At 52.5% G+C, this 57,671-nt stretch carries 33 protein-coding genes, 1 tRNA gene and 3 pseudogenes (1 of these 37 cut by a window edge); 17 read left to right on the top strand and 20 right to left on the bottom strand.

Annotation, left to right across the window (positions count from 1 at the left end):
- Both AC1DKH_RS01235 and AC1DKH_RS01230 read left to right on the top strand, forming a co-directional pair.
- Nucleotides 1-1,465, top strand: the 3' portion of a protein-coding gene (locus tag AC1DKH_RS01235) for an ATP-dependent nuclease (RefSeq protein WP_477797167.1). Its footprint begins 323 nt before the window's first position; only the last 1,465 of its 1,788 coding nucleotides appear in the window; its start codon lies off the left edge, out of view; its stop codon occupies nt 1,463-1,465.
- Nucleotides 1,462-2,721, top strand: a complete 1,260-nt coding sequence (locus AC1DKH_RS01230; RefSeq protein ID WP_477797166.1) for an ATP-binding domain-containing protein — start codon at nt 1,462-1,464, stop codon at nt 2,719-2,721. The genes AC1DKH_RS01235 and AC1DKH_RS01230 overlap by 4 nt, the downstream gene beginning before the upstream one ends.
- A gap of 225 nt (nt 2,722-2,946) precedes the next feature.
- On the opposite strand, the gene AC1DKH_RS01225 is transcribed toward AC1DKH_RS01230, so the two are convergent.
- Entirely contained in the window at nt 2,947-3,672 is a 726-nt protein-coding gene (locus tag AC1DKH_RS01225; protein ID WP_477797165.1) for an ATP-binding protein, read from the bottom strand.
- Between the two features lie 285 nt (nt 3,673-3,957).
- Nucleotides 3,958-4,050, bottom strand: a pseudogene (locus AC1DKH_RS01220) (LysR family transcriptional regulator); the annotation flags it as partial.
- A 20-nt stretch (nt 4,051-4,070) separates the two neighbouring features.
- On the opposite strand from AC1DKH_RS01220, the gene AC1DKH_RS01215 reads away from it, so the two are divergent.
- Both AC1DKH_RS01215 and AC1DKH_RS01210 read left to right on the top strand, forming a co-directional pair.
- Nucleotides 4,071-4,184 carry a cupin domain-containing protein gene (locus tag AC1DKH_RS01215; RefSeq protein WP_477797261.1) on the top strand — a complete coding sequence of 38 codons (114 nt, stop codon included), beginning with the start codon at nt 4,071-4,073 and terminating at the stop codon, nt 4,182-4,184.
- A 539-nt stretch (nt 4,185-4,723) separates the two neighbouring features.
- Nucleotides 4,724-5,875: a tyrosine-type recombinase/integrase gene (locus tag AC1DKH_RS01210; RefSeq protein ID WP_477797164.1), complete on the top strand. Its 1,152-nt coding sequence runs from the start codon at nt 4,724-4,726 to the stop codon at nt 5,873-5,875.
- A 785-nt stretch (nt 5,876-6,660) separates the two neighbouring features.
- Here AC1DKH_RS01210 and AC1DKH_RS01205 read toward each other — a convergent pair.
- Nucleotides 6,661-6,896 (bottom strand): annotated as a pseudogene (locus tag AC1DKH_RS01205) (alkene reductase); the annotation flags it as partial.
- Between the two features lie 1,424 nt (nt 6,897-8,320).
- Between AC1DKH_RS01205 and AC1DKH_RS01200 the strand changes: the two are divergent.
- The gene (locus AC1DKH_RS01200; protein WP_477797163.1) at nt 8,321-9,226 is read left to right on the top strand and encodes an integrase; all 906 of its coding nucleotides are present in this window, start codon (nt 8,321-8,323) and stop codon (nt 9,224-9,226) included.
- A 670-nt stretch (nt 9,227-9,896) separates the two neighbouring features.
- Here AC1DKH_RS01200 and AC1DKH_RS01195 read toward each other — a convergent pair.
- Both AC1DKH_RS01195 and AC1DKH_RS01190 read right to left on the bottom strand, forming a co-directional pair.
- A complete protein-coding gene (locus AC1DKH_RS01195) occupies nt 9,897-10,232 on the bottom strand; it encodes a UvrD-helicase domain-containing protein (RefSeq protein WP_477797162.1) in 336 nt (111 codons plus the stop codon).
- A gap of 126 nt (nt 10,233-10,358) precedes the next feature.
- Nucleotides 10,359-10,862: a hypothetical protein gene (locus AC1DKH_RS01190; protein WP_477797161.1), complete on the bottom strand. Its 504-nt coding sequence runs from the start codon at nt 10,860-10,862 to the stop codon at nt 10,359-10,361.
- An 858-nt stretch (nt 10,863-11,720) separates the two neighbouring features.
- On the opposite strand from AC1DKH_RS01190, the gene AC1DKH_RS01185 reads away from it, so the two are divergent.
- A complete protein-coding gene (locus AC1DKH_RS01185) occupies nt 11,721-13,991 on the top strand; it encodes an nSTAND3 domain-containing NTPase (RefSeq protein WP_477797160.1) in 2,271 nt (756 codons plus the stop codon).
- A gap of 211 nt (nt 13,992-14,202) precedes the next feature.
- Nucleotides 14,203-18,687, top strand: coding sequence for a sacsin N-terminal ATP-binding-like domain-containing protein (locus AC1DKH_RS01180; RefSeq protein ID WP_477797159.1), 4,485 nt, complete (start codon nt 14,203-14,205; stop codon nt 18,685-18,687).
- Between the two features lie 536 nt (nt 18,688-19,223).
- Here the strand turns inward: AC1DKH_RS01180 and AC1DKH_RS01175 are convergent.
- Entirely contained in the window at nt 19,224-20,291 is a 1,068-nt protein-coding gene (locus tag AC1DKH_RS01175; RefSeq protein ID WP_477797158.1) for a DNA-binding protein, read from the bottom strand.
- A 197-nt stretch (nt 20,292-20,488) separates the two neighbouring features.
- Between AC1DKH_RS01175 and AC1DKH_RS01170 the strand changes: the two genes are divergently transcribed.
- Nucleotides 20,489-21,448, top strand: a complete 960-nt coding sequence (locus AC1DKH_RS01170) for a tyrosine-type recombinase/integrase (protein ID WP_477797157.1) — start codon at nt 20,489-20,491, stop codon at nt 21,446-21,448.
- 504 nt (nt 21,449-21,952) lie between these two features.
- Here the strand turns inward: AC1DKH_RS01170 and AC1DKH_RS01165 are convergent.
- The 3 genes from AC1DKH_RS01165 to AC1DKH_RS01155 all read right to left on the bottom strand — a co-directional run bounded on the left by AC1DKH_RS01165 (nt 21,953) and on the right by AC1DKH_RS01155 (nt 25,527).
- Complete coding sequence (locus AC1DKH_RS01165; RefSeq protein ID WP_477797156.1) at nt 21,953-23,050, bottom strand: hypothetical protein; 1,098 nt, start codon at nt 23,048-23,050, stop codon at nt 21,953-21,955.
- 78 nt (nt 23,051-23,128) lie between these two features.
- On the bottom strand, nt 23,129-23,989 hold the full coding sequence (locus AC1DKH_RS01160; protein WP_477797155.1) for an HNH endonuclease: 861 nt from the start codon (nt 23,987-23,989) through the stop codon (nt 23,129-23,131).
- Nucleotides 23,986-25,527 carry an AAA family ATPase gene (locus AC1DKH_RS01155; RefSeq protein WP_477797154.1) on the bottom strand — a complete coding sequence of 514 codons (1,542 nt, stop codon included), beginning with the start codon at nt 25,525-25,527 and terminating at the stop codon, nt 23,986-23,988. The genes AC1DKH_RS01160 and AC1DKH_RS01155 overlap by 4 nt, the downstream gene beginning before the upstream one ends.
- A gap of 998 nt (nt 25,528-26,525) precedes the next feature.
- Here AC1DKH_RS01155 and AC1DKH_RS01150 point away from each other — a divergent pair.
- From AC1DKH_RS01150 to AC1DKH_RS01135, 4 genes are all read left to right on the top strand, one after another.
- Complete coding sequence (locus AC1DKH_RS01150) at nt 26,526-27,326, top strand: hypothetical protein (protein ID WP_477797153.1); 801 nt, start codon at nt 26,526-26,528, stop codon at nt 27,324-27,326.
- 1,341 nt (nt 27,327-28,667) lie between these two features.
- A complete protein-coding gene (locus tag AC1DKH_RS01145; RefSeq protein ID WP_477797152.1) occupies nt 28,668-30,302 on the top strand; it encodes an AAA family ATPase in 1,635 nt (544 codons plus the stop codon).
- The gene (locus AC1DKH_RS01140; RefSeq protein WP_477797151.1) at nt 30,299-31,369 is read left to right on the top strand and encodes a hypothetical protein; all 1,071 of its coding nucleotides are present in this window, start codon (nt 30,299-30,301) and stop codon (nt 31,367-31,369) included. The genes AC1DKH_RS01145 and AC1DKH_RS01140 overlap by 4 nt, the downstream gene beginning before the upstream one ends.
- Before the next feature lie 672 nt (nt 31,370-32,041).
- Nucleotides 32,042-36,496: a PIN domain-containing protein gene (locus AC1DKH_RS01135; protein ID WP_477797150.1), complete on the top strand. Its 4,455-nt coding sequence runs from the start codon at nt 32,042-32,044 to the stop codon at nt 36,494-36,496.
- 95 nt (nt 36,497-36,591) lie between these two features.
- Here the strand turns inward: AC1DKH_RS01135 and AC1DKH_RS01130 are convergent, their stop codons facing one another.
- From AC1DKH_RS01130 to AC1DKH_RS01120, 3 genes are all read right to left on the bottom strand, one after another.
- Nucleotides 36,592-38,307, bottom strand: coding sequence for an RNA-directed DNA polymerase (locus AC1DKH_RS01130; protein WP_477797149.1), 1,716 nt, complete (start codon nt 38,305-38,307; stop codon nt 36,592-36,594).
- 90 nt (nt 38,308-38,397) lie between these two features.
- Nucleotides 38,398-38,931: a hypothetical protein gene (locus AC1DKH_RS01125; RefSeq protein WP_477797148.1), complete on the bottom strand. Its 534-nt coding sequence runs from the start codon at nt 38,929-38,931 to the stop codon at nt 38,398-38,400.
- Between the two features lie 141 nt (nt 38,932-39,072).
- Nucleotides 39,073-40,047: a phospholipase D family protein gene (locus tag AC1DKH_RS01120; RefSeq protein ID WP_477797147.1), complete on the bottom strand. Its 975-nt coding sequence runs from the start codon at nt 40,045-40,047 to the stop codon at nt 39,073-39,075.
- Nucleotides 40,048-40,212: 165 nt separating this feature from the next.
- On the opposite strand from AC1DKH_RS01120, the gene AC1DKH_RS01115 reads away from it, so the two are divergent.
- Together AC1DKH_RS01115 and AC1DKH_RS01110 are read left to right on the top strand one after the other, a co-directional pair.
- Nucleotides 40,213-44,292, top strand: coding sequence for an NACHT domain-containing protein (locus tag AC1DKH_RS01115; protein WP_477797146.1), 4,080 nt, complete (start codon nt 40,213-40,215; stop codon nt 44,290-44,292).
- Between the two features lie 93 nt (nt 44,293-44,385).
- A complete protein-coding gene (locus AC1DKH_RS01110; RefSeq protein WP_477797145.1) occupies nt 44,386-45,186 on the top strand; it encodes an HNH endonuclease in 801 nt (266 codons plus the stop codon).
- 19 nt (nt 45,187-45,205) lie between these two features.
- On the opposite strand, the gene AC1DKH_RS01105 is transcribed toward AC1DKH_RS01110, so the two are convergent.
- The 5 genes from AC1DKH_RS01105 to AC1DKH_RS01085 all read right to left on the bottom strand — a co-directional run bounded on the left by AC1DKH_RS01105 (nt 45,206) and on the right by AC1DKH_RS01085 (nt 53,675).
- Nucleotides 45,206-46,651: a hypothetical protein gene (locus tag AC1DKH_RS01105; RefSeq protein ID WP_477797144.1), complete on the bottom strand. Its 1,446-nt coding sequence runs from the start codon at nt 46,649-46,651 to the stop codon at nt 45,206-45,208.
- 194 nt (nt 46,652-46,845) lie between these two features.
- The gene (locus AC1DKH_RS01100; protein ID WP_477797143.1) at nt 46,846-48,042 is read right to left on the bottom strand and encodes a DUF3322 domain-containing protein; all 1,197 of its coding nucleotides are present in this window, start codon (nt 48,040-48,042) and stop codon (nt 46,846-46,848) included.
- Nucleotides 48,042-51,431 carry an ATP-binding protein gene (locus AC1DKH_RS01095; RefSeq protein WP_477797142.1) on the bottom strand — a complete coding sequence of 1,130 codons (3,390 nt, stop codon included), beginning with the start codon at nt 51,429-51,431 and terminating at the stop codon, nt 48,042-48,044. The genes AC1DKH_RS01100 and AC1DKH_RS01095 overlap by 1 nt, the downstream gene beginning before the upstream one ends.
- Entirely contained in the window at nt 51,424-52,221 is a 798-nt protein-coding gene (locus AC1DKH_RS01090; RefSeq protein ID WP_477797141.1) for a DUF4194 domain-containing protein, read from the bottom strand. The genes AC1DKH_RS01095 and AC1DKH_RS01090 overlap by 8 nt, the downstream gene beginning before the upstream one ends.
- Complete coding sequence (locus AC1DKH_RS01085; RefSeq protein WP_477797140.1) at nt 52,218-53,675, bottom strand: DUF3375 domain-containing protein; 1,458 nt, start codon at nt 53,673-53,675, stop codon at nt 52,218-52,220. Before AC1DKH_RS01085 ends, AC1DKH_RS01090 begins: the two co-directional genes overlap by 4 nt.
- 212 nt (nt 53,676-53,887) lie before the next feature.
- Here AC1DKH_RS01085 and AC1DKH_RS01080 point away from each other — a divergent pair, with 212 nt between their 5' ends.
- Nucleotides 53,888-54,865 carry a ParA family protein gene (locus AC1DKH_RS01080; protein WP_477797139.1) on the top strand — a complete coding sequence of 326 codons (978 nt, stop codon included), beginning with the start codon at nt 53,888-53,890 and terminating at the stop codon, nt 54,863-54,865.
- A gap of 80 nt (nt 54,866-54,945) precedes the next feature.
- Here the strand turns inward: AC1DKH_RS01080 and AC1DKH_RS01075 are convergent.
- Together AC1DKH_RS01075 and AC1DKH_RS01070 are read right to left on the bottom strand one after the other, a co-directional pair.
- Nucleotides 54,946-55,021: transfer RNA gene (locus AC1DKH_RS01075), tRNA-His, on the bottom strand.
- 89 nt (nt 55,022-55,110) lie between these two features.
- Nucleotides 55,111-55,920, bottom strand: a complete 810-nt coding sequence (locus AC1DKH_RS01070; RefSeq protein ID WP_477797138.1) for a hypothetical protein — start codon at nt 55,918-55,920, stop codon at nt 55,111-55,113.
- Nucleotides 55,921-56,061: 141 nt separating this feature from the next.
- Between AC1DKH_RS01070 and AC1DKH_RS01065 the strand changes: the two are divergent.
- Nucleotides 56,062-56,177: pseudogene (locus AC1DKH_RS01065) on the top strand (transposase domain-containing protein); the annotation flags it as partial.
- A gap of 232 nt (nt 56,178-56,409) precedes the next feature.
- On the opposite strand, the gene AC1DKH_RS01060 reads toward AC1DKH_RS01065, so the two are convergent.
- A complete protein-coding gene (locus tag AC1DKH_RS01060; protein WP_477797137.1) occupies nt 56,410-57,255 on the bottom strand; it encodes an abortive infection family protein in 846 nt (281 codons plus the stop codon).
- 194 nt (nt 57,256-57,449) lie between these two features.
- Here AC1DKH_RS01060 and AC1DKH_RS01055 point away from each other — a divergent pair, with 194 nt between their 5' ends.
- Complete coding sequence (locus tag AC1DKH_RS01055; RefSeq protein WP_477797136.1) at nt 57,450-57,605, top strand: DUF7693 family protein; 156 nt, start codon at nt 57,450-57,452, stop codon at nt 57,603-57,605.
- Nucleotides 57,606-57,671: the final 66 nt, after the last annotated feature.

Here is a 57,671-nt window from a genome sequence, read left to right as displayed (position 1 = left end):
TGTTTGCCCTGTACGGACAGAGCAAGCATCAATGCTATGTTGCCAAATTGGCGCACAAGCGTACTTTGACCGCGATTCGCTCAGCGTCGAAATGGTCAGGTATTTCCATGATCACGATAACCCCATCGACCCATTTGCAGATGACGCGCCTGTAGGCGTGCCGCCCAAACTCATCAAGGAAATGGGCTTTTATCTCGTGCGGGCTAGCCGAACTTGGGACAAGGTTTTCTCATGGGGAAGCGAGTTGTTCCGCCGGACCTTACAGGCTGCAGCCGCTCAGCCCTCATCCGCTATCCTTGCCGAGCGGGATCGTCTAAGAAGACCAGTAGCTCCCATTGAGCAGGATCAGCAAATCTCTGCCCTTATCGATAACGTCAACACCGAACTATCGAAGTGCATTCCCAGTGCGCCCTCTGTTCAGTTGAGGGTAACCAGCACCGATAGTCGATCACTGCTCGACTCCGTCGCAGCACACTTCGCCGTCGGCGGAGGGTTAGGAGTGCCTGCTGCCCGTCAAGGCAGTGGACTAATTTCGCTTCAAGGATTGCTGTTGCTGTTAGAACTCGGCAGAGGCCGTGCAGAGGCGGGCGAGGGCTTTCTGATGGCCCTGGAGGAACCTGAACTACACCTGCCGCCATCAGGCCAGCAGCAGCTAGTTCAACGCGTCCAAGCGCTTTCTACCCAGACCTTTGTGACTACTCATTCACCGCTGATTGCTGCGGTATCCGATCCCACCTCTGTGTTGATCCTTCGAAACGTGGACGGGCAGCTATCGGCACTTCCATTCCTGTCTGAAAAACTCCCACCCGAAGCGCCAAACTGGAAGCGTAAGTTCTTCCAGCAGAGCCGGGTGGATGTACTTTCGGCGCTCATGCACCCATGTATTCTTGTGCCCGAAGGGCGTGCGGATTTTCAGTTACTGAAAACCGTACTTCGTCCTTTGATGCTCAGCGAAGGATGGTCTACGAGCATGGAGGCAATGTTTGGGCTCCAGGTGGGGGTAGTACCGACAGAGGATGCCAAAGTGGTTGAAACCTACGAGCTTCTGACTGCCGCGCATCAGCGTGTCTGTTGTCTTGTCGATGGTGACGCAGATGGGCACCGTTACACGAGAGGGCTACAAGAAACACAAACTCCCCCACCAGTGATTATCCGGTGGGCAAATGGCGAGATGATTGAAGACGCAATTGGATGGATCCTTGAGGCCGACGAAGAGCATATATTGCGTGCGCTTAACGACGTGCCTCGCGTGCCACCAACGTCTGTTAGCGACATCGTGGCGCACCTGAAACAGAAAAAAATGGATGTAATCTGCTATGAAGAACTAGCGGACGCCGTTGTTAACTCCGAAGCTTGCCGTCGTAGAGCAGCCGACCTGTTTAGCGATTTGGCATTGACCTGCGTGGCTAGGGCGAACCGTCATTTTGCACAAGGCACCGATGGTGCGTGGGTTTTCCACCGATGACAGTCAGATCTTTTTCAGGGCCTGCTGGTTGCGGTAAAACCTTTCAACTTATGTCCGCGCTGACGGCACAGTTGGCGGATCAGCAGTTGCAGGAAGGCCAAAGGGTGCTTGCCCTCACATTTATGCACGGTTCGAGACGACGACTGGATGATCGATTGGCGGGAGTCATTGGACTCAATCGTCGCTATGAGTGCAGCACTCTCGACAGCTTCGCATGGAGAGTAGTCAGTCGATGGAGAGCACTGGCTAATTACCTGGGGAAGGCATTCCCAGAGGTCGGCGCTTACGAGGAAATCTGTGGGCTGGCGGCAGAGTTGATCGCCCGTAACGACGTTGCTCGATGGGTGGCGGCCGCGTTTCCAATCGTGGTGGTTGATGAGGCGCAAGACTTAACCCCCAGTCGACTTGCCATCGTTCAGTCGCTCGCTGAGCATGTGAAGTTGCTCGTTGCCTCCGATGAGTTCCAGTGCTTGGTTGAGGAGCTTCGTCCAAATTTAGCTTGTGAATGGCTCGCTGCGGTTGGTAACGAGGTCACCCTGGATCAACCAAGGCGAACGAGCGACCGAGATCTACTTGCTGCTGCAAGAGCAATCAGATCTGGGCAAGCACCGCGAAGCTCGGGCCAATTCAAGGTGGTTGCAACTGCAAACGCTGGGTTAGCAGGTACTTGGATATCCAACGCAATCAGCTGGAACAGAGCCGGAAATAGAATTGCGATCATCACCCCGACAATGGGCACCTTCGCTCACGCAGTACGCGAGTGGGTGGAGACTCGCACCACCAAAAACGGGAATGGTCCTCACCATGTGATCCTGGAACAGTCGGAGTCGGTTCGATCTGAAGCCTTCATCAAAGAGTTAGCATTACCTGATCATGCTGATGTCATTGAGGCTATAGCTTTGATGGAAGGCAAACCGCGGAGCATTGCCCAAGACTTTATCCGCTGGGTTGGTCGGCAACGAAGAACCAAAGGACAGACAACATTCTCTCGCCAACAAATGGAAGAGGCGATCCTCCAAGCGTTTTCTAATCAACGCCGGCTAGCAGGCAATGACGCTGCCGGGATTCGAGCCCTGACGGTACACGGCGCAAAAAATCGTGAGTTTGATTTGGTGCTCGTAGTTTGGCCAGCCGCGATCGGAGGCGATGACATTCAGAAAAGGCGACTTCTTTACAATGCGATCACACGAGCGAAAGGACAGTGTTTAGTCCTGGTTCAGAGCGCACGAGCTATGGCTGCGCCGCCCTTTGGGTAATTGCATTGACCTCCGTATCATTGACAGTCAATGCAGCTGAATATCAGTTCATTTCAGATGAAGCAAATTCGGGGCCTCGAGGGGTCTCCATGCAGGGTACCTGTAGGTGATACGGGCGATTTCAGACTCTCAAACGCGACATCTGCAATGGGGCGGCAAGGCGGCAGGAGCGGCCCGTATACTCAACTCTGCCATCCCATCATCGTTTCAATTCTCGACGAAGACTTACTTTGTTTCTACTGGTTGAAACGGGCCAATCTCTGGGTAGTCAAAAAGACGTTCAGCATAGGACCTCATATTTCCAGCATTACCTCGCAACTCGGGCGGGCCTGCACCAACAATTATCAAGGGCAAGCTAACCTGCGAAACACGATGCAGGGCGACTATTAGCGCGGCTAACTCGGGCTCCATGACGAGCTGAAGGTCATCAATAAATATCACTAGGGCAGTATTTGCGTGACGCGCGGCTTCTCCAACCTCTATCAGTAAGGCGGTCAAGTCGCCGTCGAGATCGCCGTTGTCGGCCAACCCTGGCTCAGGCTGAAAATCCAAATCTATCTCAATATCTTGGTAGCGTTCTTTCAATGTTTTTGTGAAGCCTGAGAGCGCGCGGAGCGCTTTGACAGCAGCATCTTTGGCCGCGTGTACAGTACTCATGCGGAGCAGTGCTGCTTTTATCTGTAGGACTAGCATTGAAAGTAGGGATCGCTCTTTCAATGTCTCTACATAGGCAGTGTGAATGCCGAACGCAACTGCATCCCTCGCCAACTGATTCAGCAATACCGTCTTTCCGACACCTTGCAAACCAACAATTATGAGGCTTTTTACTGGTCGCCCAATGCGAAGGCGCTCAACAGACACTCGCAACCGCTCACGTAGATCGTCACGACCAATCTGTTCAGAAGGTTGTGGACTGCCAATAGGTGCGTGAGGATTACGTATTACGGCCATAGAAATATACTCAAATGATCGGTTCCTATGATGCCCAAATCTGCCCCCTAAGTAACAGGCAGAAATCGGCCCAGAGTGTGTAAAAACGCTTCACCAAAATTGAAGTATGCGCATCTACGTTAAATCTGAAATTTATCGGCACGTCAGCAGATGTGGATTTCGCGTAGAAACGCGATTTCCAGTCCGATTTTGAGTACCTGTCGCGCTCAAAAACGTTTTTACACAGCCTCGGCCAGAAGGAGACATTCGTTTGCGTCGGGATGCCCCCTATCCAGTCGTCAGGCATTAAGCACTGTTGAGATGGTCGCGTATGAACTCGATGAACCGCTGGGTCTTCGCAGGAAGCAGCCGTGTTTCGGTCAGTGCGTAGACCGAGATGCGAGTGCGACTACGACGAGATGTGCCACATCCTCGAAGGCACCGTGCGCCTGACCGGTGCGGACGGCGTGGCGAAGACCTTCGGGCCGGGGGATTCGTTCGTGGATTCGCCGACCTTCAAGGTCCGTTACTGACACCACCGCAGGACGCAACAACCGGGTCATTGATGTGATTGAAAACGTTTCACTGTGAAACGCTTTAAATCAGCGAAGCACTTTGGCCCACATCAGATCGCTAAGGTGGCACGGATTTGGAGGGAGTGCTGCCAACGTGTTTCACAGTGAGACACTTTGGATGCTTAGGGAGAAAACCAGCAACCCGCAGTGTCGAAGGACCGTCGAACATCCAGGACCTTGACGAGCAGAAGGAGAGACGGCTACGGGGCGGATTTCGCCCGTCACAAAGGGGCGGCTTTGGGCATCCTAAAACTGTTCACTTTCGGCATTTTGTAAAGTTTTTAGCGCTAAGAATGGCAAAAAAGTTACGAAATTTATTACACTCTTTGACTCGTGATTCGAGCGTGAATGTAAGCACACGAAAGCAATGCATTTTCTTGACGGATGACCTTGAGAAGGAAGATAAAGTGTTTGCAACCCTTCTGAAGATCAAGACGGAATACGTGCAGGTACAGTCCGGTTGCCCAAGACAAGCTATTAAATGAGGGTAGCTTAGCATGGACATTGTTAACGTCACTGCATTGGATCAAGAAGCCAAACGGCTACATGACGAGCAATTGATTGTAGTCGAGCAGCGCGCGAACAACATCATCGGTGCAAAAAATGACTTTGAGGCTGTACGAGCGTGGATGAAAGCTAAGGGGATGCGCTCCCGTCATACGTTTAAAAGCTTCAAAGGAGAAGCAAAGAAACTTCTTGTTTGGATGATGGAGCTGCGCCTGACCCTGAATACGCTCAATGTTGAGCATGTGCATAGTTACTATAACCACCTAGCTAACCCGCCGAAACACTGGATTCGCCCGGCCAAAGCCAAAAAAGGTGAGAAATTGGGGACATCCCAATTACTCAGGGGTGGAGTGTCGAGCGAGTCCATTGCATTCAGTCGAACCGTTCTGATTGGCCTTTGTCGATATCTCATTGCTGCGGGTTACATGCGCAATAATCCATTCGAATTGTCGCACAAGCCAACCGTTGTTCAGCAAAAAGAGCAGGAACGTTACCTTTCCCTGGATGCATGGCGTTATCTGTGGGGATTCATAGTGGGAATGACGGATCGATCCGCGTTAGAAGCGAAGGATGCAGCCCGAGTTCGGTGGATCTTTGCCTTGTTCTACCATACCGGGCTGCGCTGTGAAGAAGCAGTCAGCGGCAAGATGAGCCACTTTGTTCGCCGTGACTTGACGTGGCAGCTCAAAGTCGTTGGGAAGGGATCGAAGGCCCGGTCTGCAACTGTCAACTCGGTGCTTTTGTCTGAGCTGACACGGTTTAGAAGAATTTGCGGACTACCACCTTATCCGCTACCCACTGAGGGCTTCCCGCTTGTGCCGCGCCAGTCCCTTAAGGGTGGCGTGGGTGTGACAACACGAACGATCCAGGCGCTGATTAGTTCTGTGGCTAAGCGCGCAGCAGAGCATTGTTCCTATTTGCAGATGGCAGAGCAACTTCGAAGCATGTCGGCCCACTGGCTACGGCACACGAACGCAACACATCGGCTTATGGCCGGGGCAAGTTTGGAGACAACGCAAGACGAACTTGGTCACGCAGATTCTCGCACCACAAGGATTTATGCGAAGACCTCTTCTGTGGCGCGTAAGGATGATGCTGAAAAACTCGCTGAGTATCAAAAAAACATAAATATAGCTGACTAACAATACAATATTATCGAGATGGCTTGCGTTTGTATTGGTGCGAGTGGTTTCGGCTGCCAGAACCACAACCAATCAAAGTTGATGTCAGCACTGACCACTTATACCGGTCAACCGACCAGAAGCACGGGAGGGGTCGTAAACGCCGAGCGGTCGAATGGCAGTGCCACATCCAAATTCACCATTATCGAAGACTCGAATTTCAAATGCCCGGCGTGTAGGGCTCACTTCCCGGAGTTGACCAACCTGGTGCGCAGAATTACAAGATGGCGATAACGATTTTTTTTCAAAATGGCTGGGTTGATATTCGAAACTACCAAAGGCAATGACGCAGGGGTAGCTAAACTCGTCGACCGTTTGGTTAATGAAATGAACCTCGATCATCGAGAGTTTATTCGCTGCATGGACTAGCTGATATCTATTGGAGAAGTACCCGCGGACCTGGGCGAAGCAATCGGTTTGGGGATTCAGCAAACACCTTGATCGTTACTTGTTTACAAGGACTACCATGCGCTGTTGCAAGGGATGTACCCGGGTGAACAATTGATGACTACGTTCGCAGAATGAGCAGCGGGGAAGGGGAGCAAACCAATAAAGCCAAACCGGAGCACCGTTGTAAATGAAGGTCTTCACCAACGATCAGAAGAGACTGATCTGTATTGCGCTAATGGTTGTAACAGCGGGAGGGCATTTGCAGTTTCAAAAAACTTCTGACCTAGGGGCTTTCTGAATCAGTAGTTGACCGCTGACCAATCGGTGTAGCCCTTGGCGCCGCCGCCGTAGCACGACTAGCGGGGTGAGATGGTCAGCTCGGCCCCTTGTCCCAGGCGTTCCATCAGACCAGGGTTGGAAATGAACAGGCGGCCGAAGGCCACGACGTCGATCTTGCCCTGCGCGCGGCGCTCGACTGCCATGTCCTGGGCAAAGGGCCGTAGAACTCCGCGCTGAGAGCATCCATGGCGACTCCCTCTGGAATTTCACGGGAGGTGGCGGTGGCACCTTCAACAAAGTGCAGGTAAGCCAGAGGACAGTTAGGATGAGTGCGGTCGTGACAGCTTATCACTTGGTCTAGTCTACAAATTTAACGAAACGACTCGAACCGAGATTGGGCGTCACTAGTTGGTTGCTTAGGCCCCATAAGATAACTAACTCAACTAAATAGAGGTTTAGTTTAGTTATCTTTTCTTTGACTCTGAAATACGCCCAGAGAACAGATTACTCCACTGGTATTACAAAAGGAGGGCGAAATCGGGTAATTACATACTGCCTCAACGATTCGTTAATCCTCACCTAAAATCGCAAACATCGCGATGTACATAGTGCTTCTGATTTTAACCACTATTGCTAGCGGATGCCCCAGCCACCTCAATAATGCTGGATCCGCACCAGAATGACCTCGGTCCGCAGCGGTTTGCCTAGGACGCAGACTTATAAATGGAGTCTTCTGTTCATTTTGGTCAGCCAAGTCTGGGTCAATGTGATGGATACAAGTGCATTTTCTAACGCTGGCAAACCTCGAGCATGGACGCCACCGGTCATTCACACGAATGACTTTCTTTGAAATTAGGGTATCAATCCCATAGCGAAAGTCCAAGATTTCACGCAGCGACGCGCTCGTAGGTGGATCTGCAAGGTATAAGTAATGCCAAAAATACACATCCAATCTCAAAAAGGTTTCTTGAATCAAACAGATGGGAGGACTTGAGCACGGTGCCAGCCCAGGCTAGTCATGGCGAGATTTCTGGATCTGCTATTGCAGGAGTAAAATGACCCCAGAGGTCTTAGGAGTCCAGTTAAGGATCCGGAGTAGCCACGGATTCGCATATTTAAATGAGGCCAGCCCAAGTCTCAGCTTGATCAACAGCGCAAGGAACTGACCGCAACCATATGATTTTCCAAGGGGTCGCATATTTTGATAGGTTTTCGCATTTTTAAGTAATCTCGACAGTGTGTGTCAGGGTCAATTCGGCAATATGGCATTGCGTGTAATGTATATTATGTTAAATCATGTATTGAGACAGATCCCCACTGCACTTGTCCATTTCCACTAATCCCCGGTCGCGTTTCCACAAAAGCCCGTTTCCCATGAAATCAGCCCCTTGCTCTCCCATCCTTACACCTTCCATTACGTTGTCCTGTCACGAAACTGCGTTTTTTGCAGCTGACGCCTCGAAAGCTAGTCAGCGCCTAATACCTCTGCTAAATATACTATCTACCTGAAGATTTTAGCGTGCGGGTAGCCTCATGAAGCGGCCATTCATCCCATTCCCCATTTTTCCTCCCTATAACCAGTGGCGACCTAATCGCGTATCCAGTTTCTTTGAGAATCTTCAAGTTTCAGCTCGCTTGAGTCGAGTTACTGAGTCATGTCAGCCCTTCATTAGCACTTGGTACGCCTACCGGTTTGTAAATTGGATCGCTCACAACTGGAGCCCCTTGAACCCTCACATGCAGTACAACATCTGCATCAAAGGCTTGGAAAAAATGCTCAACTGGAGCTTCGCGAATGACGTCTGCTTGCTAGATTGGACTCGCGCCGACTTTGAGAGCTACTCGGACTTTATTCGAAGCCCAATCAGCGTCTGGGCGACTTCTAGTAAACAAAAACGGTTCTTGGCCAACGCCGCCCTGGACTTTCAAGATTGGGCCATCAACCCGAACTGGAAACCATTCCATGGAGCGCGTACCGGCGAGTCCTTCGAGAAGATTGATGAGAATGTGTGGAAGCGTGAGATCCGATGCGTTAAGCAGTTCATGGATTTCTACCTCAAGGATGTGTCCGCCAAACGTGAAAATGTAGCCTTGGCTAAGCTCGAATTCTTGATGTTTAAAACCTCGCAGGCTCGAGGTACCATTTCGGATGAAGTTATGGAATGGATACTATCAAAACTCCAGAGCCTTCCTCTGAGCACGCATCACTCCAGCCTAATTGCGATGTATTTGACGATCGCGAGATATTCAGGCAGGCCTCTGTGGCAAGTGTTGGGGACTGACTCAAGCCCTGGGCGTGTCGACCAGTTCAGGCTAGATACCCATGGGATGTGGCTGGAGAGTCATCCCACGAACGGCAGTTCTGTTCCGCTGCCGGGGGCATTTGGTCGGGCCTTTGAGCGACATCTTATTCACTTGAATATTGATGCCAAGCAACCGTTGCCTGCAGCGATCCTGTTTCCTCGGGAGGATTCGGTTGGTGGCTACGGCCTGAAAGCCCTCTGGCGCATGATTTGCTTGATTAGAGAGGACTTAGCGGTTATCGCAAAGGCATCGGACAAACCGACTATTTCACAAGCATCTCAAGACATCCGACAATTGACGGGAGCGTTGGTATCGAGTCGTTCGAAGGATGCTGGCTAGGGACTATTTTGTAAGGTGCCGTAAGGGAAATTGAGGTCAACGCGTACGAGTGCAATGCTTCGGCACTGTCAACTCAGAGATTGCAGACGGTTCATCCAGATGTGACAGTTCGGGCAAAACGGAATTAAATCGGTCAACCGGTTCAGTTGGTATTCTAAGCCGATCTGACTTAACGGGATAATTTGGCGCACAGTCGTACACCAGAGATCAAATATTCCTAAGCTTGCCTTTCGCAAGCGCCCCGCTCCTCTCAATTACGACACCCAAAACGGCAGTTTCGAGTTACGAGGTTTGTCGATGATGATCGCTAAGCTTTGGTTGGCCCTCGTAGCTGCAACATAAAGTCAACCGCTGACGTTGATTCCAGATAGGTCTGTTTCTGAATGAAGGCCCTGATCGGCGCGGTGGGTACGATCAGCACGCGCTCGAACGTGACACCTTTCGATACCTTGAAATTCATAAAGTCCAAATCGAATTCCTTACCGGAAGCTATGGTGCTGCGCAGGCATTGAGGCCGGAACCGCTCGACGTATTGGTCGACATGCTTGGAATGCACCAGGCACACGCCATCATGTTCAGAAACCGCGTGGTTCTCTCACGTTGTTCCTTGAAAGCCCCATGACGCATCAAAGATGAAGTCACAGAACGTCGCGATTTCAGTTCGGCAGCCCTAATTCGTAGTCGCATAATTAATGCTCAGCAGCCCTCCCTTTTCTCGTACAAGGAACCAATCGAGCGCACCAGCGTACCCATACTGTTTGTTCTGCCCTCTCGGTTTGGTCGAAAGCACCGCTTGGCGCACGTCACCAACCATTCGTACGTCGATCCGCGACTCAAGCAATACATGGACGATTTCCCAGTCGTAACCACTGAGATCTTGCACCTCGTCGATCAGAATTTCGTCGTAAAGAGACTCAAGTCTTCGTAACAACACCGGCGTAGCGGCCACCAGCTCCCGCGCGAGGCGGCCAAGTTCGCATGCGTAGATCTGGTTGCTACCATCCATAAATCTCTGCTTGCCGTTCGCGTAAGCAATTTATTCTTGGCGATTATCCTCTGGGGTAAGCTACACATGCTCAGCCTATTACTGCTTGGAATGCTGAGCACATGAGCATCTTCAATAGAATCGAAACTAACTCCGCGGGAAGCGGTGGCCGCGCTGACGCCACAGTTCACCAAACGGAGGATTTTTAGGCGATGGCCGGGGATGTCCGCGGAGGCGCAGTGATAGGGTCACAAATATGTCTGCCAGAATGTGATCGATTTCGATCCTTCTAACTAATGTATTATCACAGGCTAGCTTTGGTTGCAAAGCAAGCTCTTTCACTGCTTTAACATAGCTGGCACTACTGAACTCGGGCGAATTGTCAACGCTGAAGTAGCCTGGATTACCAGCAAAGTGGTGTGCGATTGCATTCCGACCCCAGTTGATAGACGGAGCTTTCAGTTGACGAGTATGAATCTGAACGTTTTTCGCGGCATGTGTTTCCTGTATTGAGAAACCGATAATACCTTGAGTTAATTTATCGACCGCGAGTGTGATAATCGGCTTGTACGGGAGCTGATTGAGCTTGTACGGGATTCTACTTAGGTGTATGCCACCGTTTAGTGAGGGGACTTTATTTTTCTCATTCATTTTTGAATTTCCTCTAGTGTTCGAATTGAAATTTTTTCACTCCAGATCACTAGCCTAGGACTTTGTCCTGAGGAGTCAAGGTGCAGATTTCAACTTTAATGGCTTAGGAAAATTGTGACAAAGCTCAATTACGTTTCGAGCGTGCAATAGGGGTAATGCGCCCATCTTAAGTTTTCTCCAAGCGGCGCGCTGACAATATAGTTTAATTGTTCTAATGAGGGAGTGCGTGGGAAGTAAAATCAAAGGGTTAGCTAGTCAAATTGGCGCGAGTACTAGCTGTTAATTTATTATCAATTGCCAAGTTGGCAATATTTGCCATTTTAATGCTTGCCATGATACCTGAAACAATACAGTTATATTGTCAGCTTTCCCCCGCTAGTTATGGGGCTTTGGTTATTATAAATATAGCTTGTTATGACTTTTTAATATGTGTTGTTCGTCGGTTACAGCCAGATCAGGGCCCTATTCTCGCAAAGTCTGTGCGTTCATCCTATGGTAGCGGCTGTCTTGAACCGCGGCAAAAGTATTTGCCGGAGACGCGACTCGTTGGGCTTCCATCCTAAACACTCCTCCAATTTATCCGTTTGAGGCGAGTGGTTCAGCCACCCTCCTCTGGCTCATCAAAATTTCTATCAAAGCCTAGGATGAAGCTCGTGGCCAGACTTGCGGCTACGTCCAAATTGAATTCGCTGCTCTAACCCGAACAGCAACCGTTATAACCTCAAAGATTCATGCGAAGTGGCCATCACTTCGACGCCATCTCACTATAGCCGATCAACAAACGGAAGCACGCCCCCGCGGGGCAAAACAGGGCGGCAGAATGCTATCTTAACCGCCTGTCATCGAGTGGGTGCCCTAGTGAACGACTACGATTTTTCGCGTCTCAACGACAAAGAGTTCGAGGTGCTCTGTGCTGACCTCATCGGCGCCGACAAACGCGTCAGGTTTGAGCGGTTCAGGCCAGGCCGCGACGGTGGTGTTGACGGGCGATTTTTCACATCCACCGGTACTGAATGGATCCTGCAGGCCAAGCATCGTCCTGGCACACCTTTGCCTCAGCTAATAACACACCTACGAAACTCCGAGGCTCCAAAGGTCGCTGCGCTAAAACCAGAGCTCTACATTCTAGTGGTCTCGCATTCGCTTACTAGGTTGAACAAGCAGGAACTTGTCGACGCGCTACGCAGCCAGGCGTCCTGCCCGATTGAAGTCTATGGTCGGGAGGATCTGAATGATCTGCTTGCCAAAAATACAGCGGTTGAGCGCCGTCATTTTAAGCTTTGGATAAGCAGCTCTAACGTACTATTCGGCTTGCTCAACAACGCAATCAATGGTCGTAGCGAAGCCATGATGCGAGACGTCTTGGACAAGTCGAAAATATTCGTCCACACCCGCAATTTCGACTCGGCCGTGGACAGGCTGAATAAGCTAGGTACCGTGATCATCACAGGTCAACCGGGCATCGGAAAAACAACGCTGGCAGAGCAACTCATTCTCCTTTATACGAGCGATGGTTTCGAGCTCAATTGCATAAGTGAGCACATCCACGAGGCTGAGCAAGCTTACAAGCCTGATCAGCTACAGCTCTTCTACTTTGACGACTTCCTAGGACGAAACTACCTTGAAGCTCTGTCAGGGCACGAAGGTAGCCAGATCGTCAATTTTATCAAACGGGTAAGCCGTGATCGGGCGACGAAAAAATTTGTACTGACTTCGCGCTCCACGATCCTGAATCAAGGGCGAATTCTCAACGACGTCTTTGAGCATAACAACGTTCACAGAAACGAGATGGAGATCAAACTCGACTCGCTTTCCAGCCTAGATAAAGCCCATATCCTCTACAATCACATTTGGCATTCCGGCCTGTCAGCAGTGCATATCGACGAGCTTTACACTGAAAAGCGATACCACAGGGTGATTAGCCATCGGAATTTCAATCCTAGGCTTATTCAATTCATCACAGACCCTCAGCGCCTAGATAACGTTCCAGTCTCTCGATATTGGGATTACATTCAAGACCTATTGGATAATCCAGCTAAGATCTGGGCTCATCCATTTGACGCGCAGCTAGACGACTTTGGCCGGTTCCTTGTACTGCTGGTAGCATTTAACGGGCAGAACATATTGGAGCAAGATTTATCAGCCGCTTATGCTAGCAGTTTACTGATGTCGAGCCACGCGAACTTCGTGGGCAAGCGTGACTTCCACTATGCCGTGCGTCATTTGTCCAATTCAATGATCACGCGAGTGGTATTAGGGGACAAAGTCTATTACAAGCTATTCAACCCATCGCTAGGGGATTTCTTACTACATCGCTACTCAGGATTATTGGATTCGCTTGAAGGTGTGTTTAAGTGCTTGCGCAACCATAGCGCACTTAATGTGCTGCTTGATATGTCTGAAAACGGTTTGATTTCGCTCAATAAAAAAGGCGAGATGCTAATTTCGCTTTTGGAGCACGAAGAGGCGCTGAACTTCAAAGGGTGTGACCACGAATATGTTGCGAAACTTTATTTTAGTGCCTTCAAAGCGCGCCCTTCCATTTCGGCTGCAATAATTTCCAATTCATCTACGGCCAATATTCAACGCCTGGAGAAAATTATCCTAGCGATAATGGCCGGCCCCGCTACGCATAAGTGCCTAAATTGCTTACGGCTAGTCAAAAGAGCTTTCGATCTAGAGATTATCCCATTAGATGATTTGTTGGAATTCACACTTAAAATTATCGATTTTGGCGTCGGTTACGAGGAGCTACCAGCTTTGGGAGAACTCGTCGCGAAGCTCGAAATCAACGAAATCCTTGAAGCCAGTGAGCCGTATTCAGATCTCGCTTACAACTTCATTTTCGACGGGCTGGATGACATGTTCGACGATGGAGATGTGTTCACAAACGGTGATGACTATTCAGCTGCGTGCAAGCAGCTCACCCATATGATCCAGGAGAAATTCTCAAGTTGGCAAATTGCACCAACTGACGCAATGGTCGATGAGATCGTGGATGCATTCGACGTTCGCGAGCGGATGAGAAACTACTTTGAGGATGCAGGTCAGCACTATACCTCGCCTCGAGCTGAACAGAACATGCTCGAGACAATGAGTATCGATGACCTCTTTTCCAGGGATCGGTAAACGCTACTTAGACGTTTTCAGGATGATTTCAACTGGGCATTTTCTGACATGAGAGTCCTCCAAAAAAAGAGCCAGTCTATTAATCGACGGCGGCACGACTGGACAGACTTTCATCCTTCGGAGGCCGCATGGCTTGTAGCAGGCATGGCACTCGACCCACAGCCCGTCTATGATCGACTGATTTCAAAATGCCTGCATGGGGTGGTTCATCATGGACGAGCAACTCGGACGCTTACACGCTACAGCCTGCTTCAACTCAGCCTCCACGTTTAACGAGCCAACGCTGCGTAGCAAAGAGTATGCAAACGCTGCGCTCACCGAGTTTGTCAAACTTCAACGTGAGCAGCCCGAGATCCTGAGCACGCTACTCAAAGGGGGAAATCAGGGCGCCAAACGGTTGAACACCGACCCTTACCAAGGGCTTCGTGAGGTTATCCAGAACGCTGATGATTTGAACGCCACCTCCGTGCAGTTTGCTGTGCAGACCGTGCAGGGCAACAAACAGTTGCTCATCGTTCACAACGGATTGCCTGTTGAATTGCCCCACGTGCTTCCGATGATTTACCCATTCTATTCCACCAAGCAGAAATCGGCGGATTTGAAGGGACGGTTTGGCATCGGCCTAAAGACCCTCACCCAACTGGGCGAAAATCTTACAGTCCACAGCGCGCCCTTCCATTTCGGCTCACGCGATGACCATGTGGCAATGGTGGAAGAAGCCGTGCCTATTGACGATTTCTACGACCCCCACGCCTACCAGACAATGGTCAGCGTCGATCTCTATCCGGACTATGACCTTGATTCCCTGGAGGCCTGGTTCGATGAATGGGCCCCCAGCGACCTGATCTTCATGGACAACGTACGCGCCATTACCTTACTCGACTTGGACGAGCGCGTTTCACTAAAGCATCTGGCGATCCAACAGACTAAAACCGCTTGCCACTTTAACCTGGCGTTAGCCAAGTACCAGAGCCGTGTCACCCACTCGACCTTCTTGGTGGACAACGCCCTTTGGGAGCGCTTCGTTTGTGAAGTAAAGGTTCCAGCCGGAAAAGCACGCGCTGCAAAAGCGACAGGCGATTACACCCCAATCGGTATTGCGATGCCGGTAGAGGGTAATGCTCGAGGACGGCTCCATGTTGCGCTGCCCACCAAGATTCACACCAATGCTGCATTCTCCCTGGACGCTCAGTTCGACCCGTCTACTTCCCGAGAGGACATGATCCATGGCGGTTGGAATCAGTGGCTAACGGAAGCGTCGGGGCAGTTTCTCGGTGAGCTGGCCATCCACTTGGCTCAGCAACGCAATACGCTAGCTTGGTTAGCAGTCCCTGTTGGGGCCAAGACAGACAGCAGTTCCGAATGGCTTAACAAATTGTTTAGTGAACAATGGGCCAAAGCGATAGATGCCTTCAAAGCTTGCTCGACCCTGATCGATGGTCGCTACGCTTTGAGCCAGATTTCGTACTGCGATGTGTCGATCGACGGGATGCTTACGGAAGCCGACCACCTCGCGGTGAGCGGGAGGCCAATGCTGCCCGAGTGGCTGCGAGATGATAACGGGCGTTGGCGGGTGGTTTTGGAAGCCCTGTCCGTCTCACATGCGTTAGAGCTCGGCGATGTATTCGAACACTGTGACCACGACGGATTCGAGCGAAAGCCTCCAGCATGGTTCTTAGACATGGCCATGAGGTGTCTCGATCTGGATGATGACTATCCGCTGCTCGACACCAAATGGGTGCCGCTTGAAAGCGGCCAGCGAACAGAGGCTAGATGCGACGACGAAGCCGATTCCTGGCTAACAGGCCAGCCTCCCTTGATTGACCTCGCCGCTCGCCATCAGCTGACGCATGTTGTCCACCCTCTTCTGCTCTCTACGCCTTATGTACCACTTGTAGAATGGCTATCAGAGAGCGCCAACTTCAAGACAGAGGTAGCCGCGCAGGATGTCCTTGAGGCATTCGCCAGGCGCTTCGCGGAAGACCCCATCGCTGCAGACAAACAAGATCTTCTGGAACTGCGTGATTTGTTTGAGCACGTCGACACAAAGAACACCGACTTGGGCTGTGAGGTTGGAGCAGCCCTGCTAATTGACGCGTTTAGCTATGTGGTGCTCGAGGATGGTCGAACAACGACGACGAAGGTGCTTGCCTCGCCCACCTGCTTGTACCTTCCGGCATCCATCGCCGACTCGCACGACGCCTGGTCGAAAGCTGCGGGCAATACGCCGGAGCTGCTTTGGGCATCGGCGAACTATGCCGAGGTTTTTAAGATCAGCAGAGCAGACCAGCGAACCACTCAAAGTGAGGTTGTTACCACAACTCGGAAGCGAGGCGTGAAGCGTTTTCTATCATTGCTTGGCGCTGAGATTTCACCTCGCCTTGTTGAGGCCAACACCGACTCCGCGCACATTGTGCTTCCCTCTCAGCTTGCAGCTCGCCGCTACCTGGGCCGAGCACGCGGAGGGTTACGACGAGATTTCGTCTCGCCCGATCTTGATGCCGTCATCCGTAACATTCGACTGAGCCCGCCTCTTCCGGTATCGCGCAAGGGTCGAAAATCTCGTACGACCTTGGGAACTTCCACCCTCTCTGCGGTTGAGAGGGCGATAGCGGTGTTCCGTTGTATAGATAGCGACTGGGCCTCCTTCGAACCCTATAGCAGAACCTTTGCCTACCGAGAAAGCGGCAGAAGCGATAGCTCACCGGTACCTACCACGTGGCTCGCGAGGTTAATTGACAATGCATGGTATCCGAACTGCGCAGGTACACCTTGTAAACCTACCAGCCTCATTGTGGAGACGAAGGTCACGCTCGCGATGTACGACCATCACACGGATTTCGCCAGCGGCTTGACAGAAGCAGACGCCAACAGCGAATTTGCTCGCGCGCTGGGGATGCGTGTTAATCCGCCCGTTTCACAGCTAGTGGCGGCCCTTGAGCGTGCTCGGCAAACGTCGTCATCCGACGATCTCAGTCTAATGAGATTATACAAGGCTCTGGCTGGCCATTGCCCCCAGAGCACCTCCGCCGTTGCTCCTGAAACGATGATCGGCGACATGCAAGCCTTGAGTCTGCGGGGAAAATTCGGCATTGCGCGATCGTACAAAGGGCTCATTGCCCCGTGCGTTACGACTTCCAAAGGCAGCAAGGAATGGTTCAGTATGCGAGCTGTATTTGCTGGCAAAGACATCTTTCACGGCAGGCAACCTTTCGTTCTGTATGACCGCAGCCTCACCCCTTTATGGAACGCGCTGGGCATCAGTCAACCTGACTTGAAAAGCTGTATCAGAGAGCTGGAATGCCTGGCTAAAACAGCGTATGAGCCTGAGCATGATGCATTGTTGCTCGACATCTATAGGCACATGGATAGGCATCTCGACAAGGCGACTGCCGCGGATCGACGAAGCCTGGCCCTCCTGCCTTTGCGCTCAGGCGATACCTGGACGACGAAGCGCCCACTGTATTATTCGCACTACTCAAGTCTCAAGTCCGACAAGATCGCCTTGTGGGTGCCACCCTGCGCGGCTGACACCATTCCCCGATTCGTTAACGCCGCAGGTCTGGAGAGGCTTCCATTCGCTGCAGCTGCTCCTGTGAGAACGAACGCGACTACCGACGAGCTGCACTTTCGATTTCACACCGCACTTCGCATGCTCAAGGCTGACCTTGCGAGAGATGATGAACGTTCGTACAAGGCAATGGTGCCATGGACTCGGTTCGACAACGCCAGCGTAAATCTGCATCTGCCGGGCCAGCTGATCGTCAACGCAGCACCCAGAGGCTTGCGGCAAATTCCTATGCAGCTTCACGCCTACTCCGATCTGCCCGCTCTTGCTGTGCATTTCGATGACGAGAAATTTATCGGCAGGAGCGAGTATGGCGGCATCGCCATTGCGGGTCTGGGCGATGGCACGTGTACGCGAGAAATCGCGCTCGCATGGGTGTCCGCCTGGGCTACCAGCGAAGACTGCGAGTACATTCCTGACATCAGTCTCGCCACCGAAACTGTGGAAACCAGTCTTGATGCGTTGATCGCAGAACAGGAACGTTTGGGTGGAAGTAATCGCAAGCGAGTAATTAGGCGGGATGCTGGGGCGACGGATGCCACAGACAATCCTGAGCGCCCCGTCCAGACACGCAAGCTGAAGGCGCTGCCTCCCGAGTTCCAATTTACTGTTGATGTCGTTGACGGAAGCGATCTGACTTTTAAGGGGCCGCAGCCGCGCAAGACTAGCCCGCTTATAAATCAGCCTGCTACGCCTAAACGGTCATCTTCGAGCTCGGTGCCAGAAAGCGCGTACAAGCAGTATTCTTCCGCAGAATTGCAGCTAAAGGCTTGGGCTTACCTAGAAGCTTCGCTGCAGCGGGATGATGCTGTTCTGGTCGACCTACAGGCCTACCGAGGGATCGGCGCCGACGGCGCTCTGGATAAGGCCACATTTATCGAGATGAAGTCGTTCGCCCGCGGAGCCCCGGCGGAAATCACTCTCACTGAGACCGAGTTCCGCCGTGCAGAAGAGAGCAAAACCAAGTTCTATTTGGTGATCATTTCGGGGTTGGAAGAGGGATACGAGACTGAGCTGCGTATCTACATCAATCCCACCAAAAACCTTCCATGGACGCCCAAGGGTCAGGTATCGATAGGTGGACTGGCCAAAGGGGCTGCCTTGGTTCTGAAGGAGGTTCTGGACTGATCGAGGTGAGAGGACATGCAGCGACCTGCTTTTGTGCCTGAGGGAGTGACTCTCAAGGGTGAGTGACCCGCTGACGGGCAGTGGAATGAATCGCTCGGCGCGAAACCCTCACTCCCTAGGGTTAACGCTCCGAGGCAAGCCATTGACCCGCCCTCAATCTCAGGCTGACCACGCGCTCACTTGCTCGGGAGAACGTCCATACCATATCGGAGAGTGGATTGGAGGTAATTGAAAGGTGCTGGCGGGCCGGCTGTCGTTCTCCTTGCACAACCCACAGAAGGCGAAGGTCGGTGTCCAGGACGACTTTCAAACATACAAGAGGGGCATGTTCTCTTAGGCTCTTACGGCCTTTCTATCTGCCGATGGGGCGGCCATTGATACCTAGTGTCGGCAGCATCCAGCTTCATAATCGGAGCCAGGGGGCCAAATGGCTCAACCTTATCGATGAGCATTTGGGAGAGGCGCTCATGAGCGAATCTCCAACCTGATGTGCCTTCATCATGGCGATGCGGAGTTCCTTTGATCTGATGCGTGCTTCATCTCCTCGGTCGTTTCGAAGGCTTGGCGTGCCCGGCAATTTGCCTATCCTCTGCCCCTGAAGAGACATCGCTACCCTCCTCCGAGGATTCATCAGTCTCAGCCTGCCGCAGTTGCTCATTCTCTTTTTGAAGCGACGCTACCAGCGCCACCGTTTCTTGCTCTCGCAGATCGGTTACAGCGGCGGCCTTGTGGAGTGCCTTTACCTCATCACCCAGAGCTGAGACCTGCTCCATGAGGTGTTCAGTTACCCCTGCGGACTTGGCCTCACGTTGGCGGAGTGCCTCAATTTGAGTATTGAGAGACTGAGCTAAGGCCTCCTGAGTGTGCAGAGTTTTGGTTTGCTGCCTGGCTTCACCGAGCAGTCTTTCATTGTCGCGATTGAGTCGCGTCAAATCGTCCTGTTTCACGGCGATGGTTTCCCGCAACTTGCGCTGCTCAACTTGCATTTCATGCAGTTGAGACTCGTGCATACGTTGATCCTGATCTCGCTGCTCCTTCGCCGCTTCCCGATAGTGCTCAAGCGCCCCACGGGCTTGAACGTGCTTCTCCTCCAGCGATTGGATGTGCTTGTCCTTTTCAGCAACCAAAGACTCAAGGTTGATGCAGCGGTTATTGAGGCCTGCGTTGCGGGTCAGCTCCGCCTGTAGCGAGGACTGGGTGGTCGCTAGTTCAGCGCTCTGCGTCTCTATCGCGGCCTGCTGGGTGGCCGAATTACGTTGAGCGGTAGCCAGCTCCGATCTGAGCTCGATGATCTGGTTTTCCAGCGCGGCCCGCTGCAGGTCAAAAGCTGCGTTCGCCTGGGAGATTACTTCCTGGCCCTCCTCCATCAGTTGATCCAGCAGCGTTTGCACCATGCCGTTGAGCATGTCGCCCATACGTTCCCGTGATGCCATGGGCTCTGGACTGGAGGGCTCAAGCTCTTTCAGATACCGAGAAATCGTTGTCTTGGAGCCCGTATTTCCGAGCTCTACGCGCACTGCATCGATGCTCGGGTTGGCTCCCCTGGCCAGTAGCGCCTGACGTGCTTCTTGCACAACAGCTTTATTGATTCCGCCTCGGGCCATGAGTGTCTCCTACGATTTCGTACTGTGTTACATGTCATGTAGTTACATGACACCGAATTGAAAGTTTACGCTGATTGATCTTGATTTCCTAGAAGGCCATAATAGTGCTTTATGGCTTCTTTACTCATTGTGGCGCCCGGAAATCCTCCTAGATGCGTATGCAGGCGCAAACGTTCCGATTTTGAAGGCAAAGTACGATGGAAAAGGCAGATCGGTACCTCAGCGCCGGCACCAGGGAGAACACCCGGAAAAGCTACCGGGCGGCGATCGAGCACTTCGAGGTGACTTGGGGCGGATACCTGCCCACGACCGGCGTGGGCGTCGTTCGCTACCTGGCGGAGTACGCCGACAAGCTCTCCATCAATACGCTGAAGCAGCGTCTGGCAGCTCTTGCGCAATGGCACATAACTCAGGGTTTTCCTGATCCGACCAAGACGCCTGACGTTCGCCAAATGATCAAAGGCATCAGGGTCGTGCACCCTGCAAAGGTTAAACAGGCCGCCCCGCTACTGCTGAAGCACCTGGAGCAAGCGGTCACATGGCTTGAAAGGGAAGCTGCAGTCGCCCTTGAACGCGGAGATTACAAATCGCTGGTACGTCACCGTCGCTCGGTGGCGATCATTTTGATCGGATTCTGGCGCGGCTTTCGAGGCGACGAGTTAGCCAGGCTAACGGTGGAGGACACCCAAGCCATAAGCGGTGAAGGCATTACCTTCTTCCTGCCCTACACAAAGGGTGACCGTCAGCATGAAGGAACGACGTTCCAAACGCCGGCGCTCGCCATGCTCTGCCCCGTGGAGGCATACATCAGCTGGATAACAGTTGCCGGGATTGCGAAAGGCCCGGTGTTCCAGCGAATTGATCGCTGGGGCAATCTGTCAGGCAAAGCCATGCAACCGCATAGCCTGATCCCTGTGCTGCGCCGCATTTTCAAAGAGGCTGGATTGCCAGCGGAACTGTATAGCAGCCACTCAATGCGGCGAGGCTTTGCAACCTGGGCGTCCGCCAATGGCTGGGACATCAAAGGCTTGATGAGCTACGTGGGCTGGAAGGATATGAAGTCGGCGCTCCGGTATGTGGATGCCACCATGTCGTTTGGAGGGATTGCGTTACGCGCAGCCTCCACTGAAGGGAAGCGGATGATCGGCAGAGACTGACGCCCAGTACGGCGCTAATGTTTCAGGTCAACTGAAGTCTTTCGAAAAGCCAGTGCACCCGGGAAAATCATCCGCACTATCCTGGATCTGTTCAAGAGCCCGTAACTGCCCCCATCCCTGCGCGAACCTACCTGTTCTGTACCTTGCATCGATAGCTGCGCTTTCATTTCTACTGCGAGAGTGGCAATCGTGCAGCACGAGTTAACTTGAAATATAAAAATGCTCTTTCCCTTCCTAGGTTCTCGCCTATCGATTGATCGAGCAGTTCGACTGAAAGCTCGCGCCGCCAGTCGATGATCCAATTTGCACGGGAGGGGCAGACTTAGCCCCTCCAAAGAGTTCCGAAACGATTCACTTAGGGTTGCTTGCCTTCATAAAGCGACAGCTGCGAGACCGCACAAATAGCGCCCCACACAAATCGACCTTGTCTAAATGCTCAGTAAGATAAAGTCAGATCACTTGAATTTTGTGATCCGTAGAATTAATGTGCATTAACGTCTCAGATCAATATATTGTATAAAATCCATTGCCACACAACAGATAGATTTTCTCAAATTTCCCTTTGCCACCCACCAGACTCTGTTGAACTTGAGTGATGATTTCTTGAATCAGCGACTCGTCCCCTTGATACGTGTAATCTTGAGGAATAACCACCAAAAGAGATCTTTGATCCGGGTATTGTTTTTTATGTTTGCCATTTATTGCAGATACTATTTTCTCACCTAGAGAATCACTCATCTTTTTGAAGTTAGCCCGATTTTTCACAGGCAAAAAACCACTACCTACCTGAGAAATTAACGAGAGCAGCTTATGGTCGCCCTCCGGCAAAGCCCAGGTAATCTCCAATATTTCTTTGGTTAACCCGCCTGCTTGCAATATCTTTAAGTCAAAAATATCAGCTTTAAGTCCAAACGACAAAACCTCATCATCAGCCGCCTTGAACTTTTGCACATAATAGAGTATCGGCAAAAGCTCCTCACGCAGAAGCTTATTCTCGGGCCTCCTTGTGGAAAAGAAACCATCCTCTGCAGCGAGATAGCTTAAGTTCTCTTCCGTACTGTTTTGGAAATAATTTTTTATAGTGGCTTTGAACGCGCCCACAGACATTGGCCTTTCAAATAAGGACATATCAATAGGTTCTTTCTGATAGCTTTTGTTTTTGGGCGCTTCACGTGACTTTAATTCCAGATTCGCACCCTCTACAATTGAGAAGTAGTGCATCATAAAATCAGGATCCGGGTAAAAGCCTGGTTGATCCATCCGCACAAGCTCTTTATTAGCTGTGGCCGGAAAGGCTCTTAGCACATCATTGATTCTCCCCTGAATTTCAGAGGCTACTCGCTTTTTGACTAGCGAATCCTTCTCAACAAAGCTGAACCACCAGATGAAATAATCCTCATAAATCAGATACTCATGCTCGTGAAAATAAACTTCCGTATTTAACTCTTCCTTAAAAACCGTTAATGACGAATTTATCGCCTCGACCAGTTTCAAGTGAGTGCTCCAGCCCATCGTGACCTTTGGATTACCTTCCGGAAAGGAGACGAAACCATGAAACTGCTCCGCCTCCATTTTATCTAAATCTTCACTGCTTATCATCATCAACTACTCCGCAATCGTTATAACCATTCACCTAGAGCGCATCAAGTATCGGCAGCGCTATCGCTAGTAATAGCATCTCTACCTAAATTCGGCATTGCAAAACAAGGCGTCATCCGCCAAAGCTTCGTAGAGCACTTTCTTCCACCCGTTGATCAGCAGGCCGGCTGCATTAGCGCCTGAGCGGAGGAAGTCTGAAAATGCTTCAGGGGGCAGCCTGCTGAAATAGCTCGACTGCATGTCCATCAGGAAGCCGAGTTCCGAGCCCGCTTGGACGCTGTAGCGTTCGGCAATTCCGAACAGGGAAAAATGGTTAGCTACCCTTGCCTTGTCCTCATCACTCCAGTCATCCGGTGGACTGGCGAAGTAAATGATCGTGCAGGGGGTGGTATGGGATACGGAGACACTGATCCACCTCTCCTCGAAAAACTGTCGTTTGTCCAGGTATGGATGAAGCAGCTGCTGATGCGGGTGGCCAATCAGGGGGTTGCGCTTGTCGGTATTGCAATCGCGGCAGGCGGGGATCAAGTTCTGAGGAACGATCGCCAGCTTCGGATAGTTGGCTTTTGGTAAATAATGATCCAGAGTTCGAGGCTGTCCTATTCCTCCACATGTCGGACAATGATCACCTGCAGCCACCAAGATCGAGTCGTAGAGTGCTCGGCCAGGCTCTCGTTTCACCATGTAGTATTCATAGAGGGAAACCAGCTCGCTCTTACGAATGTCATTGATCACGCAAGGATCTTCCCCCCTGGCCAACCTCAAATAGGGTAGCTCCCAGGTGGTTCCGGCAGCGATTCTTTCGATGAATTCGGCAGCCGTGTCTCGGATATTTGGGAGAATGCCCCTCATTCGGTCTCGCTGCTGATCATCGATGATCGCCGAAGTGCAGGCCATGTAGGCCTCCTCAGGCGTGCAATTCGGGGCTAACAGTTGCTTCATTCCTGCGCCTTCGAATCACGCTCAGCGATTAATGCTCGAAGAACTGCCTGCCCCTCAAGCCCCAATCTTCCACCAAATTTTTGAAGGATGATCTCAAAGCTATGTCCTTCGGCAGCCTCAGCAGCAAGCAGCGTGTGAAAACCCGAGGATGCCACCTCCAAGCCAAAAACTTCCCGGGTCAGAATCCCTACGTTCTCGCCGAACGTCTCGACTGTTGGCCTGTGGGCTGAGGCAACCAAATTAGAACGATAAATTTTCCACACACACGACGCAGGGATTTCTTGAAGTACTACCGGAGAATGCGTAGCTAAGATCGCTACACCGTTGCGATCTAGGAGTAACTCACTCAGTGCCCTAATCAATGCTGATAACAGCGGTGGATGCAAATGGCTTTCGGGCTCATCCATAAGAACGAGAGTCTTTTCTTCGACACGCTCGACCAGCTTTGTGATAGTCAGCAGCACGATCGAGTGACCGGAGCTGAGGTTTGAAAAGATTTCGTTAGCTGTCGTGACCCATTCTTCGCCACTCAAGGACAGAAGTCTGTCGAATCCCAAACCTGCGAAATTCTCATCAGTTTGTAACGTTTTGACGGCCTGTCGCCAACGGTTTCGCTTATGCGTTTCCCGCAGGCACCCTCTCATACCGGCAATGAAGTCAGATTTGAGAGCGTCCCGGCGCTTTAACTCATGCCATGCGTCCTCGCCTTTAGACTTTAACCCGACATAGAAAAAACAGGTGCCTTTGGCTGGATCGGGCTGCTCTGGAGGCGGATCAAAGGGGTCAAATGCGCTAAAGGATACGAGCACTACACTGCTGAAAAAATCTGGGGCAATAATCGCTCGCTGCTGCCCCCAAAACTGAACTTGGTAGATGGCATTTGCACCAGCGTGGCGATTATGGATGGCATTGGTGATGCCATTGAGGATGGTGGTCTTTCCGATGCCGTTTCGCCCGATTAGCGCGTGCACATTTGTCAGGGGCGTCGAATCAACATTCACATCAAAACTCAACTCAATGCCGGCGGTAGAGCTATCCGCTTGCTTCGTGTAGACGAAAGAAAAATTGGTTCGGACAGCACCACCAAGTAGGACTCGCGTAAATTGATTCTTGACGCTGGCCAAGCTGACATTTCGCAACAAAGAGATTGATAGCACGGGCTCGTCTATTATCGAATCCAGGATTTCAGGGTTGGCAACGATGTCATTCATCCCTCGGAGGAAGTCAAACCGCAAATCATCGGAGGATAGGCTCGCGATTTTCTGGTAGTACTCCACACTGGTACCGAGTGAGAAGAAGCCCTCTGGAAGACTTCGGAAAGAGTCTGGAAGTTTGGAACGTGTGGTTGTAGCGGTATCCTGCCCTTTGAATCCAATCTTGACATTCTCAAGGTCGTGAGCCGTGCCAGATTCGTCGTACGCGATGACGTAAAACATTGTGACAAAGCTGTGATCGTTCCAGCGGTCATATTTCAGGTAAGCAGTACTGGGTTTGCCGCTCGGGAATTTTTCTTCCCTTCCTATGATGTGAAATTCCATTCTTCCATGTTCCTGATAGAACGCGATGTTCAGCGGCCATCTTCGCCAACTGGCTCTCATGGTGGCATTTCAGCTTCGGAACCACAACGCGTGACGCGCAGATCAGGCCTAACACAGCGCTTATCTTCAATGGATACAGCAGAATCCTACATTTCGCCGCCGGCACCGCATTATCGTTTCGAGATTTTCAGTGGTTTCGCGGCGGTGTGCACCCGCAGTGGCCCAGTATATCGATGCATATGCTCGTTAGTGCCCTGCTCAACCTGCAATAAGGCCTCTGAACATGTGAAGCTCAGATCGTTGGCGTGCGCTCCGTTATTGCCTTTTTTGAGCGGTATAACACTCAATATTTACCTTCTGACCTAAATCGGCAGGTATCAATCAGGCCCACTGGAAAGACAACTGGTCGCCACTCAATGGACGCGCAACTAACCGCCTCATCGCTGTGACTTGAACCGCTTCACGCCGCACGTCAGATCGCCGAACATCATCCGGTTGCCGAGAAACTGAGGAGGTGGTTTAAGCATTTCACCCGTTAGCGCTTGCTACCGCAGATTTTCGGGCTGCTTCTGCCCTTGCTTCTAGCGCTTTTCTGGCTTTGATGACATGCCATTGAGATGGCATCGAGTGACTGGTGGAGAGGGTCGCCCTGCTTTTGCGGCTTCGCCGCCACCTTTTCTTTGCCTCCAAAGAAAGCTCCTCACCTCCAAAAATTTGGACAGAGTGCACCTACGGTGGTACTCGCACGTCTGGAGTTTTTGGCTTGCCAGGCCTTGCCCACGTGGCCCCTCTGTTCAGGACGATTTATCGTGGGGCAATGCGGCCTGCGCTCTGAGATCTATGGCGCGCACTCGATGCGCAGAGGTCTGTGTGGGCGTCAGCTCAGGCTAGGATATGAAGACGCTGATGGATTATGTAGTCTGGAGCAGACCTCGAGACTGCCCAGAAAATCGTATGTTTTATCGTCTGTCTTCAAAATGAGCCTGCAGGGAGGCAATTTGGCCAAGCTTGACTTTATTTTCAGTGTCCATATGTGTGCCATCAGTGAGTCCATCTCTGTCATGCGAATGCTCGCAGAGCAGGCTGAAAAAAATGTGGCGCTCGCACTTAAAGAGGCGGACGAGCAAGGCACAGTAAAAGAGCATGAGCACGAAGAAGAAGCTTACGATCAGTATGGTGAAAGCTACGTGCGACAACGGACTTTCTACTCATGTGGCTCTTCTGTCGGTTATGACTATGACGAAGTGCTAATGACGCATAAGTTTATGATCACCCAACTAACGCGACGCTCAGCATTTCTTACGATGTTTGGGTTGTTCGAACACCGTATGAGTCAATGCTTGGGGTTTATGCTTGAACTCACTGGCTTTGAGGGAAAGCTCAAGGGTATGGGGCCAATAGAAAAGGCTCACTCGATGCTGAAAAAGGTCATTGGCGGCAAAGGCATCGCAGACCTGGATCATCTGACTGTTATCAGGAATGTAATGGCTCACAGCGACGGCACCGCTAAGGGCTATAGGGTAACAAGCACGCGCAAAGGCAGGAAGAACTCTTCGGAGAAAAGGATGTTGTCAGCCCTTCGCAAAACTAAGGGAGTATCGGTCAACATTTTTGACGGTGTCTTGATGGATGAGGTTTTTTTGGAGTATGCCGTTTGCGAGTTTCAAAGGTACGTGAATGAAATGGAGGCGGCGGTGCAGATGTATCATACAGAAAATGGGTGTGCATCAAGTAAAAGCCACCGCAAGGGTTGGATAAGAAAGATTGTAGAGCTTTGGTTTTTCAGAATGTTCGCCTAGTACCTATCGAACCTGTCGAATGCTCCAGCCGAGTACTTGCTGTCTGACACTGACTTTCTATGGTGATGAACGACAGCGGCGCTCGGCTAAGGCGCCACTGAGGCGATTTCAAATCGCTGATAAAGCCATCGATCGCAAGGCGCGCCTAGACCTCAGTCTGAGGTGTTCATGGTCACGCCTCGATCAGACTTACTCTACGATTGACCTGATGCGAAACGCGAGAAGCGCTACTGCAACCACGCCTACCCATTGAGACCAAAAAGGCTCGAGCCAGCCGTAGATATCCTCGTCAAGCCAAACGCGGAATGCGGGCATGAATGCGATCCAGGATAGCCCGAGGCATACGGGCCAGCTGTAGCCGAGGCCCACGCCTAGTAGTCCACGGCCCAAGCAGTACCCTAAGAGCCAAGCCAGACCAAGCCTTCCCAGGACAGCACCGGTAGTGGCGATGTCCAGATGTACCTGTTCAGACAAGGTGACCACGGCACAGAAACACAAAACCACGGCCAAACAGATCAAGATTCCGGCAGACGAGCTGTTGCTGTAACTTTCACGCATTGTTGTACCTCACTGATGAACGGTGATGTATCAATGCCATTAGGCTGTTTCGATTTCAACTCAACCTCGTGCACCTTCTCTCAGACCTCCTGAAACTGCGTGATGCCGTTGCCAAGCCAGTCCTCTGTGTTCGCATATTTCCAATCCTGCTTGCGGGCACTCACCCTACCCTCTGTTTCTCATGACCTGCGATGACCTGATGCCGGGTGAGCCCTCGCGAGGGCTGGTTGTTACCCCAGAGGAGATGGAAACCATCGAGCTCGGCTTGGTCGTGATTGTTCAACGAGAGCGGCGCATTGCGGACAGTTTCCAGAGCTTTGTTCGCCCTCGCCTAAGGGGATCTGTACAGCGATCACCGCAATCTTCCCGGGTGCCCCACATTCAGGAGCGCGGTTTAGCCATTCGCTCGCGCGCCGAGCTTATTGATCACCCATCCCTGCGCTTCCAGCGCTGCCCTTCGCTCAGCGCACTGGTTCGGATATCCACCTGCGCCTGCATCTTGCACACTCCTGGACGTTGGTCGTAGCAAAAAGCTAGCAGAGGGTCATAAGCCTCGCCAGGCAGCCACTTCGTAGGAGGTGGTGTGTAAACGTATCCAAAAATGTAAGCCGACGGATCGATGCGCAATAGCACCAAACGTGATCTTCTATCACTAGAACCCCTGATGCATCGGCTTCCTAGGTCAGGTAAAATTTACTTCAAGCGTGGCATTGCGTCATGTATCTTTTCATTCGCGCGGCCTAAAGTTATACATGCTTAATGCCAGATCAAAGGGACGATCTAATGCAACTTTGTTTTATATGGGCAAGAAAATTTAAGAATTTAGAGGACTTTGGCATCAGCCTTTCTAATGAATTTGATTTCAAATTTGATAGTTCGAAAAATTTTCTCCAGCGTGTAGAAAAAAGCCCGATACCTAATCTATTCGGGGATACCATAACAAGTATGACTGGAGTGCTTGGCATAAATGGAGCAGGCAAAACAAACTCCCTGGAATTGATATGTCGCGTTCTGAACAGCAGCGAGACACTCAAGCATGAATACTTAATGATCTTCAGTGTTGATGGGGTTATATTTCAGTCGACCAATTTGGAGCGGCCCATTTCTGCGAATTTCGAAATCAGCAGCCCCGTAAATCGCGATAAAATTGAGGGGATGTATACAGTATTCTTCTCCAATGTTTTCGACAAAAACTATATAGATTTTGGCGATGGAGTAGCAGATGTTTCCGTGAACAATAAAAACAATCCTCGAACTCTCGCCAGGCTACGAGACTCAATAGAATCTGACTTCATAAATGATGTTGAATTTTTTTATTCACGAGAATTTAGAAAGCTTGAGCTACCAGCGCCGCCTAGGATTGAAATAAAAATTGAAAAATTCATCACTCGACACAACCAAACATCCAGACCAGAGTCGGTAGTACCGATACTAAACTATCTAGCGGAAACTCGAAAGAAGAACAAGGGTCGGGGAAAGCTTTATTTAGTAAGACAAACAATTCAAATGGGTTTTTTAAAAGTCTTGCTCGAGAGGGACATTCCGGATGAGCGCCTCATCGCTCACATGCTGAATATTTTAGATAACAATCCGCATCAAGAGATCGAAGAGTTCATTGGCGAACTGCGAGAGTGCTATTCTCCGGAAAACGAAGTGATTCCATGGAACACTAATTTTTTATTATTTGAAACACTGACAGTTCTTTTTAAGCTAGAAAGTTTCCTTGAGGAAATGGAGTTTGATATTGATGACACCCTGAAAGGACAGAAGTTTATATTTTCAATTGACTTTGAACCGGGCGAGTGCTTCTGGTACAGGCACCTAGCGTGCATCATTCAGGCTCTTAGGTTTGGATCAATTAATTGGTCTGGAGTTAGTTCGGGGCAGAAAGCATATCTAAATCTGTTTAGCTCGATATGGAATGGTGTGGATAGCTATAGAAACACACTCAATAGAAAGCGATCAACCTTGATATGTATTGATGAGGGCGATCTCTACCTCCATCCAGAATGGCAGTTGGAGTTTGTAGAGCGGCTCATAAAGTGTCTTCCCGAGCTCTCTGAAGGTAAAGTGCAGATCGTTTTCACGACCCACTCTCCCATTCTCATTAGTGACCTGCCCCACCAATGCGTGATTGTTCTAAAGCAGGAGCAAGAGGGTAATGGAAATATCATTGTTCGAGGTGTAGAAAGACATAAAACATTTGCGGCCAATCTGTACGATATCTACCAATATTCATTTGGCCTGAATCATAAAAGAAGCGGAAACCTGTCTTCTGGTTATTTGAGAGAGGTATTTAAACTGCTCGACAAGTCGACTTTGAATCAACAGGATACCGATAGCCTTAGGCTAGCGCTGTCAGTAGTTGATGATGACGTTATTAAGTTTCACATTCGCAAACGGGTCGAAGCACAATGATTAACATTCATGACCATTTATCGACCAAATATGCCGATGTGCCCAAGCTTCTTGATGACATTGTCGAGGAAATGTGGGCTGACCTTAATCCGGTCAATAGATTCAAGCAGCCGATCAAGCACGCCCTCATCTCAAAAACCGGAAGACTGAGAGCGTTAGTTTCAAGCCAGGAACATGTGAATCTGGTTGGCGGCGATGCGCTGGCGAGGCAATTGAAGTACGTAGAATTACTAGAGGACTCCACTTATCTCAAGCATATCATTACCGCCAAACCCGGCCAGCTCAAGTCAATAATCGCTGCAGCCCAAGGAATTTTACATGAGGAAGATCTATTTTTAATACACAAAGGCAAAACCAAGTCACAGCCGTTTGGAGATCTCCTACTAAAAAACGTATTTAATTATACGTCTTATCGCGGCAGTGATCATTGCTACAGACGCTATCAAAAACTACTTTTTGAGCAGGCAACCTGCCCGTATTGTAACGATGATTCTGCAAAAATCATAAAAATCGCAAAGACTGCGCCTAAAAGCAAAATCATGATGCTTTATGATATTGACCACTTTTACCCTAAGCATGCCTTCCCTTACCTGGCGCTATCATTCTATAATCACATCCCCTCTTGTAAAACATGCAACCAGACGTTCAAGGAGGGAAAGATATTTGACATCGATACTCACATACATCCCTACCAGCATTGCTTTGACTCTATCTATAGGTTCGAATTAAACCACTCGGTACTTACCAATGAGCCCGTTGAGAAGGTCAAACTCGTTAACGTGAGTACTTTTCCAGATCAACTGGCCGGCATTCTAAACCTGGAAGAACGCTACACTGGCGGCACTAAGCTTGCGCGCACAGCAGATCTCATCAACATTCTCAGTAAGCGGACTCACTTGCTTGCTGATCCTGCATGTGCGCCCGATGAATTTAAGGCATTACTAGATTTAATCAACGCCTTTGGCGTGATAAAGAAAAAAGAAGACATTTTATCCTTACCATTCGGAAAATATAACAGAGACATCGTAAAAATGTTTGACATAAACAATGTATTGAACATTCACTAATATCGATTAGCGTCAAACAACAAAGAAAAATCACCTGAACTAGGTGGATATGGCAATTCTTTGTTGGATGGATACCTGAGACACCGCTGCAGTCCACCAATGGTAGCGGCAGCGGCAAGCTCCATCCGCGCTTGTATCGTTATGGACAGCCAGTCTCTTAGATCTCGGTCAGCATCTACTACCTGCCATCTCGTGACAACAGAACATCAACGGGCGTTACAGCAAGCGACAGCGCTAGCCTCAGCACTTATTGGATGAAGGATGAATTCAGTTTTCTCCTCGCGGGAATAGCGCAGTGAGACAGCAACTCTCCATAATTGAGAGGTGATCATTACGGGTCAAAACCCGTGCGAAGGCTTTCAGTGAGGAGATACCGTATTGCAGGGATTACCGGCATAGGTCTGTGCGTGCCTCTACGGGGATGGCTGTCGTGAACCGAGCCTGGCGGAGCCAGGTCTCGGCCCTGCCGGGCTCCCATTCTCACGCCTGCGCGCTCCGCTTGCCTGTTTATGTTTTTTGGTGGTCATAGCATGGTACATCTCGACGATGTTGGCGCTCGATACGCCCCCCCGCTCCAGGCCTCACGCTATGTAATTTATTGCTAAGTCAACGCTACGCATGGCGCTGAATGATCGATAAGATAGGGCCCTACATCAGTTGTGCGAGCCAGGTATGGCAAGGCCTCCAAAGGCAAAGGGACAGAAAGCTCCCACCCCTAAACCCCAGCAGAAGAAGGTCGCAAGTCCTATTTCAACGGGTGGGCGCGGTGGTGCATTCGAGCAACGCGTGCAGGCGGTGCGGCTCCTCGCTATGTGCTTGGGCATCCCCTGTGCTGGGTTGCGCGAAGGTTTTGTCATCGTAGGGTTGCTGTTCCAAGGTCGAGGATTTGACCACAACACTGACGACCTGGTTGTCCATGCTGCGTCGCTGAGCGCCGGGCAGAAAGCAACCATCAGAATGCAGATGAAGCGGTCGCTCAAGGCGACTGCCAACGATGTTTTTACCGAAGCTGTAGGGCTTGCGTGGCTGGATTTCATCAAGCCAACGTTCCAACGTGGACTGGACGAGAATCTTATCGTGTACCACGTGTCCAGCTCGTCATCCATGGAAGGTGCCGTGGAGGTGGTCAGGCTGGCCTTGGCGTCTCTTTCGCATGAATCTTGGTACATCCGTGTGCATTCAGAGGGGCTGAGTAACGCTCGGAACCGGACTGCTTACGCCGCCATTAAGGCTGCAGCTGAGCAATATAATGAGGCGGCGGTTAGCGACGAAGACCTGCGCCAGTTCGCACTGCACCTGAAGTTCGTGCCCCACGACCTGGACTCGGATCGCACCCAGGAAGCCGGATACCAAAAGCAATTCATTGCACAGGCATTGCCAAGCCGAGACAGCGGCGCAGTGTGGTCGCAGTTGTTATCTTTATGTGCCGAGCTCAATGGTACGGCCGGAGAAATCGATCTATCTTCCGCGTCAGTCCATCTGGGAGAGCTCGCCCGGGAATTTCATACGGCCAAGCTGATACGTGAGAGTGTACGCGCCTACCAAATGGGCACCATTCCCGTCAGCCAAGAGCGCGCGTCAGAGCTCACCCCGCTGGCGGAATACCTCGCTCCCCTCCTCTCCATTGTCCGCGCTGCCGGCAGCACACTGCTAACTGATGACCTGCCCATCGAAAGCCAAGGGTCGGAAACCACGTTCGCAACGCGCCAACTCGACCGCATCAGCACGCTGCACAACGACCGACGATATAAGGATGCCTTGACTCAGCTAGAGCTCCTCGAAGCGGAGTTGGACACGTTTGATGTTCACCAGAAGGCCCGTTGGCATTTCCTTCGCGGGATGTGCTTCTGGCATCTTGGGGATGATGAGACCGCTTCGGCAGATCTTGAGACAGCCGCAAACCTCTACACCGATGATGACCGCATTGCTGCCGGTAATGTCCGGGCTCAAATGCTTAAAAATGATGTACAAGCTGCTCTTCAGGTTGGCCAGGCGGCGCAGGCACGATTTCCAGGTTCGTATTCGGTATGGATCGCTTTCACCAACGCAAGAGTTCTCAATAGAGAACGGCTGACCGAAGAAGAGATACCCGAAGCCTTTCGCGACAAGTCCGGCGCTTGGCAGATGTTAGCCAGTTCCAGGGCCGGCGCTGGAGACGATCGTGGTGCCGTCAACGCTATCAAGACAGCTATGGAGAAGCCGGACAGTTCCATTTTCATCGTCGAAAACTATCTGCGTTTTGCCCTGCGACAGGCTACGGACAACCCGTTTCACGTGAACACGCGATCTCAGCCCCTGGATCGACGTGAGCTCATCATGGATGCCATGTCCAAGTTTGATGATCGTGAGGGTGCGCTGTGGGCCGAGCAAAGTCCCAGGACAAAGACTGACATCGTTTTTCACCTCGCCTATGGCTATTTGCTTTTGGGGCAGCCGGCTGGGGCGCTGGGCATGATCGAGCAAGGAAGACAGCGCGCCGTTCCAGAGCATGAGACATCGGCCCGTGTGGAGCTCGAGGCCCTTTGTGATTCGAATCTTGAAGGTGAGGCTGTCGATCGCTTCTCCGGTCGAATTGATCAGCTTGCGGATGACACACTGGTTATATTTGGCCAGGCGTGCCTGGTTGCGGGTAGGGAGCCAATGCTTGAGGCTGCCTACGGGATTCAGGTACAGCGGCCTGTCACGGATGAGTCAGCCAAAGTGCTTCGGATACTCCGCCACATGCACTGGGAGTTGTTGCTGCGCCAGCAACGTAATGATGCAGTTCAGCAGCAGCTTTCCCAGCTTGGTGTCACTCCCCAGAACAGCAATATTACCGATGGGGTTTTCGCTGCCCGGGCGTTTATCGGTAACGATGCAGTGCGCCAAGCATTCGAGAATCGTGTAGCCGAACTCGCACCGCAGAGCAGCGATTTGCTCGAACTGTCCATGGCATCGCAGTGGATGCTCCATGCCCGTCGTTACGAGGACGCTATCGCGATGCTAGAGCGTGTGCTTCCTCACGACGTGTTCACTCCTCTGCATGTTGATCTTCTTTACTCCTACGCCCTGACTGATCAGCGTGCGAAGGTTCGAGATCTGCTGGAGTCGCTTCCTGGTGAATGGCGACTGTCCGAAGATGCGCGAAATGTGGCTTTGAACGTTTACGGTAACGCCGGTGATTGGCCGAAGATGCGTGAAATCGCAGAGATGGTCGTTTCTGAGAGCCCCCTCGATGCCAGTGCCTGGCTGTTACTGATCCAGGTTCTAGCCAATGTAAACCCTGAGGAGATGGACGCGTGCATTGGCGAGCTTCCCCCCTTTCTGGAAGGCTCCGCCCAGGATCAGCTGAAACTTGCTAACGCAGAGATCAGCCGGGGGATGCCTGATCGTGGCATTAGCCGTATCTACCGAACCATGCGAGTTAGCTCGGGTAATCTTGAGGCTGCGGCCGGTCACATCTCGCTCATGATCATGGCATCCGGCACGGTTGATACTTTCCTCACCAACCCACTCGAGGTTGCTTGCGGCACGTCAGTCGAACTCGAAGACAGGAACGGCGGCAGTGGTTACGTTTCAATTGATTTCGACATTGACCCACCGCTCTCGCCGACCGCGGAGTTTATCCCTGCGGACTCACTGCAAGCTGTTGCGCTGATGGGCCTAAAAGTAGGCGAAACAACGTCGATCCGCAGCCTAATCGGAGAGCAGACACTCAAGGTCAAGCAGATAGAGACCATTCACCGGCGCCTGCTCGACCTTTCATATGGGCAGGTCTCAAGCTCAGTCGTTCCGAGCAAAAGCTTAGTCGCCATGACCATCCCCACGCGCGAGGATGGCGAGCTGGATATCTCGTTCTTCGTCGAGCAAGTAGAACGAAAGAAAGCCCAGGGCCTGAACACAATTGGGCTCTACGGCCAGCACATGGCCACGCTTGGGCTAATCGCCAGGATGCTCGGTGTGGATGTGATTGATCTCGTGAGGGGCTGGCCCGAAGAGGGGCCACTGCTGGAGGTCTCCATGGGCGTAGGACAGACCCACGACGAGTTCCCAGTTAACGCTGAATACGATCACTCTTGGGTGGTAGATCTCTCAATGCTGGTGGAGCTTGCGACTCTTGGAATGCTCGATGTACTGGAGCACATCCCCAGGCTATATGTAGCTGCTGCCACCAAGCAGGCGCTCGAAACGAAGATCGAGTCGTCGTCGCGATTTTACAAGGGAGGGACGCTCTTCTCACACGATGGGCAACTGGGAATGCAGGAGCAAACAGAAGAAAATTGGCATCGGGAGCGTGCTTTTCTCGACTCAATCTGTGCCGCTATTGATGAGTATTGTGAGGTGGTACCGGCATATGGCCCACCCTCACTGCCGGCACAGAGGCATTCGCTCAAAGACATTCTGGGTGACGGAGAGTATGCAACCCTACTTGTTTGCCTGGAATACGGTGGTGGCCTACTGTCGTTAGACGCCCGCCTCCGCGCTATGGCAGGGTTCCTGGAGATCAAAGGAGCATCTCCTCAAATGCTACTGACGAATGAGCTGACATCAGAGCGTTTGGCGCGTGTTGAGTACTCTCGCTCAATTGTTCAAATGGTGATGAGCAGGCGCACCTTTGTCTCGATCCAGGCTGCAGATCTTGTCGCCATGATGGATCAGGGTGAGACGTTTGCAAACATAGGGATCAACCGGTTGCGCAGTTACCTGGCCGAGCCGAACCTCACATTCCATACCGCCGTGCCCGTCATAGCTGATTTTGTCTGCCTGATGTTCTTACAGGTACGCTGCAACCTAGGTGTAATGCTGCAGCTGATCGAGTATTGCTTTGAACCGATGTTCCGGCATCCAAGCTGTCCTGACGATTTCCATCGGTTGGCGTACACCCGGATCCTGCTCACGTTAGCTGGTGTGGAAATCAATTCTGGGGCCCGTGAAGCCATAAGGCAGAGACTACATGTTGCGATGCAGCGCGCAGAGCGACCTAGCAAGCCAGTAACTCTGGAAGCGAAGGTTTCCTACGCTTATGCAGTCCCTTTCTGGGCGGTCGTGGTGCCCTCAATACTGGCTTCAATTCAGCTAGAAGCCCAAAATCCTGCACCAGCATCGGCTGAGAGCGGTCATACCGAGGAAAGCAGGAAAGTCGATTAGCTTTCGAATAGGCGAGCATGTACAAGCCGGGCATTGCATGGACTAGACCAACATTAGCCACGGAATCAAGTTCACAACTTCCGTCTATGCAAGCCTCACCAATCATCTGGTGCTTCAGGATCTACAGCTAGATTTCCTTTACCGGCTACTGCCGCGCCCTGCTCCTCACCTTCCTCATCAGTATCCGTTACAGCCGAATCGAAGTATTCCTCGTCCATACTGTCAAACTCGAAATCACTGTCGATCTCGTCATCCGAGTCGAAATCAATAGCCTCCGCTGCTTCGAGCTTGACTTGGAATATAGCTGGCAGCCTGGCTTCCCGATCATAAAAGCTAACGTCTGCGTTTAGCAGTGCTGCGAAGCAGGGGTCGGCTTCTATGAAAGCGATATCTGGATTTCCGAGCCACAGCCGGCGACCTCCTTCGTAAGCCAGTAACCAGTTGTTCCCTTTGAGTGCCTGATCTGTGAGCGGTAGACCCGCTAAAGCCGCAAGATCTACCTCACCGTCGACTAAATCTGAATGAATGAGATCCAGAGCGATGAGCGAACATATGGAGCTCTCCATCTGAAGCACCTGAAGGATCAAAGAGGCGTCGAGATGGATGCTGAGCTCTTTGCACAGCCAAAGGAGCCAAGCAGTCTCACTGTGGTGATTCGCGGCGGCAGCCGACTCCAACAGATTTCGGCTGAAAGCGCCCAGCGCTTTAATATTCAATGGATAACCATAGCGATGGTAGGTCGCGAGGATTTGGGTGATCACCTGCAACGTGTTGGGAAATCCATACCCACATTTGAGAAAGTACGCTTCGGCGATCGCCCAGTTGGACTTCTTGACGATGGATGAGGACAGCTGCTTCAGGCCATATTTGACTAGGCTCTCGTCCTTGAACCTTGATTCAAGCGAGAACAGCATCTCGAAATAGTGGTGAATATCGTCTTTCTGCTGACGCTTTCTCGCTGAGACGGTCAGTTTCTTGAGGCTGTATTTCCAGGATTCCTGGACGAGCTCTCGCACTTCGACGATCTTCGTCTTGGAGGCGTTGATCTGGAGCTCGTAAGCACTGACGCATTTGATGATGATTGCCAGCGCCCTCTCAGCTTCCTCACGTTTGTTGAAGAAGAAAGTGAAGTCGTCGACGTAGCGAAACCCCTTCGGCCACTCACCCAATTCTGCGCAGATGGCCTCATCAATCGAGACCCCGATGATTTCCGCGATGATGTGGGAGGTGTCGGGGCCAATAGGCAAGCCAATGGTTTGTCCATCCTGTGTCCCCATGCAACGGCCATCTAGGATATTGCCAAAAAATTCAGGAGTTTTTCTGGTCTTGTTCGCCTTGGCAACCGGCTTGGTGTGCAGTGCCCACGGGATGGTGTGCGTGTAGACAGTGGGGAAATAGCTCGATATGTCCGTGATCAGCGCGTAACGGGCCCCGGCAGATTGGCACACGCGCTCCTCATACAAGTCGCTGAACTTCGTCAGCTCAATCGCTCTGAGACTACCGTGGGTGCCGGGTATGCTGCGAGAGATTTCGCTTTTATCGTAATGCGCCTGGATCTGAGGCCAGTACTCACAGATCTCCTTAGCCAAGGCATAGAAACTGACAGGATTAGGGATTGAGGTTGTGCGCCTGCTGTAAGAGGATCTTGCGACCGAGAATTTCTCAGACTGAGAAGCGCCGGCCTGTTTCCCCGGCACTCCGTCCCATACAGCCTTGATCTGCTCAATGCTGTCGGCGAGTCGCTTCGTGCCGAATCCCACCGGTAGCTGAATTGGGAAATATCCTTTAGCAAGCAGATCCTGCAGCTGCATAACGCTCCTTCGCTCTGTATTTGAGGCTGATGATTTATTCGTGGCGTAGGCGGCACACTGCCACCGCAGTACCGTGCCGCCAAAGCCTGATTAAGCGTATTGAGGTCTGACGAGATGTGAGGGTGTTGCAGTCAGTACAATGGACAAGCAGTACGTAGCTGTTCTGAGATTCTCAACTTGATCATTGAGTGTGTCGAGTGACTTGAGCCCATGGAAGAGGTTGTTTCGCAACCTGTAGATAATGATGAGCGTTGCGAGCAGCACATCATGCGGTTCATCGTTCTGCCCGAGCAGAACACTTTCTACCAACACCCTGCGATCTCTGGCACGAAACTCCAGCCTGTCGAATCTGGGCAGCATGCCCTCTTCATTCGTATAGCGAGACCGCCAGAAGGCCAGGCAACCGCAAACACCCTGATGCTGCTCGGCACTCGGCCCATAACGTTCCGCAACACGTTCGAAGGCCGGGATATTCGCCTCATTGCGGCACAGATTACCCTCGAAGAAATTCCACATCGTAGTGAAGTCAGCGATGGAATGCTGAGTTTCAGGGGTAAGGCGCGAGCCGCCCGCGGTGTTATCGGAGAACCACTGTGCGGCGTTGAACTCGGCGGGAACAGCCATGGATGAATTCCTTTTAAAATCGAACGTGAAATTCGAGTGGTCTCGTAAATCCATCACACGAGGAACTATCGTACGCGCCCAATGGCCTGTCGATTGCGCCACTGCCAAGAGAGCAATGCTTGGGTCTTCAGATGCAGCAAGCTACTCGATGTTGTGCTTGCTGACCACTTCGCCGGCCCAATAGTGATACGCATCATTGCCATCTCCCCTGCTCTGTGCAGCAAGCTTGTTCAGGAACTCCCACACCCGATCGCTGAGGCCTGAGGCAACGGAGCGATCAAGGAACACTTTCGGATCAGCCACCTGAATGGTTCCTTTTGGGGTTCTAAGTCGCGCCAACGGCTCTGCACCGCTTTGTGCCCAAAGGACATTCGCCGCTTGGCCCGCAGCTTTTCGGTTTGGCCCGGTGGATTGAGGGTCACTAGGCCGACGAGCAGGAATACCCATCAATTCATCGTATAGCGCTTGGAACGAGAGGGATGCCATTATCATCATGTCGGGTTCGAACGAGAACTCCAAGCGCTGGGCAAACAGCTGCAGTTCATGTAACCGATGCGTTGTCGCAGCTACCCTTTCGCCATTTATCTTGAGGTCTGCCAGTGGGCCCGATTTGCGGTACGGGCTTTCTGAGAGCGCTTCATTTTCCCAGCGGGCTGCCGCCTCGGCGATGTCGGTATCTTCAACAGGGCTGGCCATTTCCCAGAGAGCCTCAAACCAAGTCCAGGCTTTCTTGGCTGCCATATTGCTGGGTTCGAGGAAGACACCGGCTTCCCGCCATTCGCCCATGGACGTCGTAATCCCAAGGGCTGCCTCTGAAAAATTGGATGACCCCACGAACGAACCTTGATCAGACACCACCACCTTGGCGTGCAAGGAATCAAGATAGCGGACGCTCACGTTGGCATTCGACCTTATTTTATCGATCACATGGGGGTTCGTGCCTGGGTGGCCCAAGTTGCAAATGATCCTGCCGCAACCATGGCTGGGAATCAGGGTTTCGGCGCCTTTTCCCCAGAATGCGACTGCAATCCCGTAATTGTCCTCAGCGTCGCGGATCAAACGTTTGATCGTGTCCAAAATCTCATTGGTGTCTGAAAGGAAGGTCGTGCGTTCCATCTACTCAATCCCTTGTTGAACATTTGCTGGTCAGAACTCTAGGTCATTAGCCTGCTATGCGTTGCTCACGTCTGTCCACTCTGCGTGCTTGAAAACCCGTTATGATCACGCCTGATTTCCAGATCTCCGAGTCCTATCGTCGCGCCAGCAGGGAGCTGTTCGATCATGCCATCCGCCCACTACTTTCCTCGCAAACTGCACCTCCAACTGAGCGATGGAGAAGATCGGCTGCGGACTGTAGATGAAGACGAACTGCTTGCGGTTGAGGGCGCGAAAGTCATTCTCGGTGAGCCTGGGATGGGCAAGAGTCAGCTGATTGAAGAGTTGGGCCGCCGTTTGGACGTCAAGGTGATTTCAGCGCGCAGGTTCATGGCCAGCGGCAACCCGAGTCGCTTCGTCATCCCCGGAAAACCACTGATGATCGATGGCTTGGACGAGGCAGCAGCCGCTCGGGATGGCTATGCCGTCGATCTCGTATTTGGCAAGCTGGAAGACGCTGGAAATCCGGACTTCATCATTTGCTGCCGATCGAGGGAATGGCTGTCACGCAGCGAAGTGGCCCTTAAAAAGATCTACGGCGCTGAGCCAAGCATCCTCGTCCTTGACCCATTCTCGCGCTGGGAAGCCCACCAGTTTCTTCGTCAGCGGTATCCGCAGCTGGATGTGGATCATGTCCTGGAACACCTCGCTGATCAGGGGGTTACCGAGCTCTATCAGAACCCACTCACCCTCGATCTCATGGGACAGGTAGCCAGTGCTGATGCAGCTCTTCCGTCTACCCGGGCCGGCTTGTTCGAGCGCGTCTGCACCCTCCTCTGGCCAGAGCATGACAGTGATCGAGCCCATGAGGCCCTCGGTCAGCTGTCGGTGGCACAGGCTCTTTCGGCTGCCGGTGCGGTCAGTGCTGGATTGATCCTGGCCGGGGCAGATGCGATCAGTCTTGCCAATCCTGGCCAAGTGATGGAGGGCGATATTCGGCTTGCCGAATTGATTGATCTGCCAGAGGCCGGAGCGGCACGAGCCATATTCTCGTCCAAGTTGTTTGTGAACGTTGGGCCTGGTCGCGCGAAGCCCGTCCACCGGGTGCTGGCTGAGTATCTCGGAGCACGATGGTTGGCCGATCGAGCCAGGACGGCGCGTGTTCAAAAACGGCTGCTTGCCCAATTTCAGCTGGGTGACAGCGTACCGGCGAGCCTACGTGGCCTTCACGCCTGGTTAGCCTTTCATAGCGCGTCCATGGCAGACGCCATCATTGAGGCAGATCCTTATGGTGTCCTTCGCTACGGTGAAACGTCGCAGTTTACTGCTGAGCAAGCACATAGTCTTCTCGACGCCCTGGATCTGCTGTCATCCCGCGACCCATTTTTCAGATCTCGCGATGGCGGCAGTCATCGCGCCGCAGGGTTGATGCATGAGGAACTCAAGAGCAGGATTGAGCGAATCATTGGCGCCCCGGATGGTAATGCGCACCTTCGCTCGCTGCTAATCGAGGGGCTTGTCGACATCCCTCTAGCACGAGAGCTTCAACCCGTTCTGGAACAGGTCGTTTTCTCGCCCAGTTACTACTATCGGGATCGAGAAAACGCTGCGCGCGCGATGATGAGCTGGCGTGATCGAGTCTGGTGGTGCAAGGCGATTGAGCTGCTCCAAGCTTCATGCACGCAAGCCGCGTTTACCTTGGCACAGTTCATTATCGAGGAAATTGACTGCGATGTTCCTGACGCAATCCTGGTCGGAAACATCTTGGCGTGCTCAGGGCTTTTGGTTTGCCCAGCGACTCAAGCTGACCAGCAGCTTAGTATCGCCCTCGACCGCCCCAAAATCATCTCGACGCTGGACACAACCAGGCTTGTAGGTGTGTTGAATCTACTGACCGAGCACGTTGTAGGCGCGGAGGTTAGTGAGGGTGTGAACCCCGGGCCTGTCGTTGATTTCATTGCGTTGCTCATAGCCCGCGCCATTACTGAGAAAATTGTCCAACCGCATGACGCCGCATTGGTGTGGAGCTGGCTTGCCACGCGAGGGCTGCGAGAGCAATACGGCACTGAAGAGCAGAAAGTGCTAAGTGAGATGCTTGATGAGCATCAGGCGCTGCGTCGAGCTGTTCAGCAGCACGTGCTCTTCGATGTCGAAGCGCGGAGATCGGTCTGGGAACAGCATTGCGATCTTGACGAATGTTTACTGGGCCTTCGAGAGCATGAGGACGATCTGGTTTGGTTTCTTGAGCAGCATGCAACCCAGGACACTGACGACCCGAAAGCTCGCGATGCCTGGCGAGACTTGATGCTTGTGCCAGTAAGGAGGCCTGCGTTCAGCGACAAAGTGAGGGCTGCCAGTCGCCTCTATCAGCGCAATGACGCAGATCTGGAAACCTACATCTACAACCTGGAACACCCGCCAAAGCCGGACTACCAAGTCAGACGGGAGGAAAAAGACGCGCGGCAGGCCGCAGAATTCGAAGCGCAGTATGGGCGTGAACGTGAGGACTACCTCCAGAATCATTTCTCCCTTCTGAGCGGAGAGCTTAGGGAAATACTGCCTGCGGCAAGATTTTACCTTGGACACGGCTACGTCCACGGCAAGGCCTTCGCCGGCGAAACGGCGCTTGTTCAATGGCTGGGCCCAGACCTTGCTGAGGACGCACTGCATGGGTTCGAGGCGGTTCTCCATCGCGATAATCTGCCGTCACTCGCTGACGTTGCGCAAAGCGTTGCAAAGAGTTCTATCTGGAATTATTGCTACCCGATCCTGGCTGGCTTGCTGGTCAGGTTGAGAGCCGAACGCGACTTCACCGCCATCCCTGAGCCTGTCATCCAAGTGGGGCTGGCTGTGTGCTTGCACAACCAGCTTAACCTGACTGTCGATGACCTCGGCTCGCTGCGCCGTCAGCTTGAGCTGCGTGTGTTTGGTGCTGAGGATGAGGGATGCGAGTCATCAAGTGATCCCCGTCGGAGAGCGTTTATCAGCGCCTGCCTTGAGCCCAGTGTCGCCGCAGGCAAGGCCCACATTTCTGCGTTGCACATTCTGTTCTCGGAACTCCCCTGGCGTGCAAGTGCAATAGAGTTGGCTGCCAAGTGGCTGTCAGAGCATACGAGCATGGCAGAAACCGTGGAGGCCACCCTCCTCTACCACCTCATTGACTCAGACCATGTGGACGAACTCGTTGCTATCTCCAGAACACTTGCAGTGGGCGAATTCGGAAGCGAGACCCGGATGCTCAGATGGAAAGCGGTTGATTTTCTGATCCGCTTCCAAGAGGTGAAGCATGAGCTGGTCGGTGTCAGCGCTTCACATCCGCAATTGCTAGAGGCAATTATGAGATGCTTGCCTAAAAAATGCCCGGGGCTTAGCGGGGTATTCGACACTGCCAGCGCGAAGTGGGTTGTTCAGCATTTTCGATGTGCTTGGCCTCGCCACACCATGCCGAGGTCGAGCGATGGCAGCCAAGGCCCTTATGAAGCTTCGGCGTTCATCTTGTCGATGATCGGTCTGCTCGCCAATGACACGCGCGCGCCGGCGATCGAAGCCCTGCGAGACCTCGTCACGCAGCCCGCGGACAGTTACACCCTGGATCTACTACACATGGCTGCAGAGCAACGTCAGAAGCTAGTAGAAGAAAATTTCGAGCCCCTGCAGCCAGAAGCTTTGATGGCGTTGCTCGCCGATGGCCCGCCTAGCAATATCGGTGATCTTCGAGCGCTCGTCTTGCACGAACTTTCGGTGATCCAGCAAAGGCTGTCGGGCGACGATCTCGATCTGGTCAGCATGTTCTGGAATGACTCAGGGTTCCCCTACATCGAGAACACATGTCGTGATCGGCTAGGAATGATACTGAGTGCCGAAATGCGCCATTACGGGGTTCAGATGTTGACTGAGGTGGACATGCCGAAGTCGAAACGTGCTGACTTCGCATTCATCTGTGGTGACCTGCAGCTTCCCATGGAGGTTAAGGGTCAATGGCATGACGAGGTCTGGGAAGGAGCCCAAACCCAGTTGGAGGAAAGGTATCTGATCGACTGGCGCTCCCAAGGCTGTGGGATTTACTGCGTCCTGTGGTTTGGGTTCCTGGCATCCAGATCAGGAAGAAGACTGCAAGCTCCCCCGATGAACATCCCCACGCCGGCTACTGCTGAAGCCATGCGCGCGGCGCTGATTGAGTCCCTGCGTGAGGCAGTCAAACCACGAATTGACATTGTGGTCATTGATTTCGAAGCAGGAAAACCAGTGCCTGCGCCGCGGGTGTGAAAGCCCGTTAGTTAGAGATGCTGGCCTTCATATCCGGGTTCATGCCGGTACAAAGGTCTGACCCACCACCCCTCAGAGAAAGGATTTCTAACATTGATAAATCAAGCCCAACGTGCTTTTGATGCCTGGAATGTGTTGGTCGATTGCGCAAAAAATCGTCGCTCTATCTCCTACGGCATGCTGGCCGGCGCAATAGGCATACACCACCGCCCGATCCGGTTTGTGCTCGGGTTGATTCAGGAGCATTGCTTGGCCCAGAAGCTCCTGCCCTTGACGATTCTAGTGACTGACAGGAAAGGGGTAATTGGCTCAGGATTTTCCGCATACGATCTCAGCCAATCCGAGGAAGGTCGGGACGCAGTGTATGGATTTCCATGGCAGACGATTGAGAACCCATTTTCTTTCGCCGCTGATGGGAGCCGATACGAAAGCCTGATAGTGAACCTTTCGAATGATCCGAGCACCTCAGGCGATGTGATGCGTTTAGTGAAATCCAGGGGCATGGCTCAGGTCATGTTTAGAGACGCGTTGCTGCGGTGCTACGAGTTTAGCTGCGCATTCACTGAGACGAGCTTCGTGGAAGCCTTGGAGGCATGCCACATCGTTCCCTGGGCGATTTGCGCACCAGAAGAGCGTTTGGATGTACGAAACGGGATCCTGCTCAACAGCCTTCACCACTCACTCTTCGACAAAGACTGGATCACTATCGATTTACAGCATCGCATTCATTTTTCCGATCCGGAGATGGAGGCGGAACCTTATAGCGTTTTCGACAAACAGATCTCGGTCGCGCTGCATGGTAAGAAAATGCGCTTGCCAAGAAATCATAACCTGGCGCCAGGTGCTGAGTTTATACAGAAGCACCACAGCGATCGGGGATGGGAATTGCCTTAGGAGGCCGACGGCATCGCTGTCAGGTGGACGGAGCTATAGGCTGCTTGATAAGTGCTATTTGTGCCGCTTCATAGAAACAGACATTCGCCCGGTCGGTGGAGTACTGAAACTCCCATGGTCTGGTGTCACAGACCGTAGGGAAGTTTTTTTCAACCTGCGTTTCACAGGCACCGCTGAATGGGCAAGGTGTGTCTCTTAGCTGGGCAGTGGGAACGATCGAGTCGGTGGTGAAGTGCTGCTGAACGTAATGGATTGCAGACTGCAGGATGCTGAATGCCTGAAGCGTTTCATCGGGTTGGTCTGCAACACTGCCCGGCAGCCCTATCCATGATATGACATTTGCAGACCAATTTTTTTCCTGACAGACCTGCCGCTCTAACATGCGAAGTGAACGCTGGAGAAAGCCTCCTGCGTCCATCTTGGACTTAATGAATGCGGCCTCCATCAGGGGATATTCCTGGCGTTTCACGAGCGCAGTTCTAATGAGTTGACAGTAAACGCTGGCACCCGTGGACAGCACTTCCGACCCAGAAAGGATAGAGGCTATCGTAGCTAACTGGCTTTCAATGACGTGATCTGAGTAATTCTTGAAGTGGTTGAGCAATTGATTTGTATAGTCTCCAAACCCTTCATTTGAGCCTTCCTCTGCCTCCGTGCGAATCACTTCGCAAACTCGAATTAGCCCTTCGGATGGCGAATGACTCAGCAGGGCCAACGTACCGATGACTATTCTATCCTCCGCTGAGCTTTGATGACCTGTCAGAAAATCTACTAAAAGGCGGAAAATCAAGTAGGGATAGCTAGGTGTCTGATCATCCAAAATTTCTTCAGGTATGCCGGCAAGCCTTCTTGTCTCACGCTCGATCTCGTAGGCTACACCTTCAGTGATAAAATCAAGCCCAGGCTGTATCTCAAGTTCAAGAGAGTGTCCAGAAGAAAACATCGCCGTAGCCTTGAAGCTAAATACCGTGATCTGAGCTAACGTTTCGGACGAGTGAATTATTTGGCGAGCTACCGAAGTGGGTGGCTCAAACTTCCATGACAATACGTTCGACCAAGAATGATTATTGGGTATACCTCGCGTTATCCCCCTCATTGCATTCATGACTTGGAAAGCAGAGGCAACATCATCATCTACCCCAGTCGCGCTCGATGCTTGGATTCGAGCGTTGCTATCCGCATTTTTGATGAAAGGGAGCAGGAGCCAGAAGCTACTCAACAGAGACATGACACCTGCGATCGTGGAGAGGTTGTGCAGGTAATGGGTGTACTCATGAGCATGTAAAGCGACAGCTCCGGGCAAGGGCTCCCCGACTTCGGGTTCAAGATTGCCATCGGAACTAATGCGGGTAAACAAAGCGTTGACTCTATAGGTGCCAAGCGTTCCCGCCCTGAGTGCTTCCTGCAGATGATATTTGGACACCGATGCCTCTTGCATGGCCTCATCAGAGCTCTGAGAATTCAACTGTTATCTCTCCTTTCGACCCGTAGTTGATGAATGGTGCCGCGAGTAAACCGCTAGCCTATCGCCGTGCACCCTAGCCACCAAGAGTTTGGCCCGCGCAGGCCCAGTTCACCAAATAACCATGCCCACAGCCCCATTTGATCCGCTCCATGAGCCAGGGATGACCCAGGCGTGTCCCAGTTAAGAGACGACTATTACGATTTCGTGGTGCAGCCATTCGCCCAGCGGTATAGCTTGGACAAAACATAATCCTGGGCAAGGTACTCTTGTTCCAAACGGATAATGCTTTGCGCAGATTTGATAAGCGACTCAAACAACAGGCGCTCCTCCGACAGTAAACCTACTGCAGGAAGGTTCGTTGAGCGCGGCTCCTCCACGGAAAAATCCATGTGCGCCATTAAGGTCTCGTGATCCATCATCAAGGCCGTAATCCCTGGCAGTGCCTGCCGGGCGTGAGCAAGGATAGTCAGCCCCCAGCTGTCGATGTCTCCCCAATACGCTACATCCCGCTCGGCGAGCCATGGAGCCATACGCCATTGGGTATTCCGCCCACCGCCAAAGATGGCGACCGTGTCTGGAAGTTCGGGCAAGGCGTAGCCGGGCTTGGTGTTCTCCACGACCAACACCCTGCGACCAGGTAATGGTCGCGCCAAAAACTCTTCGAGGGGAGTCTGTAATACTGAGAAGCCACCCATTTGCTGCCTAAGTTCTGGACACAAGGGTCGAATATAGAGCCAGTTGCTCGGGGTTTGCAGGCAGCCGATCCACGCCTCCAGCCCACCGGCTTCACACAGTGCCCCATTGTGGATGACATCAAGCAAGGTGGTCAGCAGAGGTGTGTGCGTTTCCAGAAATTTGGTATCAATCCCTTGTACAGGCACCCCCCGCAGGTAACACCCATCCCCCATACCCTGACGCAACTGTGGCAGCACCTTCGCCATCTGCTGGGCAGCACGATGACTCATTTGCTCGACTACAAGAATCTGGCGAATGAGGATGTCATACAGATTTCGATCCACTGCCAGAAGGGGTTCCATGAGTGCCGCCCAGATCTGAGAACGCTGGACGGCTGCCGGCCCGATGGCTTCAATCAACTCTTTAACATTCGAAAGATCAAGCCGCTCCGGTACCTCGACATCTCCCACCACTCGATACCTGCGGGTTACCCACTTAACCTGACTTGGCTTGCTCCATTGCCGCCAGGCATTGACCCAGTTGTGGAAGTGGTCAATGTCCATCAATGCATCGCCAGCCGCTGGTGGCTTAAGCGGCAAGCTGATCGGAAAGCGCCGCGTGCCCTGCAGGCGCCCCCGTAGATTGGTTGCGTTATTCCACTCAAGGCGCTCGACCTCGCGCATGACCTCGGTTGGCATACGCCCCCAACTGCGCATTAGCGTTGCTCCATCTGAATGCCCAGGCCTTCAGCGACCCCGGCCAATTGAGTTTGCTTGGCTTCCCGGCGATCAGCGCTTTGCTGGTCGAGTTGATCCCAAGTGATCTGGCTCAGGCGACTTTCATGGCCATCGATCTTACGCTCGGCGATGATCAGAGAGCGGGCTGAATCACGAGCCAGGTTCAGGTTCTTGTAGGGTGTAATCAAGTTGACGTGAATTTTAAGCTCACGGAACACCCGCAGCACGCGGCGACTCACCTTATCGGCAGTGTTGGAAAAGGCTTCATCCAGGAAAACGGTGCAGTACATCGGGTGCGGAGCACCATCCGGGGTCAACACATAGGCCAAGCTTGCGGCCACGATGATGCCGGCAAACGACTCCTTCTCCCCACCGGACTTGCCTGAAGATGAGCGAAGCACATCACGCACGGCGCCGGTTTCCTTCACGATTTCGTTGGCATAGAACGTCATGCGGTAGCGCGAATCCAGGAGGCGTTGACTTTCCAGGTTAATGGCGGTGGCTGAATTGGTAGCCTTTTCTAGCTTGCTGATCAGACTGCAAAGCTCTAGGAACCGAGCCTCGTGATCAACGCTTGAGGCATGTTTAAGCACCGAGCCCAACAGGGCTGTGAATTCTTTGACATGCGCGTAGTGCTCATCCTCATGTTTCAGCAGCAGAAACGTGCCGTGGTTGAACTCAGTACGCTCCAGCACTTCGTTGATGGTGGCGATACGATCTTGAATGTCCTCACGCTCGTCATCAATGGCCCGTTGCATGCGGCCCAGGGACTGGGTGGTATTGTTGTTTAACCGCTGCTGGAAGCGTTCAACCAGATCCGGCAGGCCCTCGTTATTAAGCTTGTCGAGGTAGTCGATGTAATCCTGGCGACCCTCGATAGTCGTCAACCAGTCATTGGCAACCAACGGCCACTTTGTCTTGAAGCTGTTGATGATCGCGATCATGCGACCGTTGTAGTGATTCGCTCGTTTGCCAATCGAGTTCAATGCATCATCCAGGAACTCTCGCTGGGTTTTCTCCAGTTGATGGAGTTTATCCAGATGTTCCAGGGTAAGAATGCCAACACGCAGGGCCAGTGAGCTGCGCACCGTATCTAACAAGCCTGCACTGGCAGCCTGGGCTGCAACTTGACGACTTTTGTTGGCCTGCCGGATCTCCAACTCGAGCCCACCTACCTCTCTGGCATTTTGGTTTTGCGCAGTGCGGATTTCCTGGAGCTCTTTTTTAGCCTGTTCAAGCAGCGCTTTGGCCTTACTCAGATCGCTGTCTGGAGCATTGAGGGCCGCAAGGTCGTTCTTGAGGGTGTCCAGGTGTTGCTTGGCCAAAGTAACGTCGATTTGATCCCACAGGGTTTGAGCTACACGCTTCCAGATGGCCTCAGAGGCCACTAAGTTGTCCATTTCCTGACGTTTCACAGCTTCATCGGATCGGGCGGAATCGAGGCCATCCCGCAGGCGCTCTCCCTCTTCCTGCAGTGCTGCCAGCCGGCTGAGGTTGTTGAATCCGAGGTACCAGTTCTTTTTATCGTCGACGCGTGTCCCGTCCTTCTTCTCAAAACGCCCCTTCTCCATTTGTACCAGGCCCTCGCGGGTCATGGAGTAAGGGGTATCATTGAGCACTTCTGCGGAATACACACAGTGCAGGTCGAAACGAGCCAGATGGCGCTTTAGCCAGTCACGATACGGGTGTTCTTTCCATTCCAGTTTGCGCAGGAATCCGTCGCCGAGGAACTCCGGGTTACGCTCGGTTTTGCTGACAACCTGGACGCGAACATGCAGGCCGGTGTGCCGGCTGTTTACCCAGCCCGTAACCATGCGGAACTTGTCTTCGGGCACCAGCAACGTTGTCCGGTGGCCCCCAAGCGCCCGCTCAATAGCCCCGCGCCACGGCGCTTCGGTACTGCGCACATCGAGCAGCTCACCGATGAATACGACGCCATCCTTGTTGAGTTGCAGGCTCTCAACCATCTCGTCCCGCAGGCGCTGAAAGGCGGCGTCAATGTTGGAGTTGGGCCGCTTCTCGATTTCACTGATCTGGGCCTGCAGGCTCTTTATCTGTTGGGTAATGCCTGAGAGAACGCCACGCGACTCGCCGAAAGCATTTTTCGCGTCGTCAATCTGAGCGGGTAAATCAACCAGGACAGCTTTGGCCGAAGCGATGTTGTCCCGCACGGCGCCCGCCGTAAGCGTTTCAGCAAGCGCAAGATCACGAGTGTCCTTCTGATAGTCATGGGCCTTATTGGTCGTGGTCTGGTAGCCCTTCTCCGCATCCTCAACCTCACGCCGCAGGCTATCAAGGCGATCACCGCCCTGCTGCTGGTAGGCGTGTAAAAGTGAGGTTACACGCTCCTCAGTCTGCGACACCGACTCAGCCAAACGCTTACCGTCCGACGTCAGGTCATCCAGCGAGCGATCCAGATCTTCACAGCGCAGTTCCCAGAGTCGGTTGCCCTGCTCACCGAAGAATGCAGTCAACCCAGCGGCCTCTGAATTGACCTGCCCTTGCTCCTCCAAAGAACTCTCATAGTTCCGGTTATGGTCTGGCAGGATGCTCAGCACCTCCTTTTGCTGCTTGGCTGTATCCAGCTCATTGTGGACGGCGATCAGATCGTCGAATTCCTTGACAACCCCAGTAGCCAGATCGCGAACTTTGCTGGGCTCCAGCACCAGTTCACGGATCAGCGCTGTCAGGTCATCAATCTTCTTCAGACCCAATGCACGCTGCAGCAGCGCCGGCGCATTGGAGTTTTCCATGCGTAGCAGCCGGGTGAAATACTCTTGGTAGGCAGAAAAACTGTTGTCAAAGTGCTTAAGCATTGGGTCGTCATCGACATACTGCTTGAGCTGGCGCACGTTGTTGGAACCAAACTGCTGCAGGAGCACTTCCAGACTGACATTCCGCTTACCCACCAGGTAGAAACGTTTGAGGTCAGTCATGGAGGCGCCGGCCTGGCGAATCCAGAACATGGACACCAGCGTGATCTCGGAGCCGTCGTCGGCTCGGTACAGGGCACGCAACGCGGTCATGGTGGCGCCATCGCGCTTCATCAGGTTGAGGGTTTGGGAACCGTCGTGGGCTGTCCCGTAATTGCCGCGAATATAGGACATCAGGTTGCGATCTGAACGATCACCTTGCGAGGCTGCGATGTTGAATGACGTTTGCCCAGGTCGGTTGAGCAGCGCCATGTGCGCATCGATGAGCGTCGACTTACCCGCACCGTTATCACCGGTGATCAGGGTGCCTTCAGGGTCGATCACTGCCGTGTGCAACCCGTGGAAGGAACCCCAGTTGTAAACCGAGATCTCCGCCAGGCGGATCTGTCCTGTAGAGAATAGATCGCCGAAGCTGGTATTGGTCATGTCAGACATCGTCTTCTACCTCTTGTTGATCCATCACACTCCCCTGGTCGGCCAGCTGCTGGTACTCGCTTAGGAGGGTATTCAGGAAGTCGGCATTGACCACGTACCGAATGACCGGGGTGATTTCCAATCGGTCACCGTCGCCGCGCACATTCGCCAGCAGGCGCTTTTCGCGCAGCTTGGCTATAGAGCCATTGAGGGTCTTGCGCTCAAGAGCGCTGCTGTTGGTCAGCTTCAAGAAAGGGGTCATGAGTTCGGCGATGGTGTCGACATCGATCATCACCTTGTTCTCACCAATGACTTCCCGCTCTTGGTAGTACTTGCGCAACACCAGCAGCACCAAGGTGTCGTAAAGCGGCATGGTGCGTTTTCCAACCAGGCTTGAGCCATCCTCGTCTGTCAGATCCTCGAACTCGGATTCACTCAAGTCCTGCTCGAGCAGGATAGCAATGCCTGCTTTCTGGTCTAGCGTCATACACAGCAACATGTTGGCCAGATGAGCGGCGATGAGTGCTTGGTGCTGGCACAGCGCTTCAAAAGCCAGGCGTTTCTTTTCCGCCCGCACAACACCCGTGTTCAACAGCAGCCTCAGGGCCCGGCGAGCCTCCGCTGGCATGATGCCGTGGACAACCTCTGATTCAGGTTGGACGGCCACTTCGTCAAGTTCGCCGGGCTCCTCCTGCTCCGCCAGTCCATCTTCCGGGTGTTCTGTAGCGGCCAGGGCCGGGACTGCCACCTGGCGGTAAGTGTCGAAGAGCGACGGCGCCAAAGCATCGTTGTTTGGGGCTTCACGGTTCATAGGGGGAGGCTCTCTAAATTCTCCGGGAACTGGTCGGCGCTCAGGAGTAGCACCGGAATTTTGGCACGTATGGTCTGGCCTTGTCGGTCAGCGACCACCAGATGCTCGACACCCTCGAGGGAAACCGCTTCAATTGCTTTGGCGATGCGGACAAGGGCGACCAACTCCTCAAGCCCGCCCTGAATAGGGCGCAACTCGGCGATCTGAGCCAGACTCATCGGCCCTTGGCTTTTGAGCAGGTCGCGCATGGCTTCGGCCACCTCCTGAATCTTCACAGCCTCCAGACACTCAAGAATGGTGTCACTCACAGTGGTCTGGTTACTTTGCGGAACCACCTTGCTGGTATCCAGGCTGGCTTGCGGTTGCATCAGTCGAATGCTCGATGGCGAGCTAACCGAGAATGGCCCGCTGGCTACATGTACCTTCAGTGAGGTGCGTGGGCCAATGTCTTGATCCTTAAAGGTGACGGCCAGTTTTTCCAGTTGGCGCAACACCTGCTCGACTGCCCTGCGTTCGCTCTGAGCACCAGCCTCGACAAACGCCCTGAGGCTTTCCTGGGTGCGGCGACGTACCGAAATTACCCGCTGACTTTCGCGACTCAGCTCACGCACCAGATGTGTGAGAAAACGGATTTCTTGTGCATTCAGGTGGGATCTGGCAATCGGACGATCCAAAATCGACCGGATTTGCTCGCGGAATTCTACGCTCCGGTTCTCGTCGCAGAGGAGTCTGAAGAAGCCGTCAAACGCCTGACCAGCGTCTGTCTGCAGAAGTGCCTCTTCATTATCCAGAAGGTTCTGGATGACCAGGCCACGACCGCCTTCCGATTCGATCATCTGAACACGGATGCTCTGGTCAAGTTGACGGATGTCATCCTCAACCCGGCGAAAATCACCGGTTAGCCCGGAGGCCATCTGGTAGACACCGCGTACTCGCTCACGCTGTTCGGCACTGGATAGCTCGGGCACGATGCCTGCTTCCAGCCGCAAGACTTCTTCATTCAGTTCTGCCAAACGTTCACGCAGTACGAGCAAACGCTCTTCAGCACTCGGGTTGAGAGCGACTGCTAGGTCTCGTACAGCGTCTTGGACTCGGCGTAGGTGGGTGGCAGATGTCGTGGTATCCCTGCTCTCAAGACCCTCGACAAATCGCAGTGCCTGATGAAAGGCGTCAGTACGGGTCAGGTGGTCATCATGCTCACGCATCCAGCCGGCATGGATCCAGTTGCGCAGGTGCGAGTTGGCGTTGTCTTGCATGCCATACGCTTCCTGCCAGGTCGGCAACTCCGCCTCAAGGGCGGCTTTTGCCCGTGCGAACAACACCTCCTGTTCGTCAACAAACAGGCTGTCGATGAACGCCAGGATGATCGGTGCCGAATCTGCACGCAGCAAGCGCCAGGCGGACTGTTCACTATGCAAACGACGATAACGCGCTTGCTTCTCGTACAAACTCATCGCACCTCTCTAGTCGGCAGTCTTGCAGCGAGTTTTACAGGATTGATTTGAGTCGCATTTCACGGTTGGGCAGCCTACGCCATAGATCAGCCAACAAGGTGCAACATTTCAGGGATTGAACCACTCAACAACCTACGTTTCCTCCCTTGCATTCCAGCACATATTGACCTAATGTCAATACCATGTTTTAAATATTGATTATGGGTCAAGTTATGAAAAACGCAGATTTGCTGAAACAAGCCATGAAGTGCCTCAACCTGACCGGAGTTGCTCTCGCTGATCAGGTCACGGCATTGCGCGAAGACGGGAAGCGTACAGCCCCAGAAACCATCAGTCGGTGGCTGAATGGAACCAACCCTGTCGATCCTTGCCTGATGGGTTGGGTGACCGAACGGGTTAGGGCCAAGGTTCGAGAGATCAACAAGCCGCAGTTGACCTTCCCTGAGGATAAAGGTGTGGTCATTGCTGTCACGAACATGAAAGGCGGCGTCGGCAAGACCACCGTGGCAGAAAACCTGGCAGCGATCTCAAAGCTTACCTTCGGGCTCACTACCAGCTTTCACTATGCCGCGACCCCGGAAAATCGCAAGTATGCGAGTCACTCTATCGACTCGATGAAGAGCCTATACATCAAGTGCCCTGATTTCGAGCCTGAAGAAATCTTGGCCTACACCCCTGCTCCAAATGAGGTGATGATCGTCGACGTATGTGGCGGGCTGGTCAGAGATTCGCTTGACGTCGATGGGGATAACCTCATTCCTGTTGAAAATGGTTTCCTCGACCGGTTTCGGCCCGACATTTATATCGTACCAACCAATGTAGAAAGTCTCACCGACATGGACTCGACAATGCGCCTGATCAACTCAGGGGCACTGAAGGCCAGGCTACAGGTTCTTCACCGCCCTCGGTTCATGAGCATGGATTTTCATGCAACGGCTTCGAAAAGCGGCCTCGATCTCAACAGCGACATCGTGTGCCCGTTTTTCATTCCAACCAGCCCCTTCAATAGCAGGCACATCCCCGTAGACTTCATGAGCGGTTGGCGGGACGAAGTCCAGGAGCACTATCACCACCAGCTTTTTACTCACATCGTCGAACTCCTCGACTTCACCTTGCTCAATGTGGACGAGCTGATGGATGAGGTTAAAACCATGAATCTTGAAGGCCTGCTGGATATCGTGACTGGATAAGCTTGCGATGATAGTAACGGGCGAGCGTGGGTGCGGGTTACTCGGGGAGGTGCCCCGCCAAAGGCATGGAAGAGCGAAAATGGGGTGGCTGACGGGTTTCGAACCCTCGACGACGGGAGTCACAATCCCGTGCTCTACCAGCTGAGCTACAACCACCATTAACTTTTTGCCTGCACTCACGCCTTGGTGACTACAAACGGTGTGGCGGGCCTGGTTCGATTCGAACCCATATCTGGGGTAACCCATCACGTCGACTTGGTTTGACGCTGGCGCTGGCGGAAGCGTTTGATGAAACTCGCGTCGATCAACTCTTCAACATCCAGATTCAAAGCACAGTTGACCAGCGTCGCCAAGGCATTATCGGAAAGGCTGAAATCGTTGGGGATTAAGCCATGCTGGCTAATGGTGTTTTCCTCTATTCGAGCGGAAAACGCTTTCAAAAAATCGGACAGCCCCGAACGCCGGCTCTCCGTGGCAGCTGCCATGGCTGGATCACGTGCTATGACTTCAGCGCCCTCAGCATTGATACCGATGGCCTCGACAACTGAACTGAGTGATGGCCAATACTTCAGATCATACTGATGCTGCAGAGTATCCAACTCGTCTTTCACATAAGACTCGAACAAGTAGTTATGTTCCGAGGCATCGCCGACGACATCGAGGACATGGTAGTAAGTATCGCAACTGAAGCTGGTTCTTTCCTTCAGCTCGTCACGCCGCGTCAGGAGGTGCGCAAGCTCATTCGCAACCATCGAGATTTGCTCGTTAACCTCTGTAAGCTCCTTCCGGGCATTCCGAGCCTCTCGGATTTTTTCCGGGTTCCATGCTACGGGCGTATGAACGAACACATCAAAAAATGCGACCAGTGCACGAGGACGATGGGCAAGTGACTGATGGATCTCTTCGTAGGCCTCCTGCAGTTCAATGCTGCGGGCGAGCAAGCGCTCGATGATTCGGTTCACGCTTGGCCAGATATTGCGTGCTCGGTTGTACTCAATATCTTTGCGAAGAATGGCTTCACAGCATTGAATAGCTTGAGAGGAAACGGTCGTCACTCGGTATCACCTAGGATTTGAAAGAATGCGTGGAGGTTACTGGGGGACTTACCCTGCGTCGGTACCTATACAAAACATTTTTTCGCACCTACAGGTACTTCGCTGATTCAACGCACTTGGTGACTTTAGTCTGCATTGGCCCAGCGAGTAGCTGCGATCAAGAGCCTGATCCAGTCGGCGCGCATGAATGGGCATGATCCGTGTGCCTACCTAAGGACGTGTTGACTCGGCTGCCCACGCTGCGGGCGAGTGACATCGGCCCAGAGTGTGTAAAAACGCAGACACCGTTTGGAAGTCTGCGTTGCTACGTAAAATCTGCCAGCGCTTGGCTAGTTAGTAGACCTGAAATTTGCTTAGGAACGCGGTTTTCGTTCTAGTTGTGACCGTCAAACCTGCTCTAAGACGTTTTTACACAACCTCGGCCAGTTGCTGCCGCATCAGTGGATGCCTACCTGATCGGTAAAAAACATGTTCCCGCCCGCAGCAGCTCTACAGACCTTTTTTAAGGGCGCTTTTCTCGTCCCAAGTTTCGATAACGAATGCACTGATGGTATGCGCAGCATGGATAGCAAGCCGTGCATGGCGGGGCTTAAGCTTGTAAGGCCGCTTTCCTGCGCCGTGGGCGGAGCTCGCATGAGTGCGCAAGGCGCCGATCCCATTGACGGTGGCTACGACACCCGTAACGATCTCTTGAAGATCTCGCTCCTCGAGGATCGATGCATCCAGCCCAAGGTCTGCCCTGACGATTTTCCACACACCCTGCAAATCCTGTTTGGTGGGCATAGTGAGATGAGTGTGCTCTTCGATGTAAACCTTGAAGACTGATTCGAGAATATTGCAGGCCGCAGACACGGCTTCACGCGGGCTTGATTCAATGTTTTTCAACGCACGCTCGAATTCGAAGTCGATCGCCTGGATGTTCCGGCTCTTGATGAGCTCCGATAGAGTTTTGGTAGCTAGACCTTCGCCTTTGGAGAGAATTCCGCCGTTCGTGTAGACAATGCTGGCGCGCCCTAAAGCTTGCTTAATCCTTTCGATCCTAAGTTTCTTCTCCTTGATAATCGCTTCCCCGCCAAAAAGGCTCGGAGTGTCTTCGATCTCTTCCTCCATGTACTTTTCGATGATTCGCCCGACTATCGAGAGGGTTTCTTTACCGCCTTCCTTATTGATCCTTCGTAGCCATTCTAGAGCTTTTACGGCCTTGCTCCCCTCGGGCGGATCTCCTGGAGCATTCGCGTACATGAATAGGCTATCGAGACTCGCATGGGTTTCGGAGGATGAAACGGCGTCAGCGATAGCAGAGATCAGGTACGAGGGAATAGCAAAGTTTTCCATTTTTCATCCTGAATGGCGGTCTAACTTGGGGCGCAAGCGGGCAGTGCTGCAATGAAGCCACCTGACTGACTCAGCAGTAGGTACCTCGCTAGTGCTTAATGATCACTTTCGGCAGGCCGAACGCGTTCAATTTATCACGAACTTAATCCCCAGACAGTTCGCATCGAGGCCCCCTGCTCCCTTCAAACGGCCTCATGCCCGTGGAGATTGATGGCTGGCGACTCACACTATTCAATGACTCTGACACCCAGAACTACTGCGAACACTGCAGGTCGCCAGATTGCCGAATCGAGACACTTGAATCCTGGCAGAGCGACGAGACTGATCCTATAGGTCTATTGAGTGCCTAGGAGCGTGAACAGCTCGAACGACTGCTCGCTGCGCTCTGAGCCTGTATGCAAAAGCAAGTTACCATT

It is taken from the genome of Pseudomonas sp. 05L36 (assembly GCF_056398125.1).
This window is presented reverse-complemented; position numbering and strand designations above follow the sequence as displayed.

What these genes read in the sequence shown, in the direction of transcription:
- AC1DKH_RS01230 (WP_477797166.1), top strand. Translation starts at nt 1,462, where the DNA reads ATGACAGTCAGATCTTTTTCAGGGCCTGCTGGTTGCGGTAAAACCTTT.
- AC1DKH_RS01225 (WP_477797165.1), bottom strand. Translation starts at nt 3,672, where the DNA reads ATGGCCGTAATACGTAATCCTCACGCACCTATTGGCAGTCCACAACCT.
- AC1DKH_RS01215 (WP_477797261.1), top strand. Translation starts at nt 4,071, where the DNA reads ATGTGCCACATCCTCGAAGGCACCGTGCGCCTGACCGGTGCGGACGGC.
- AC1DKH_RS01210 (WP_477797164.1), top strand. Translation starts at nt 4,724, where the DNA reads ATGGACATTGTTAACGTCACTGCATTGGATCAAGAAGCCAAACGGCTA.
- AC1DKH_RS01200 (WP_477797163.1), top strand. Translation starts at nt 8,321, where the DNA reads ATGCAGTACAACATCTGCATCAAAGGCTTGGAAAAAATGCTCAACTGG.
- AC1DKH_RS01195 (WP_477797162.1), bottom strand. Translation starts at nt 10,232, where the DNA reads ATGGATGGTAGCAACCAGATCTACGCATGCGAACTTGGCCGCCTCGCG.
- AC1DKH_RS01190 (WP_477797161.1), bottom strand. Translation starts at nt 10,862, where the DNA reads ATGAATGAGAAAAATAAAGTCCCCTCACTAAACGGTGGCATACACCTA.
- AC1DKH_RS01180 (WP_477797159.1), top strand. Translation starts at nt 14,203, where the DNA reads ATGGACGAGCAACTCGGACGCTTACACGCTACAGCCTGCTTCAACTCA.
- AC1DKH_RS01175 (WP_477797158.1), bottom strand. Translation starts at nt 20,291, where the DNA reads ATGGCCCGAGGCGGAATCAATAAAGCTGTTGTGCAAGAAGCACGTCAG.
- AC1DKH_RS01170 (WP_477797157.1), top strand. Translation starts at nt 20,489, where the DNA reads ATGGAAAAGGCAGATCGGTACCTCAGCGCCGGCACCAGGGAGAACACC.
- AC1DKH_RS01165 (WP_477797156.1), bottom strand. Translation starts at nt 23,050, where the DNA reads ATGATGATAAGCAGTGAAGATTTAGATAAAATGGAGGCGGAGCAGTTT.
- AC1DKH_RS01160 (WP_477797155.1), bottom strand. Translation starts at nt 23,989, where the DNA reads ATGAAGCAACTGTTAGCCCCGAATTGCACGCCTGAGGAGGCCTACATG.
- AC1DKH_RS01155 (WP_477797154.1), bottom strand. Translation starts at nt 25,527, where the DNA reads ATGGAATTTCACATCATAGGAAGGGAAGAAAAATTCCCGAGCGGCAAA.
- AC1DKH_RS01145 (WP_477797152.1), top strand. Translation starts at nt 28,668, where the DNA reads ATGCAACTTTGTTTTATATGGGCAAGAAAATTTAAGAATTTAGAGGAC.
- AC1DKH_RS01140 (WP_477797151.1), top strand. Translation starts at nt 30,299, where the DNA reads ATGATTAACATTCATGACCATTTATCGACCAAATATGCCGATGTGCCC.
- AC1DKH_RS01135 (WP_477797150.1), top strand. Translation starts at nt 32,042, where the DNA reads ATGGCAAGGCCTCCAAAGGCAAAGGGACAGAAAGCTCCCACCCCTAAA.
- AC1DKH_RS01130 (WP_477797149.1), bottom strand. Translation starts at nt 38,307, where the DNA reads ATGCAGCTGCAGGATCTGCTTGCTAAAGGATATTTCCCAATTCAGCTA.
- AC1DKH_RS01125 (WP_477797148.1), bottom strand. Translation starts at nt 38,931, where the DNA reads ATGGCTGTTCCCGCCGAGTTCAACGCCGCACAGTGGTTCTCCGATAAC.
- AC1DKH_RS01120 (WP_477797147.1), bottom strand. Translation starts at nt 40,047, where the DNA reads ATGGAACGCACGACCTTCCTTTCAGACACCAATGAGATTTTGGACACG.
- AC1DKH_RS01115 (WP_477797146.1), top strand. Translation starts at nt 40,213, where the DNA reads ATGCCATCCGCCCACTACTTTCCTCGCAAACTGCACCTCCAACTGAGC.
- AC1DKH_RS01100 (WP_477797143.1), bottom strand. Translation starts at nt 48,042, where the DNA reads ATGCGCAGTTGGGGGCGTATGCCAACCGAGGTCATGCGCGAGGTCGAG.
- AC1DKH_RS01095 (WP_477797142.1), bottom strand. Translation starts at nt 51,431, where the DNA reads ATGTCTGACATGACCAATACCAGCTTCGGCGATCTATTCTCTACAGGA.
- AC1DKH_RS01090 (WP_477797141.1), bottom strand. Translation starts at nt 52,221, where the DNA reads ATGAACCGTGAAGCCCCAAACAACGATGCTTTGGCGCCGTCGCTCTTC.
- AC1DKH_RS01085 (WP_477797140.1), bottom strand. Translation starts at nt 53,675, where the DNA reads ATGAGTTTGTACGAGAAGCAAGCGCGTTATCGTCGTTTGCATAGTGAA.
- AC1DKH_RS01080 (WP_477797139.1), top strand. Translation starts at nt 53,888, where the DNA reads ATGAAAAACGCAGATTTGCTGAAACAAGCCATGAAGTGCCTCAACCTG.
- AC1DKH_RS01060 (WP_477797137.1), bottom strand. Translation starts at nt 57,255, where the DNA reads ATGGAAAACTTTGCTATTCCCTCGTACCTGATCTCTGCTATCGCTGAC.
- AC1DKH_RS01055 (WP_477797136.1), top strand. Translation starts at nt 57,450, where the DNA reads ATGCCCGTGGAGATTGATGGCTGGCGACTCACACTATTCAATGACTCT.